General features: G+C 42.0%; 54 protein-coding genes and 2 pseudogenes (1 of these 56 running past the window's edge). 28 read left to right on the top strand and 28 right to left on the bottom strand.

Going from position 1 to position 57,671, the window contains the following annotated elements; all coding sequences use genetic code 11:
• Positions 1-535: the 5' portion of a KPN_02809 family neutral zinc metallopeptidase gene (gene ypfJ / locus OU792_RS11445; RefSeq protein WP_274670240.1), read on the bottom strand. Its footprint begins 359 nt before the window's first position; only the first 535 of its 894 coding nucleotides appear in the window; it begins with the start codon at positions 533-535; its stop codon lies beyond the left edge, outside the window.
• A gap of 121 nt (positions 536-656) precedes the next feature.
• Here ypfJ and OU792_RS11440 point away from each other — a divergent pair, with 121 nt between their 5' ends.
• Positions 657-1,436 (top strand): 3-keto-disaccharide hydrolase, encoded by a 780-nt coding sequence (locus OU792_RS11440; RefSeq protein WP_446698894.1) that lies wholly within the window; start codon positions 657-659, stop codon positions 1,434-1,436.
• Between the two features lie 62 nt (positions 1,437-1,498).
• Here the strand turns inward: OU792_RS11440 and OU792_RS11435 are convergent, their stop codons facing one another.
• The 6 genes and pseudogenes from OU792_RS11435 to OU792_RS11415 all read right to left on the bottom strand — a co-directional run bounded on the left by OU792_RS11435 (position 1,499) and on the right by OU792_RS11415 (position 7,031).
• Positions 1,499-1,915: an energy transducer TonB gene (locus tag OU792_RS11435; protein WP_274670239.1), complete on the bottom strand. Its 417-nt coding sequence runs from the start codon at positions 1,913-1,915 to the stop codon at positions 1,499-1,501.
• Between the two features lie 29 nt (positions 1,916-1,944).
• A pseudogene (locus OU792_RS18640) lies at positions 1,945-2,268 on the bottom strand (energy transducer TonB); the annotation flags it as partial.
• Between the two features lie 216 nt (positions 2,269-2,484).
• Positions 2,485-2,955 (bottom strand): annotated as a pseudogene (locus OU792_RS18635) (M56 family metallopeptidase); the annotation flags it as partial.
• 263 nt (positions 2,956-3,218) lie between these two features.
• Positions 3,219-3,593, bottom strand: coding sequence for a BlaI/MecI/CopY family transcriptional regulator (locus OU792_RS11425; RefSeq protein WP_024282649.1), 375 nt, complete (start codon positions 3,591-3,593; stop codon positions 3,219-3,221).
• Between the two features lie 217 nt (positions 3,594-3,810).
• A complete protein-coding gene (locus OU792_RS11420) occupies positions 3,811-4,644 on the bottom strand; it encodes a DUF4249 family protein (protein WP_134201696.1) in 834 nt (277 codons plus the stop codon).
• A complete protein-coding gene (locus tag OU792_RS11415; protein ID WP_274670237.1) occupies positions 4,644-7,031 on the bottom strand; it encodes a TonB-dependent receptor in 2,388 nt (795 codons plus the stop codon). The genes OU792_RS11420 and OU792_RS11415 overlap by 1 nt, the downstream gene beginning before the upstream one ends.
• A 139-nt stretch (positions 7,032-7,170) precedes the next feature.
• Here OU792_RS11415 and OU792_RS11410 point away from each other — a divergent pair, with 139 nt between their 5' ends.
• From OU792_RS11410 to dprA, 13 genes are all read left to right on the top strand, one after another.
• Complete coding sequence (locus OU792_RS11410) at positions 7,171-8,136, top strand: vWA domain-containing protein (RefSeq protein ID WP_133391430.1); 966 nt, start codon at positions 7,171-7,173, stop codon at positions 8,134-8,136.
• Position 8,137: 1 nt separating this feature from the next.
• Positions 8,138-8,782 carry a hypothetical protein gene (locus OU792_RS11405; RefSeq protein ID WP_274670236.1) on the top strand — a complete coding sequence of 215 codons (645 nt, stop codon included), beginning with the start codon at positions 8,138-8,140 and terminating at the stop codon, positions 8,780-8,782.
• On the top strand, positions 8,772-9,386 hold the full coding sequence (locus OU792_RS11400; protein ID WP_274670235.1) for a hypothetical protein: 615 nt from the start codon (positions 8,772-8,774) through the stop codon (positions 9,384-9,386). The genes OU792_RS11405 and OU792_RS11400 overlap by 11 nt, the downstream gene beginning before the upstream one ends.
• Before the next feature lie 41 nt (positions 9,387-9,427).
• On the top strand, positions 9,428-10,609 hold the full coding sequence (locus OU792_RS11395) for an acetyl-CoA C-acyltransferase (protein WP_100626808.1): 1,182 nt from the start codon (positions 9,428-9,430) through the stop codon (positions 10,607-10,609).
• Between the two features lie 46 nt (positions 10,610-10,655).
• On the top strand, positions 10,656-11,747 hold the full coding sequence (locus OU792_RS11390; protein ID WP_274670234.1) for a toxin-antitoxin system YwqK family antitoxin: 1,092 nt from the start codon (positions 10,656-10,658) through the stop codon (positions 11,745-11,747).
• 54 nt (positions 11,748-11,801) lie between these two features.
• Positions 11,802-12,746: a phosphoribosylaminoimidazolesuccinocarboxamide synthase gene (locus OU792_RS11385; protein ID WP_274670233.1), complete on the top strand. Its 945-nt coding sequence runs from the start codon at positions 11,802-11,804 to the stop codon at positions 12,744-12,746.
• 99 nt (positions 12,747-12,845) lie between these two features.
• Complete coding sequence (locus tag OU792_RS11380; RefSeq protein ID WP_026946560.1) at positions 12,846-13,235, top strand: STAS domain-containing protein; 390 nt, start codon at positions 12,846-12,848, stop codon at positions 13,233-13,235.
• Complete coding sequence (locus tag OU792_RS11375; protein ID WP_274670232.1) at positions 13,232-14,149, top strand: ribonuclease Z; 918 nt, start codon at positions 13,232-13,234, stop codon at positions 14,147-14,149. Before OU792_RS11380 ends, OU792_RS11375 begins: the two co-directional genes overlap by 4 nt.
• Complete coding sequence (locus OU792_RS11370) at positions 14,146-14,937, top strand: queuosine precursor transporter (RefSeq protein WP_274670231.1); 792 nt, start codon at positions 14,146-14,148, stop codon at positions 14,935-14,937. The genes OU792_RS11375 and OU792_RS11370 overlap by 4 nt, the downstream gene beginning before the upstream one ends.
• A gap of 219 nt (positions 14,938-15,156) precedes the next feature.
• Positions 15,157-16,878 (top strand): DEAD/DEAH box helicase, encoded by a 1,722-nt coding sequence (locus tag OU792_RS11365; RefSeq protein ID WP_274670230.1) that lies wholly within the window; start codon positions 15,157-15,159, stop codon positions 16,876-16,878.
• Positions 16,879-16,952: 74 nt separating this feature from the next.
• Positions 16,953-17,657: a 16S rRNA (uracil(1498)-N(3))-methyltransferase gene (locus OU792_RS11360; protein ID WP_274670229.1), complete on the top strand. Its 705-nt coding sequence runs from the start codon at positions 16,953-16,955 to the stop codon at positions 17,655-17,657.
• Between the two features lie 94 nt (positions 17,658-17,751).
• Complete coding sequence (locus OU792_RS11355; protein ID WP_026946565.1) at positions 17,752-18,105, top strand: MerR family transcriptional regulator; 354 nt, start codon at positions 17,752-17,754, stop codon at positions 18,103-18,105.
• A complete protein-coding gene (gene dprA, locus OU792_RS11350; RefSeq protein ID WP_274670228.1) occupies positions 18,086-19,204 on the top strand; it encodes a DNA-processing protein DprA in 1,119 nt (372 codons plus the stop codon). Before OU792_RS11355 ends, dprA begins: the two co-directional genes overlap by 20 nt.
• On the opposite strand, the gene OU792_RS11345 is transcribed toward dprA, so the two are convergent.
• From OU792_RS11345 to OU792_RS11335, 3 genes are all read right to left on the bottom strand, one after another.
• Positions 19,205-19,753 (bottom strand): PepSY-associated TM helix domain-containing protein, encoded by a 549-nt coding sequence (locus OU792_RS11345; RefSeq protein WP_274670227.1) that lies wholly within the window; start codon positions 19,751-19,753, stop codon positions 19,205-19,207. It lies immediately after the preceding gene.
• 2 nt (positions 19,754-19,755) lie between these two features.
• Positions 19,756-20,604, bottom strand: a complete 849-nt coding sequence (locus tag OU792_RS11340) for a hydroxymethylglutaryl-CoA lyase (RefSeq protein WP_134201683.1) — start codon at positions 20,602-20,604, stop codon at positions 19,756-19,758.
• Positions 20,605-20,693: 89 nt separating this feature from the next.
• Positions 20,694-22,049, bottom strand: coding sequence for a DEAD/DEAH box helicase (locus OU792_RS11335; protein WP_026946569.1), 1,356 nt, complete (start codon positions 22,047-22,049; stop codon positions 20,694-20,696).
• 164 nt (positions 22,050-22,213) lie between these two features.
• Here OU792_RS11335 and OU792_RS11330 point away from each other — a divergent pair, with 164 nt between their 5' ends.
• From OU792_RS11330 to OU792_RS11305, 6 genes are read left to right on the top strand one after another with little or no spacing between them, the layout of a single operon-like run.
• Positions 22,214-23,275 carry a carboxypeptidase-like regulatory domain-containing protein gene (locus OU792_RS11330; protein ID WP_274670226.1) on the top strand — a complete coding sequence of 354 codons (1,062 nt, stop codon included), beginning with the start codon at positions 22,214-22,216 and terminating at the stop codon, positions 23,273-23,275.
• Positions 23,276-23,285: 10 nt separating this feature from the next.
• The gene (locus OU792_RS11325; RefSeq protein WP_274670225.1) at positions 23,286-25,160 is read left to right on the top strand and encodes a gamma-glutamyltransferase family protein; all 1,875 of its coding nucleotides are present in this window, start codon (positions 23,286-23,288) and stop codon (positions 25,158-25,160) included.
• 30 nt (positions 25,161-25,190) lie between these two features.
• Positions 25,191-26,648 (top strand): amidohydrolase, encoded by a 1,458-nt coding sequence (locus OU792_RS11320; RefSeq protein WP_274670224.1) that lies wholly within the window; start codon positions 25,191-25,193, stop codon positions 26,646-26,648.
• 57 nt (positions 26,649-26,705) lie between these two features.
• Positions 26,706-27,161, top strand: coding sequence for a DUF4440 domain-containing protein (locus OU792_RS11315; RefSeq protein ID WP_222583359.1), 456 nt, complete (start codon positions 26,706-26,708; stop codon positions 27,159-27,161).
• Between the two features lie 7 nt (positions 27,162-27,168).
• Positions 27,169-27,426 carry a hypothetical protein gene (locus tag OU792_RS11310; RefSeq protein ID WP_274670223.1) on the top strand — a complete coding sequence of 86 codons (258 nt, stop codon included), beginning with the start codon at positions 27,169-27,171 and terminating at the stop codon, positions 27,424-27,426.
• A gap of 10 nt (positions 27,427-27,436) precedes the next feature.
• Complete coding sequence (locus tag OU792_RS11305; protein ID WP_274670222.1) at positions 27,437-27,919, top strand: acyl-CoA thioesterase; 483 nt, start codon at positions 27,437-27,439, stop codon at positions 27,917-27,919.
• A 16-nt stretch (positions 27,920-27,935) separates the two neighbouring features.
• Here OU792_RS11305 and OU792_RS11300 read toward each other — a convergent pair whose 3' ends face one another.
• The 4 genes from OU792_RS11300 to OU792_RS11285 all read right to left on the bottom strand — a co-directional run bounded on the left by OU792_RS11300 (position 27,936) and on the right by OU792_RS11285 (position 31,092).
• The gene (locus tag OU792_RS11300) at positions 27,936-29,606 is read right to left on the bottom strand and encodes a DUF6909 family protein (RefSeq protein WP_274670246.1); all 1,671 of its coding nucleotides are present in this window, start codon (positions 29,604-29,606) and stop codon (positions 27,936-27,938) included.
• 77 nt (positions 29,607-29,683) lie between these two features.
• Positions 29,684-30,268 (bottom strand): peptide-methionine (S)-S-oxide reductase MsrA, encoded by a 585-nt coding sequence (gene msrA / locus OU792_RS11295; protein ID WP_274670221.1) that lies wholly within the window; start codon positions 30,266-30,268, stop codon positions 29,684-29,686.
• Positions 30,269-30,300: 32 nt separating this feature from the next.
• Entirely contained in the window at positions 30,301-30,540 is a 240-nt protein-coding gene (locus OU792_RS11290; RefSeq protein ID WP_274670220.1) for a DUF3253 domain-containing protein, read from the bottom strand.
• Positions 30,541-30,546: 6 nt separating this feature from the next.
• The gene (locus OU792_RS11285; RefSeq protein ID WP_024282675.1) at positions 30,547-31,092 is read right to left on the bottom strand and encodes a class I SAM-dependent methyltransferase; all 546 of its coding nucleotides are present in this window, start codon (positions 31,090-31,092) and stop codon (positions 30,547-30,549) included.
• Positions 31,093-31,170: 78 nt separating this feature from the next.
• Between OU792_RS11285 and OU792_RS11280 the strand changes: the two genes are divergently transcribed.
• On the top strand, positions 31,171-33,174 hold the full coding sequence (locus OU792_RS11280) for an LTA synthase family protein (RefSeq protein ID WP_274670219.1): 2,004 nt from the start codon (positions 31,171-31,173) through the stop codon (positions 33,172-33,174).
• A 2-nt stretch (positions 33,175-33,176) separates the two neighbouring features.
• On the opposite strand, the gene OU792_RS11275 is transcribed toward OU792_RS11280, so the two are convergent.
• The 5 genes from OU792_RS11275 to OU792_RS11255 are packed head-to-tail and all read right to left on the bottom strand — an operon-like array spanning position 33,177 to position 38,973.
• Positions 33,177-34,358, bottom strand: a complete 1,182-nt coding sequence (locus OU792_RS11275) for a hypothetical protein (RefSeq protein ID WP_274670218.1) — start codon at positions 34,356-34,358, stop codon at positions 33,177-33,179.
• Positions 34,359-34,367: 9 nt separating this feature from the next.
• Positions 34,368-35,597 (bottom strand): YaiO family outer membrane beta-barrel protein, encoded by a 1,230-nt coding sequence (locus tag OU792_RS11270; RefSeq protein ID WP_134201671.1) that lies wholly within the window; start codon positions 35,595-35,597, stop codon positions 34,368-34,370.
• Complete coding sequence (locus OU792_RS11265) at positions 35,594-37,057, bottom strand: glycosyltransferase family 2 protein (protein ID WP_274670217.1); 1,464 nt, start codon at positions 37,055-37,057, stop codon at positions 35,594-35,596. The genes OU792_RS11270 and OU792_RS11265 overlap by 4 nt, the downstream gene beginning before the upstream one ends.
• Entirely contained in the window at positions 37,050-38,612 is a 1,563-nt protein-coding gene (locus OU792_RS11260; RefSeq protein ID WP_274670216.1) for a HEAT repeat domain-containing protein, read from the bottom strand. The genes OU792_RS11265 and OU792_RS11260 overlap by 8 nt, the downstream gene beginning before the upstream one ends.
• Before the next feature lies 1 nt (position 38,613).
• Positions 38,614-38,973, bottom strand: coding sequence for a response regulator transcription factor (locus OU792_RS11255; RefSeq protein WP_024282681.1), 360 nt, complete (start codon positions 38,971-38,973; stop codon positions 38,614-38,616).
• Between the two features lie 422 nt (positions 38,974-39,395).
• Between OU792_RS11255 and OU792_RS11250 the strand changes: the two genes are divergently transcribed.
• The 5 genes from OU792_RS11250 to OU792_RS11230 all read left to right on the top strand — a co-directional run bounded on the left by OU792_RS11250 (position 39,396) and on the right by OU792_RS11230 (position 47,150).
• A complete protein-coding gene (locus tag OU792_RS11250; protein ID WP_134201668.1) occupies positions 39,396-41,084 on the top strand; it encodes an amidohydrolase family protein in 1,689 nt (562 codons plus the stop codon).
• 4 nt (positions 41,085-41,088) lie between these two features.
• Positions 41,089-42,471: an amidohydrolase family protein gene (locus OU792_RS11245; protein WP_134201667.1), complete on the top strand. Its 1,383-nt coding sequence runs from the start codon at positions 41,089-41,091 to the stop codon at positions 42,469-42,471.
• 19 nt (positions 42,472-42,490) lie between these two features.
• Positions 42,491-43,792: an amidohydrolase family protein gene (locus OU792_RS11240; protein WP_134201666.1), complete on the top strand. Its 1,302-nt coding sequence runs from the start codon at positions 42,491-42,493 to the stop codon at positions 43,790-43,792.
• Between the two features lie 83 nt (positions 43,793-43,875).
• On the top strand, positions 43,876-45,045 hold the full coding sequence (locus OU792_RS11235) for a C40 family peptidase (RefSeq protein ID WP_274670215.1): 1,170 nt from the start codon (positions 43,876-43,878) through the stop codon (positions 45,043-45,045).
• 2 nt (positions 45,046-45,047) lie between these two features.
• Positions 45,048-47,150, top strand: a complete 2,103-nt coding sequence (locus OU792_RS11230) for a M28 family peptidase (protein ID WP_274670214.1) — start codon at positions 45,048-45,050, stop codon at positions 47,148-47,150.
• 260 nt (positions 47,151-47,410) lie between these two features.
• On the opposite strand, the gene OU792_RS11225 is transcribed toward OU792_RS11230, so the two are convergent.
• Entirely contained in the window at positions 47,411-48,979 is a 1,569-nt protein-coding gene (locus OU792_RS11225) for a S8 family peptidase (RefSeq protein ID WP_246628760.1), read from the bottom strand.
• Positions 48,980-49,046: 67 nt separating this feature from the next.
• Entirely contained in the window at positions 49,047-49,961 is a 915-nt protein-coding gene (locus OU792_RS11220) for a helix-turn-helix transcriptional regulator (protein ID WP_026946589.1), read from the bottom strand.
• 333 nt (positions 49,962-50,294) lie between these two features.
• Here OU792_RS11220 and OU792_RS11215 point away from each other — a divergent pair, with 333 nt between their 5' ends.
• Positions 50,295-51,875: an ArnT family glycosyltransferase gene (locus OU792_RS11215; RefSeq protein WP_134201663.1), complete on the top strand. Its 1,581-nt coding sequence runs from the start codon at positions 50,295-50,297 to the stop codon at positions 51,873-51,875.
• Positions 51,876-51,955: 80 nt separating this feature from the next.
• Here the strand turns inward: OU792_RS11215 and OU792_RS11210 are convergent, their stop codons facing one another.
• The 4 genes from OU792_RS11210 to OU792_RS11195 all read right to left on the bottom strand — a co-directional run bounded on the left by OU792_RS11210 (position 51,956) and on the right by OU792_RS11195 (position 54,450).
• Entirely contained in the window at positions 51,956-52,825 is an 870-nt protein-coding gene (locus OU792_RS11210) for a DUF5777 family beta-barrel protein (RefSeq protein WP_274670213.1), read from the bottom strand.
• The gene (locus OU792_RS11205) at positions 52,825-53,370 is read right to left on the bottom strand and encodes a YceI family protein (RefSeq protein ID WP_134201661.1); all 546 of its coding nucleotides are present in this window, start codon (positions 53,368-53,370) and stop codon (positions 52,825-52,827) included. The genes OU792_RS11210 and OU792_RS11205 overlap by 1 nt, the downstream gene beginning before the upstream one ends.
• The gene (locus OU792_RS11200; RefSeq protein WP_134201660.1) at positions 53,370-53,855 is read right to left on the bottom strand and encodes a QcrA and Rieske domain-containing protein; all 486 of its coding nucleotides are present in this window, start codon (positions 53,853-53,855) and stop codon (positions 53,370-53,372) included. The genes OU792_RS11205 and OU792_RS11200 overlap by 1 nt, the downstream gene beginning before the upstream one ends.
• Positions 53,856-53,922: 67 nt before the next feature.
• Positions 53,923-54,450, bottom strand: a complete 528-nt coding sequence (locus OU792_RS11195) for a hypothetical protein (protein WP_134201659.1) — start codon at positions 54,448-54,450, stop codon at positions 53,923-53,925.
• A 147-nt stretch (positions 54,451-54,597) separates the two neighbouring features.
• On the opposite strand from OU792_RS11195, the gene OU792_RS11190 reads away from it, so the two are divergent.
• Positions 54,598-54,918: a YbjQ family protein gene (locus OU792_RS11190; RefSeq protein WP_100626776.1), complete on the top strand. Its 321-nt coding sequence runs from the start codon at positions 54,598-54,600 to the stop codon at positions 54,916-54,918.
• 208 nt (positions 54,919-55,126) lie between these two features.
• Here OU792_RS11190 and OU792_RS11185 read toward each other — a convergent pair whose 3' ends face one another.
• The 3 genes from OU792_RS11185 to OU792_RS11175 form a co-directional block, all read right to left on the bottom strand.
• Positions 55,127-55,375: a (2Fe-2S) ferredoxin domain-containing protein gene (locus OU792_RS11185; RefSeq protein WP_134201658.1), complete on the bottom strand. Its 249-nt coding sequence runs from the start codon at positions 55,373-55,375 to the stop codon at positions 55,127-55,129.
• Between the two features lie 10 nt (positions 55,376-55,385).
• A complete protein-coding gene (locus tag OU792_RS11180) occupies positions 55,386-56,639 on the bottom strand; it encodes a DUF819 family protein (protein WP_026946597.1) in 1,254 nt (417 codons plus the stop codon).
• Between the two features lie 61 nt (positions 56,640-56,700).
• Positions 56,701-57,393, bottom strand: a complete 693-nt coding sequence (locus OU792_RS11175; RefSeq protein ID WP_274670212.1) for an NUDIX hydrolase — start codon at positions 57,391-57,393, stop codon at positions 56,701-56,703.
• Positions 57,394-57,671: the final 278 nt, after the last annotated feature.

The following is a 57,671-nucleotide window of genomic DNA, read 5'->3' as shown; positions in this document are numbered from 1 at the left end:
GGCCAACTTCATGCGCAATGACATAGGCTTGAGCAAAATCTCCCGGAGCATTGAGTCGCTGCTCCATCTCTTGAAAAAAGCTTAAATCAATGTATAGTTTTTCATCAGCCGGACAGTAAAAAGGTCCAGTAGCAGCACTTGCATTTCCGCAGGCAGATGAAACAGAACCAGAAAAAAGCACTAGTGTTGGCTCTCGGTAATTTTCTATCAATTGATTCCAGACAGTCTCAGTATCAGCTAAAATCACGGAGCAAAACTCAGCTAATCGATCATCTTCTGGACTCGATTGGTAATTTACCTCAGTGGTAAATCCCTGACCTCCACCCAAAAATCCACCAATCAGAGAAAGTGGATTCACTCCAAGCAAGATTGAGCCTCCGATAAAGACTGCGACGATCACGAGACCTGTTTTCGAGAAAAGCATGCGAAGCAAAGGAGCAAGCAGCATTGGGTTTATTCCCCCTCCACCGCTTGGACCGCGCTGCCCTCTTCGGTCTTCTACATTGCTACTGCGTCTACGACCTTCCCATTTCATTTGCTATTGATTTAGATTGATAAAAAACAGTATGAAAGCCCTAAATTCCATGAGAAACTTTCCGGCTTTCATAAAAATAACCAAATTACATGCATTCAACACAACCCAAAATAGTAAACCTATGAAAACCAAAAATCTCTCTCTTCAATGGATTATTGCTTTAGTCTTAATTTTTATGAGCACTGCTGTAGCAAAAGCCCAAGTTGGAGTTGGCACAGCTCCGATCGAAGGAGCTGAATTGATGCTAGATGGAAGCAAAGAAATGCTTTTAGAAAAATGGCAATACTGGCAGGGACCTCGTTTTTCGGCTGAGCCTCCCATCAAATGGATGGAAGTGAAAGACCCAGTAGATGGAGGAAAGGCGATCAGTAGCAATGATCCTGCAGCAGCAGGAGGAAAATATGGCGCTGCGGATATCGTCACAAAAAAAGAATATCGGGACTTTAGGGCCCATGTGGAATTTTTGATCAAAAATGAGGGAGGAAATAGCGGGGTTTACCTTCAAAACCGATATGAGATCCAAATCCTAGATGGAGACTATGGTTTGCATGGATTGGCTGCCGTGATCAATGAACATCTACCAAAGGAACAAGCTTACAATGGTCTTGGAAAATGGAATGCCTATGATATTGTCTTCAAAGCAGCCCGCTTTGAGAATGGAACACTTACAGAAAAAGCTCGGGTGACGATTTACTTCAATGGTAAAAAAATTCATGAAGATGTGAGTATTCAGCAGGTTTGGGGTGGTCCAAATTCCGGCATCGATGGCGGAAATGATGGCGGAAAAGGAATAACAGACCGTCCTGGCGGATTGAAACTGCAAGCGGAAGGACACGATGTATTTTACAGAAACATCTGGATCAAGCCACTGAACTTAGATGGGCAATCCACCGATTTTTAATTTCCAAAACAAAAAAAGAAGGCTTTCTAGATTTAGAAAGCCTTTCTTTTTGTAATTCAGGATTATCCTAATTTAAAGCGAATCGGAAGTCTCATTTCTGTTCGTACGGTAGCTCCGTCTTTTACCCCGGCTTTCCATTTCGGTGAAAGCTGTAAAACCCTGATCGCTTCCTCATCACAGCCTCCTCCTATTCCACGAAGGATCTTAGCTTCGGATATTGAACCATCCTTTTCAACAATAAATCTTACAACTACGGTACCTTCGATTCCTTTATCTCTAGCCATCTCTGGGTATCTTAGATTTTTAGCCAAATGAGAAAACATCCACTCATTCATTCCGCCTGGAGGCTCAGGCATCTGCTCTAGCGTATGAGCCTCTGTAGCCGAAACAGTTGATTCTTGGGCAAGAGCATTAATTCCAAAGATCATCATCCCAAAAGTAAGTAGAAAGGTAAAACTAGTTCTTAAAACCCTTTTCATAAATGTGGTAATTGATTGACTTGAAATTTTTAGCTTAGCTTAAACCGAATTGGCAATCGCATGCGGGTTCGAACTTCTCGTCCACGCTGCTTGCCCGGCTCCCAATTAGGTGCATTTTGAATCACTCGTAAAGCTTCCTCATCACAGCCAGCACCGATTCCTCGAAGCAGTTCCACATCTGTGATGGAGCCATCTGTATTGATCACGAAAACCGCAATCACTGTACCTTCGATACCCATTTCTTTTGCTTGGGCAGGATATTTTAGATTTTGAGTTAGGTAATTATTCCATGCCGCCATTCCACCAGAAGGTGTAGGAGGAGTCTCAACCACATCAAATATTTCATCTGCTTCGATCTCGACAAGCTTTCCATTAACCATTTCCTTTAATTGAACGGTGCCATCCGCATCTTGAATTTCGACCACATTTTCAGGTTTGATTGATTCATCATCTGCAAGATTTTGATCGCAGGCAAAAACTATTACCATCAGTGAAACCAACGGTATCACCATAAGAAAGCGGCTTTTGGCAGTGCTTCTTGATTTTTCTCGATTCATCATAATAATTCTCTTTTTGGTTTGAAACTGATTAAAGCTATTGGTAAGCTGCCAGCTTTGATCTTTTACAATCAGCCTGAGAAGCAGCCGAGAATAGTCAAATTGAGAAAAAGATTTCGTCACGCCCTGATCAGCCTGAAATTCATGAATCTCGCGCAATAACTTCTCATAGAGATAAGCTAGCGGATTAAACCAGAAAACAGCCTTAAATAAGTGAGTGAAAAGAAGATCCCAAGAATGACCTTTTGAAACATGGACCGACTCATGAAGTAATATCTGACGCTGATCTTCTTCCTCCGGCTCGAAATAGGGCAAAAGAATATATCCAAAATAGGAAGCCGGTTCAAAGCTTGGGTGGACTGCTATTTTCAGACCTTGGTAACTGAACTTTTCAACCAATTGAAGTTGGAAGAAAGGTTTTACCAATCCCAAAATCACCTTCAGCAAAGCAATCGAAAAACCGATCACATATACTGTCAGCATCAAATCCATCCAGTCAAAGGAAACTTCCTCTGTGGCAACCCCCTTACCCAATTCAAAAGCTGGTAGGGTAAACTCTGCCAAAGCATTTTCTGGGTTGGAAAACTCAAAAGATAGAAAAGGCAATCCTATGGATAGAACTAGAAGAACTATCAAAAATCCTCTATTCCATTCGAAGAAGGTGAGTTTTTCCAGCGTTAGCTTATAGAATAACAAGCCAATGGCCAGAATCAGACTTCCTTCGATCCACAAATCTATTAGCCAATTCATTTCTTAGCACTTTTTTCGGCATCATCTATTAGCTTCTGGAGATCTTTAATCTCATTTTTGGAGATTTTTTTCTCATTCACCATGAAGGATAGAAAGTTGCTCACAGAACCTTGGAAGAAATTAGAAACCATGTGATTGATTTTACCCTTGGAATACTCCTCCTGAGAAATCAATGGAATATACATGTGTGTATTTCCATAAACCTTGTGCGTCAAATACCCCTTGCTTTCCAAAAGGCGTACCGTGGAAGCGATCGTCGTGTAGGGCGGTTTGGGCTCATCAAGCTCATTCAAAATATCCCGAACTAATCCCTGCCCAATTCTCCAAAGTACCCGCATCATGCGTTCTTCATTTGCTGAAATCTCTTTCATAACTCAATAGTAAGATTAATTATTTAAACATACAACTTATTTTTCGTATTTCTACGATTCATGTTAACTAGTATCAATTTATTAAAAGCCTTCAATAATCAAAAGCTGAATTGCGATTAATTCAAATATCTTCTTGAAAAAGTCCTGAAAAGTGTAATGACTTTCTCAAATAAACAGGAAGTAAATTCTTGAATTTGATATAATTAGAGGAAAAAATCTATTCCTCTTCTACTATTTCAATGGATTCGGTCAAAACAGGACCCACAAAGAAATAACCTAGAATCTCACCGCTTCCTTGAGTAATTTGGATATTGGTGTCAGGATTTTGAGGCGGTGGACTGAAAAGTCCGCCATCATTAAATAGTAGACCCACGAGTTGGTTAAAGTATTCATATACATCGCGGTTCATACGGAAAAGCTCCAAGCGAACCTGATCTCCTTTTTCAAAAGCATAATTCAATTCTAAACCCTGAGAAAAAAATTCTACTCCGAAGGTGTCATCAAAAAGCAAATAATCCCCCCGATCGTTTTTGAGTGTATCATTTTCAATCACTCGAATCCGATAGTAATTATCCTCATCAAATGGAATCTTTCCATAAGCTTTGATATAGTACCCCTCCTCTCTGAATACGCGCTCCTCCCGAAATTCGAAAGTCAAACTATCCAATACCGGTGGCTCCAACATCGTCCCTTGGGAGCGATACTCTTGTTCATTCCATTTCACGAGCAATTCATAGCTCTCGCCTATTCGAGCCACTGATCTAGGGTCAAAAGGCTTGTAAAATCCAAACTGAGGTAAAAACTCAAACCTTGTAGTTTCATTGGTTTCGAGATTTCGAATAGATACTTCCGCATCCTGAATCAAAAGTTCATCAGAATTATCAAAGTAATCCTGAGCTAATGAAATTCGTACTTGATTGAAACTAGGATTATCCGTCCAGCTACCTTCTACAACAGGAATCAAGCCGTCAATAGTAGCTAATGGCAGTTCCACTTCCTCTTGGCAGGAAAAAAAACTAATTGCTAAGAATATGCTTAGTAACCGCTTCATCAAAACTGGAAGTTATAGGTGATAGATGGAAGAAAAGTGAATAAGTAAGTCATTACAATACCGCGTCGGGAAGATTCGACAGGACCATCGGAAGGACTGACGGTAATATCCTCGTTATATATCTCTCTAAACTCGTAAGCAAATGGGTTTTTGCGACCGTAAAGATTGTAAATGCTAAAATTCCAGCTTCCCCTCCATCGCTTGCCCTTATTAGAGTTTTTCCAAGTGACAGAAGCATCCATCCGGTGATAGTCAGGAAATCTGTCCTCATTTCTAAATGGTGAGAACAGAGGCAATTGCTGATTATCGGCGAGATAAGTGCCTACTGGGAAAGTGACCGCCTGACCAGTAGTATAAATAAAGGTCAATCCGGCAGACCACTTCGGAGAAAACTCATGGTTCAGTACCAAAGTGACATCATGTGGCCGATCGAACCGCGGATTGTATGCCTGCCCTTGACTGATACCTTCAATTTCTCTCCAAGCTCGAGACCAGGTATAAGCTAACCACCCGGTAGTTTTTCCTATATTTTTTCGAAGTAAAAATTCCACGCCATAGCTCCAGCCTCTCCCGGAAAGGATTTCAGTTTCTACATTATCTGTGAATAGAACCTGAGCCCCATTTCTCAAATCAATGATTCCCTCCAGTGTTTTGTAATATCCTTCCACAGACAGCTCCCATTTGTTTTCTTCAAAATTTCTGAAGAAGCCCAAAGATAATTGATCGCTTCTGATCGGATCGACATAACTATCCGCCAAAATCCAGCGGTCAATAGGAAGACCTGCAGAGCTGTTGGAAGCGATCTGCACGTATTGGAAATTTCGATTGTAAGCAGACTTGACGGAAAACTTATCATTGAAAAGATATCTAAAAGCTAAACGTGGCTCCAAACCTTGGTAGAATTGGATATTTTGGAAGCGATCATAGCGAACCGAATCTATCACTTCTGCCTCAGGACCAGGAATACCTCCCTCATACTCATACTTGACCCCATTTCCGAGCTGATTATATAAACCCCAGCGAAGACCTGCTTCCACACTAAGATTGCTCGTGATATCAAGAGAAGTACCTGCAAAAATATTGTTGAGCAGCCCATTTTTTGAATTAGTGGATATTCCCTGAATATTACTTCCAGGAGCGGGAGTAAGCTCAATGGGGGCAAATCGATAATATTGAGAGTGAAAGCCCCAATAGGTATTGATTCCTTTCCGATTGACTTGCCAAGTTCCTTTTACACCTGATTCAGAAAGGTTATTGCCCCACTCAAAGCCATTCTCCGGATCGTCGAAGTCGATCGAATACCGATAGCGCGAATGGTAGGCATTCAAGTCGAAAAAGGTATCGTCACTGATATTTCTAGACCAGGTGGCAGCACTCACCCAATTGGTCCAGCCCAAGCCAAACTGATCGTCAAGCCCCAAAAAATCCCTTCCTTGATAGGTACTTACGCTTAAGCGGTCACGGTCACCGATTCGAAATACAGCTTTACCACTGAGGTCGTGAAAATTCAGCTTGTTATTTCGAATTTCTTCATCTCTTGCAAAGCCCAAAAACACATCAGCATAGGTTCTACGTCCAGAAACTATGAAGGTAGAGTTTTCGGAAAAAAGCGACCCATCTATCGTTAATCGGGATGAAATAGTTCCTATCCCACCTTCTCCGTGGATTTGTTGGTTATTTCCTTCTTTGAGGGATACATCTATTAGTGAGGAAAGCCTACCTCCAAAAGAAGCGGGCATATTTCCTTTATATAGTTCTACTCCACTAAGCGCATCTGGATTAAAGACCGAAAAGAATCCAAAAAAGTGGGAAGGGTTGTAAACTGGGGCTCCATCTATTTGGACTAGGTTTTGATCAGCTGAACCTCCTCGTACAAAAAGACCCGTGGTTCCCTCTCCTGCTGTCTGTACACCAGGCAAAAGCTGTAAACTCCGAAGCAAGTCAACTTCACCGAATAAGGCGGGAATATTTTTGATCGTCTGAATCGGAACGCTGTTTTTACCAGTTTCCAGACTTCTGATATTCTGATCGGGTCTCAATTCCTGAATCAACACCTCATCGAGAGATAACTCATCAGGCCGAAGGAATATTTTGACGGTTTTGTTGAGATCTTTTTCCGTAATGGAACGAACAGATGTCTGGTAACCAACAAATGAGATAGTCAGGTTAGCAGGAAGATCAACCACGCTGATCTCAAATTCACCCTCAAGGTTAGAAACCACCCCGGCTGTTTTATTTCCTTCCCAGTAGATATTAGCGCCCGGAAGAGGAAATGAATTATCCACGTCAATCACAAAACCCTTTATCAGCTGCTCTTGAGCGATAGAGCGAAGAGGAAGTAAGCTTATTAATAGAATTAGAATTTTGAAAAAAATGGCTTTGGACATCAGGTAGGATATAATTCAGCTTTCAAGTACACGGCCTAAGCGGCTTAATGTTTGTTAATTTTCAAATGGAGTCACAAATCTAAACTTACCATTCATCCCAAAGGTTATTTCCTTGCTAATTATTTTATAATTTCAGGCCATGATTTGGGCATATCCTGATTTCAAACTTTTAATCATTCTAGCCGGAGCTTTTGCTTTGGGGTACTTATTTTACATCTCCAGATTCTGGTTGATCAATCGCCGACTTAAAGTCGAAAAACGACGATTGCTTACTAAACTCATTCTACGAACAAGCTACTTTATTCTTTTTCTTATCGCATTTGCAGGACCTTCTATTGGCACATCGACCAAGGAAGTCAAAGAGGAGGGCAAGGACATTTTCCTGGCCATTGACCTATCTCAGTCTATGAATGCGACAGATATTGGCCCTAGCCGTCTACAAAGGATTAAATTTGAATTGAAGGAGTTGATCAAAAATTTTCCTTCTGATCGAATTGGCCTTATTATTTTTTCCTCAGAAGCTTACATGCAATGTCCATTGACTTTTGACCAAAATGTCATTCAGCTTTATCTGGATGGACTCAATACCGGCTTGGTTCCTAATGCTGGCACTGACCTAAGTGGTCCACTTCGAATGGCCTTAGATCGATTTGTAAGCGATGTTTCTCCAGAAGTCAAATCCAAATCAGTGGTTCTGATTTCAGACGGAGAGGACTTCGGAGGAGAATATGAGGATGTAGCCGCTTCTCTTGCAGAAGCTGGTATCAAGGTTTTTTCTTTGGGAATCGGTACAGATGCCGGAAGCTCTATTCCTCGCGGAAATGGCGTGGTGATTGATCCCAATACAGGGAGACCTGCGGAAACAAGACTGGACCGGGATGCACTTCAAAAAATTGCCATCGAAACAGGTGGAAGGTATTTTGAAATATCGGATGTTTCTCAGGAAGTCAGTGATTTGATCGGTAATCTAGAGCGATTGGAAGGCGGCACCATCGGTACCCGACAGGTAGAAGCCTCTTCCAACAAATATTTCTATTTTCTACTTGCAGGATTGATCCTTTCCGTTTTGGATATGATTCTTCCCATCAAAACCATTAAACTTTGATATGAACGGTGGAAAATTAATCATCGGCCTTCTTTTACTCATTCCTTCCTCATGGATGCGTGATTCGGAATTGAATGCTGCGATTGATGTGGCTGGGGAGAGTTTTGCCAATGGAGAATACGAACAATCCTACCAGGATCATCTTGCCCTGCAAGAACGCTTCGGCGTAAGCTACAGTGAGTTGGATTTTAACCTGGGTCTTAGTGCTCAGTATTCAGAGAAGCTTGATGAGGCAGCAGGTTACTATGACAAAGCAAGTACGAGCGCGGATATGATTCTATCTTCCTTCGCATACAATCAGGGAGGTGTTTTACTTGGAAACAAAAAGGAATACGAAGCTGCGCTTAGTAAATTCAAAACAGCCTTGATCAAGGATCCATTAAACGAAGTCGCAAGATATAATTATGAATTGCTTGCCAGATGGATGAAGCGAGACGAAGAACGAAAAAATCAAGAGGAGAATCCTCCCGAGCCATCAGACTTTGCCAAGCGAAAAAAAGCAGAAGCTGATCGCTTGGTTGAACAATTCCGGTTCCGAGATGCGTTAAACCTTATGAATGAAGCGCTGGCTCAGGATCAAACCGTGGCAGCCTACCAGCAATTCATCACCACTCTTCAAGAAGTCACTGAGATCAATGAAAACTAAAATAATACTACTTTCAGCAATCATTTTCACCTTTTCACTGACGTCCTATGCCCAGACAGCCGGTGACTTTTTTAATAAAGCAGCTCGCTCCTACGTAAAGACTGAAAAGGAACAAGCACTCCAAACCGTGAATGATGGATTGAGTAAATTTCCGGGAGATAGCAAACTGCAAGCATTGAAAGATAAGCTTGAACAAGAGCAAGAAGACGAGCAAAATCAAAATCAAGAGCAGCAGAATCAGCAAAACCAAGAACAGCAAAACCAAGAGAACCAACAAAGTCAGGGAGAACAGGGCGAACAGCAGCAAAATCAGGATCAAGGGGAAAAAACAGAGCAGGATCAGGCAAAAGAATCTGAATCCGGAGATCCTCAGGAAAAAAGCCAGGATCCGGCCAGTGAAAACGCTAACGATCAGATGGATGCCAACCTTGCTGAGCGACAAAAAACTTTAGAGGAATTCAAGGAAAAGCTAAAAGCGATGAATTTGACCCCTGAGCAAGCTGCACAGATTCTTGAAAGTATGAATGCCGCAGAGCTCCGCTACATTCAACAGAATAGAAAAAAGGCCACTCAGCGACCCAAGCGGGGAATTCCTGACTGGTAAACCCAAAAGCGAAATATTTTATCAGAAAAACCCAAATAAACATGTTCAAAGAAGTATACATCGTATCAGCCGTCCGGACACCACTTGGTAGTTTCGGCGGAAAACTTTCAGGACTAACAGCAGTAGAGCTAGGTACTACCGCCATCAAAGGAGCTTTGGAAAAGTCGGGCGTAAAAGCCGAGGCTGTTCAGGAAGTTTTTATGGGAAATGTCATTTCGGCCAACTTAGGTCAGGCACCCGCAAGACAGGCAGCGATTGGAGCGGGGATAGGATATCAGGTTCCTTGTACCACGGTTAATAAGGTATGTGCATCAGGTATGAAATCGGTCATGTTTGGAGCTCAAAGCATCATGCTTGGCATCAACGATGTAGTTGTGGCTGGAGGCATGGAAAGCATGTCAAATGTTCCATTCTACGTACCTAAGGCTCGTTTTGGATATAAATATGGCAATGCGGAGTTTGTAGATGGCCTTGTAAAAGATGGACTTTTTGAGGTGTATTATAAGTTCCCGATGGGCAACTGCGCCGACAATACCGCTAAGGAAATGAATATCTCGCGAGAAGAACAAGATGCTTATGCCATTCAATCCTACCAGCGTGCAGCTGATGCTTGGGCGAAAGGATACTTCAAGGATGAGGTAGTTCCTGTAGAAATGAAGGGCAGAAAAGGCGAGACTATTCTGATCGATGAAGATGAGGAGTACAAAAACGTCATGTTTGAAAAAATCCCAAGTCTCCGTCCAGTATTCGATAAGGAAGGCACGGTCACAGCAGCCAACGCATCTACCATGAATGATGGAGCTTCTGCTTTGGTCTTGGTCAGCAAGGAAAAAGCAGATGAATTGGGTCTTAAGCCGCTGGCAAAAATCCGAGGCTTTGCAGATGCTGCTACTGATCCGCTTTGGTTTACTACCGCTCCGGCACTAGCCATTCCAAAAGCTATTCAGCATGCAGGTATCAGTGCCGATGAGGTAGATTTCTATGAGATCAATGAAGCCTTCTCAGCGGTAGCTTTAGCCAATCAAAAAGAATTGAAATTAGACCCAGCCAAGCTAAATGTCTATGGCGGAGCTGTTTCTCTCGGACATCCGCTTGGAGCATCAGGTGCTAGAATCATTTCCACCTTGAATTCAGTCCTTCATCAGCAATCCGGCTCCATTGGCGTAGCCGGAATTTGTAACGGAGGTGGCGGTGCCTCTGCTATGGTGATTGAAAAATTATAATCAAACCCACAAAGTATCCGCGGCATATTCTGTCGCGGATTTTTTTATGAAACGTTTTGCACCCTTCATTCTACTTCTGATTAGCCTCAGTCCCGTCTATGGGCAGGAAATGGTTCGGGTATTTTATGACGAGCAGCAGACCATGCTCAAAGAAATCTACCCCACCGTCAATGGAAAGGCAGAAGGAACTTTGAAACGGTTTAATGAAGAGGGTAAATTGATTCTACTCGGAAATCTCAAAGCTGATCAGCGTGAAGGGCTTTTCGTAGAATTGAATCCGGATACAGGAGACACACTGCGAACCATTCCTTTTCAAAACAATCTGAAGCATGGAGTAAGTCAGACATTCTTTTTGGATGGTACAATCAGACAAGAGCTCCGCTACGAAAATGATCAAATCGAAGGGCCGGTTACGACTTACTTTGAAAATGGTCAGCTTCAGGACAGGACTGAGTTTTCCAACAATGTCCCCAATGGAAAAAGTGAACGCTTTTTCCCGGATGGCGCTGTGCAGCAAATTATCCATTTTGAAGCAGGAAGGCTTCAGGGGCCATATGAAGAGTATTACCCAAATGGTAAAATCAAGCGAAGAGCAACTTACCGAGATGGGGAGCTAGAAGGTGAAGAGTTTACTTTCTATGAGGACGGTAGTAAAGATGTCGTAGCCAATTACAAGAAGGGATTCTTAGATGGTGAATACCTTGAATATTTTCAGGATGGAAGTATCCAAAAGAAGACATCTTATAAAAACGGGGTAATTTCTGGCGAGTCGAAGGAATTTTATGAAAATGGAAAACTGCGTCAAAAAATTACTTTCAAAAATGGAATTCCAACTAGCCCTCTCGAAACCTTTCATGCAGATGGAAAAAAAGCTTTAGTCCGGGAATTTTCTCCAAGATCTGATCTTGCAAGCCGAGAACTACATTATCACCCAAATGGTCAATTGAAAATGGAAATCACTTTCCTTCAAGGACTTGAATCCGGTGAAATCCAAGTATTTCGGGAAGATGGCTCACTTGAGGAAGTTCGCTTTTACCAGCGGGGAATTCCTACCGGCACTTGGGAGTATTATGATGAATCAGGCGAGCTAATCCGAACCGAGAAAAAAGAATCGATTAGAAAAAAGATTGATTACTAATCATTCCCTTTAATTGAATAAAAGCTTTCCTATTTTTGCCAAAACATCTGAATCATGAGCCACGCAATCAAAGAGACCAACTTCCAATTTCCTGCACAAATTGACTTTTATAAAGGAAAGGTAAGAGATGTCTATATTTTCGACAAAGAACTTGTAGTTGTGGCCTCTGATCGAATATCTGCCTTCGATGTGGTGCTTCCACGTCCTATTCCTTTCAAAGGCCAGGTATTAAATCAAATCGCAGCCAAATTCCTTGAAGCTACTTCTGACTTAGTACCTAATTGGGTAACCGCCACGCCAGATCCCAATGTCACAATAGGAAAACGATGCGAGCCATTCAAGGTAGAAATGGTAATTCGTGGCTACCTGTCTGGACATGCTGCTCGTGAGTATAAAGCCGGAAAGCGAATGATCTGTGGCGTCCCGATGCCAGAAGGAATGAAGGAAAACGATGCTTTCCCCACCCCCATTATTACACCGACTACCAAAGCTTCCGAAGGGCATGATGAGGATATTTCCAAAGAGGGCATCTTAGCGAAAGGAATCGTCAGCAAGGAAGATTATGAAGTCTTGGAAAAGTACACAAGAGCCTTATTCCAACGCGGACAAGAGATGGCGAAAGAAAAGGGGTTGATCCTGGTGGACACGAAATATGAATTTGGAAAGTACGAGGGAGAAATTTTTCTAATCGACGAAATTCACACACCGGATTCCAGTAGATATTTCTATGCGGATAGATACGAGCAAAACCAAAAAGAAGGAAAAGCTCAGCGTCAATTATCGAAGGAATTTGTGAGACAATGGCTGATTGGGAATGGCTTTCAAGGAAAAGATGGCCAGGAGGTGCCTGAAATGACTGATGAGATTGTACAAAGCATTTCGGATCGCTATATTGAGCTATTCGAAAAAATCACCGGAGAGAAATTTGTAAAAGCTGAAACGGATGCGATCGAAACCCGCATCGAAGAAGCAATAAAAAAGTATCTAAACGAAAACTAAAATCAACAAGTATCAAGCAGGAAAGTAAATTAATTATTGATTTTATTTCCGGGCAGGATTCATCCTTTCATTTCGAAGGAAAGGCAAAACAAAAATTATATGAAGTATAGCATTGACAAAAAAGAACAATATGTGATTTTCACTCCAATGGAGGAAAAATTGGACTCTACGCTAGCACCAAAGTTGAAATCTGAGCTTTTGACTGTGCATGCAGAAGGCTACGAAAAGCTTGTACTAGACATGAGCCACGTGAAGTATGTAGATTCCTCAGGGCTTAGCGCCTTATTGGTTGGAGATCGTGAATATGGAAACAATGGAGGCTTGTTTTTGATCTCTGGTGTGCAGGATCATGTGCTGAAGCTTTTGAAAATCTCCATGCTGGACAAAAAGCTTAATCTAGTCAATGACTTGGAAGAGGCTGGAGAAGCGGTCTTCATGCATGAAATTGAAAACGGGGCAGTAGAAGAGGACGAGGAAGAAGAGGATTGAGACCAGAATTTGAGGTAACGATACTTGGGAATACTTCATCGATTCCTGTACATGGTCGCAATCACACCTCCCAGCTCGTAAAGCTGGGAAGTGAATTGATGCTAATCGACTGTGGTGAAGGCACGCAAATGCAACTTCGCAGGTTTCGGCTGAAGTATTCCAAAATCAATTATATTTTTATCTCCCACCTTCATGGGGATCACTACTTGGGCTTGATTGGATTATTATCCAGTTTTCATTTGGCCAGGAGAAACAATCCTTTGACTATTTTTGGACCAAAAGGTCTAGATGAAATCATTAGTACTCACTTTAGATGGAGTAATACTCAATTGACATATTCAATTGATTTTCATATTACTACTGATGACGGATTAAATCTATTGGTAAACACCCCACAATTGATGGTTTATAGCTTCCCGCTTCGCCACCGTCTTCCTACCACTGGTTTTTTGATCAAAGAAAAAGCAGGTCTTCGTAACCTGATTAAATCAAAATTGGAAGCCGAAAAGTTACCCGTTGAAGCTATTCAATCCCTTCGGAAAGGAATGGACTATATCGGCGTAGATGGTTCATTCTATCCGGTGAGGGAATACTGCTACCCACAGGAAGCTACACGGACATATGCCTATTGTTCAGACACCATTTATTGGCCCGAATTGAAAGAATACATCGCCGGGGTGGATTTACTGTATCATGAGTCTACTTTCTTGGATGCGGAGAAAGAAAGAGCAGAGCTCACCATGCATAGCACAGCAGGTCAGGCAGCATCCATAGCAGCAGAATCTTCCGTAAAAAAACTGATTTTAGGGCATTTCTCCTCCAGATATAAGGATCTGAATCCTATGCTAGAAGAAGCCAAACCGATATTCGAAAATGTTGAACTCAGTGTAGAGGGAGAAATTTATCAACTATGACACGCAACGAATCTTCCAAAAAGACCAATCTCTTCATCATTTTGGGTTCAATATTTCTGACTAATGCTATCTTGGCGGAAATTATTGGAGTGAAAATCTTTTCAGCAGAGCGAACTTTTGGTTTTGAGCCTGTCAATTGGAAATTTTTTGGGGAATATATCTTGGACTTCAATCTGACCGCAGGCGCTGTAATTTGGCCTATTGTCTTTGTGACCACAGATATTATTAATGAGTATTTTGGAAAGAAAGGTGTTCGTAAGATAAGTTTTCTGACTGCAGGATTGATTGCCTATGTATTTGTGGTTATCAGCGTCGTGACCATTTTAGTACCAGCTGATTTTTGGCTGGATGTCAATGCTCAAACTCCTACAGGAGAATCCTTTGATATTTCCTATGCATTCAATACCATATTCCGACAGGGATTGGGAATCATCATTGGTTCACTCACTGCCTTCCTCTTGGGTCAGTTGGTCGATGTCTTTGTATTCCAAAAACTACGAGCCGTCACCGGATCAAAAATGATCTGGTTGCGTGCAACAGGTTCCACCTTAGTCAGTCAGTTTTTCGATTCATTTGTGGTATTGGGAATAGCATTCTACATCTTCGGAAATTGGGACCTAAGTCAAGTTATCGCAGTGGGAATCATCAACTATGTATACAAATTTTCAGTTGCAATTCTACTTACTCCCCTGCTCTATCTTGGACATGGGCTGATTGATCGCTATCTCGGGAAAGATTTGGCAGAAAAAATGATGAAAGAAGCCTCCTCCGATAGAACCTTCCTTTAAAAGCAAACTCAACAAGGGTCTACCAAATTATTTTTTATAAATCTCTCGATTTTTTAAACATTATTCTAAAACATTCAAACCTTCTCTTGTTTTACAAAATATTTATACGTACTTTTGCACCGTCAATTTTGACATAGAATAATTTTTTCTGAGCCGTGATTTCCTTACTGTCGCTTGTCTGGGATCAAGGAACATGGCAAGAAAAAGTAAGGAAACATCATGGAAAACAACACAAAATTCTCAGACCTGGGGATTTCGAAAGAAATTCTACAGGCAGTGGAAGAGATGGGCTATACCCAACCTTCCCCAATTCAAGAGCAAGCTATCCCTTACGTACTCGAAGGACATGACGTAATCGGTCAAGCCCAAACAGGTACAGGTAAAACAGCAGCATTCGCTATTCCGATCATTGATTTGGTCGACCCTGACTTCAACAAACCTCAGGCTATCATCCTATGCCCTACTCGCGAGCTAGCGGTACAGGTAGAAGGTGAATTCCAAAAACTGGCAAAGTATCATCGCAGAATTACTTCTGTAGCTATCTACGGTGGCGAATCAATCGACAAGCAGATTCGAACACTGAAGAAAGGCGTACAAATCGTAGTAGGTACTCCAGGTCGAGTTCAAGATCACATCAATAGAGGTACCTTGAAACTTGAAGATGCTGGAATCATCGTATTGGATGAAGCGGATGAAATGTTGGATATGGGCTTTAGAGATGATATCGAAGCCATCCTTCAAGAAATGCCTGAAGAAAGACAAACCGTCTTCTTCTCCGCAACTATGGCCAAGCCAATTATGGATTTGACCAGAAAGTATCAGAATGACCCGCACATCATCAAAGTGGCGAAAAAAGAACTGACTGTCGATCGCATCGAACAGATTTACTATGAAGTAAAGCCTTCCTTGAAAATGGAACTGATGGTTCGATTGATGACGGTAAATAACTACAATCTGTCGGTTGTATTCTGTAACACGAAGCGAATGACTGATGAGGTAACTGAATCTCTAGGCTCAAGAGGAATCGTAGCAGAAGCACTTCACGGAGACCTGTCCCAAGCACAAAGAGACAAAGTGATGGGTAAATTCCGCAAAGGAATCTGTAATGTCTTGGTAGCTACGGATGTGGCTGCTCGAGGAATCGACGTGGACAATGTAGAGGCAGTATTCAATTTCGATCTTCCTTTGGACGAAGAATACTACGTACACAGAATCGGAAGAACAGGCCGCGCAGGTAAATCCGGTGTAGCTGTCAACTTCGTGACCGGTCGTAGAGATACGATGAAGATCAAGGATCTTGAACGATTCACGAAGGCTTCCATTAATAAAATGGATCCTCCTTCTGTCAACGAACTGATTGACATGAAGAAGGCTCAGCTGGTAAAAGATGTACATCGCACCTTGGCCAAAGAAGAAGACAATCAGATCTTCGAAGAGACTTTGGGTCAATTACTTACTGAAGGACTTACCCCAGAGCAAATTGCGCTAGGTCTAATCAAAATGACCATGGGTGAGGCTGTTAAGGAACTTAGAGATCAGGATTTCTCCCTTCCTTCCTTCCAGGACAGAAGAAGAGAAAGAAATGATCGCGGAGATAGAGGCGGAAGATTTGAGCGTGGCGGAAGAGATCGCGATGGCGCACGTCGTGGCGAGCGAAGAGAAGGTGGTCGAGAGCGTAGAGGTGGCGGAAGAGCTACTGAAGCCAATATGGCTAGACTTTTCCTCAACCTCGGAAAGCGTGACCGTATCCGTCCCAATGACATCGTAGGTGCAATCGCCGGCGAAGCAGGAATCCCTGGACGAAGCATCGGTGGAATTGACATCTTCGACAACTTCTCCTTTGTGGACGTACCGCAGAAAGATGCCGATCATGTAATTCGCATCATGAAGCAAAACACCATCAAAGGGAAATCCGTAAATATGGAAATTTCAAAAGGTTGATTATAGGTTAAGGTTAATTTGGTTAAAGCACATTTCTTTCGGGAAATGTGCTTTTTTTGTATCAAAAATCAACCATGCCACTTTTTTTTCAAGAAAATATTCAGCCTCCTGAGGTCCAACTCGAACCAGAAGAATCCAAACATCTGATTCGTGTTTTAAGGAAAAAAACAGGTGATTCGGTAGATCTGACAGATGGAAATGGCAATTTGTATCATTGCAGGATTCAAGATGCTAATCCCAAAAAGACTAGCCTTCTGGTAATCGATGTTGAAAAAACTCCGGAAGATAATTTTCGAATTCATGTAGCAATTGCCCCTACCAAAAGTCCTGACCGTATGGAATGGATGGTAGAAAAAATTACAGAGATCGGTTTTCATGAAATCTACCTGATGAAGAGTCAAAATTCGGAAAGAACCTATTTGAAAACTGACAGACTCGAAAAGAAAATCATTTCTGCTTGTAAGCAGAGCAAGCAATACTTTAAACCCAGAGTCCATTCAGACATCATCTTTTCTGATTTGATAGCGAATACCGCATTTTCGGGTTTTCAAAAATTTATTGCCTATGTGGATGAAAACCACCAAAATCATCTTTTGGACGTAGCCAAACCCACTCGAGACTACCTTATTTTAATTGGACCAGAAGGTGATTTTGAACCTGAAGAAATCAAGCGGGCGATTTCAAATGGTTTTGAACCTGTCTCCTTGGGAAAAAGCAGACTTCGAACCGAGACTGCTGGACTCGCTGCTGTGCAGATGTTGCAGATATTAAACCGTTAAGCAGTTTATTTTTATAGAAATCACTTCAAGTCATTCTTGAAGTCATCAATTGATTTTGTATTTTAGTTTATTGTTTGAAATAATTCCCAAAGCTGTGCCGTACAAAGAGAAAATCATAGAGAAAAAATATCATTCAATCGGTGAAGTTGCCGACATGTTTAAAGTTGCTCCTTCGCTTATTCGCTTTTGGGAAGGAGAATTTGATATCATCAAACCCAAAAAAGACAAACGTGGCAACCGCAGATTTACGAAGGACGATATCCAAAAAATCCGTTTTGTCTATCATTTGGTAAAGGAAAAAGGGTATACGCTGGATGGAGCAAGGGAGGTCATTGCTCATGGACAGGAGCAAGGCTTTGACAAAGTTGCGGCAGTACAGAAGCTTCAGGAGATTAAAGAGTTTTTAGCGACCATTCGCGACGAATTCCATGCAAAATCCGGATCATGAACATATCCGGCGTTTTATTGCTTTGGCTCTGGCTCCCAAGATTGGGCCAAGCCTTTTCAAAGCGATATTAGCCTATTCGGGATCCCCAAAGGCATTTTTTGACATTCCAAAAGGTAAAGCTTCTAAAATCCCAAAAGTAGGTCCCAAGCTACTTGCACTTCGTGAAAGCAGAGAGGAACTCCTGCGAAAAGCGGATGATTTAATAGCAACTTCTGAGAAAAAGGGCTTTGAAATCCTTACCCATCTGGACCCAAAATTCCCCCAACGTCTAAAAGCACAGGAAGATGGACCCGTTTTGCTTTTTTCGAAAGGAAAAGCTGATTTGAATTTCGAACGAACCGTCGGAATAGTGGGTACCAGAAGTGCTACCTCTTATGGTCGGTCAGCCACAAAAAGAATCATTGAGGACCTTTCGGTTTATCAGCCTGCGATTATTTCTGGATTAGCATACGGGATTGACATTGAGGCACATCGAGCAGCTATTCATGCAGGACTTCCCACCCTGGCCGTAATGGGCTCCCCTATCGATCAGATTTACCCGGCAGTTCATAGAAAGACCGCCGAGCAACTTCAGGAAAGTGGAGCTCTTTTAAGTGAATATGCCCCAGGCAGCAAAATGATGCCGGGTAACTTTCCAGCAAGAAACCGAATTATCGCAGGTTTGTCAGATGCATTAATCGTGGTAGAAGCGGCAGCGAAAGGCGGTGCACTTATCACTGCAGAAATTGCTTACAGTTATGATAAGGAAGTATTTGCGGTACCAGGAAACCTTCAATCCAACTTTTCGGAAGGCTGCAACAATCTAATCAAGAAGATGAAAGCCTCTATTTACACTGGTCCCAATGATATTGCGGAAGCACTCTTTTGGACCAAACCTGGGGAAGAGAAGCTCTCAAAACCAAAATTGGATTTTTCAAATCGGGAAAAAGAGGAATTAGCTATTCTCACCCATTTACAGGAAAAGGGAGAATCCGAAATTGACCAGATTTGCTATGCGACTGAGATCCCGCTAGGCACTTTATCCTCGAAGTTACTTTCACTAGAATTCGAGGGAATCGTCAAGTCTCTTCCAGGTAAAAAATTCAAGCTTTTGGTCTAATTACTTTTTCAGTCTCCTGATCAACTTCGGATAGTACCAAAGATAGAAGCCACTGACTCCCATCAGAATCAATCCCAGTGAAGTCAAGGTGGAATAAGTTAGCTTCGAGCCTTCCCCGTCGGTGAAATAATAGTCCAAAATACTACCGTCATGCACTTTTTCGATCCAATCGGAATGTCGCGTTTTCACGGATAAAACTTCCCCAGAGAAACCATCGAGCTGCACTTCTGTAAAATGAGTTTTAAAAGTCACTTTGGCAATTCCTTTGTCCGGGCGAATATCAATTCTATCCACTTCCTCATCCCTACCCAGTTTCTTCATCTCCTCTTCCCCAATCCGAGTCATTTCGGATGGCAGAATCCAGGTTCCATTTTCCACCTGGGATTTGAGAGTAGGTGGAAGCAATTCAGCTTTCTTTTTCCAAGCCAACAGAATGGATGTAATCCCGATCAGGAAAAAGAATATCAGCAAAGGCAATCCCAGCCATTTATGCAAATAGCGGTAGTTTCGGGTAGCCTTGACTTTGTGCTGGATTTTGGAGCTACTCATATTCAATAAAAAACAGAATTGGCAAGTTTCATGGCTTCTCCAAGCTCAGCCTTATTTAGTTGCAGGTCAAAGCCCTCTCCTTCCAATGCCTCAATCATCACTTCTGTAGCCATATTTCCAACTAAATCATCCTTGGCCATCGGACATCCTCCAAAACCTTTCAGTGCTCCATCAAATCTTCGACATCCTCCTTGGACTGCAGCGAGTACCTTTTCCTGGATAGATTCCTGACGGCTATGCAAGTGAGCCCCGAAAGTGAGGTGGGGAAAAGAGTTGATTTGTACTTCAAAAAGCTTTGTAATCAAATCCGTATCAGCTACTCCAATCGTATCACTCAGTGAAATGGTCTTTACATCCAACTGATCAAGTTTTTCTACAAATTCTGCCACCAATTCCGGTGAATATGGATCGCCGTAAGGATTTCCAAATCCCATGCTCAGGTAAACTACCTGTTCTTTGCCCTTGATTTCACAAAGATTTTGAATTGACTCGACAGTCTCTAAAGCTTGGGCAATGCTAGCCTTGGTATTTCTTTGTTGAAAGGTCTCAGAGACAGAAAGTGGAAAACCAAGGTAATCGATTTCTTCAAACTGCAAGGCATCCTCCGCGCCTCTAACATTGGCCACAATCGCCAATAGTTTGGATTGAGCTTTATGCAAATCAAGCATTTCCAACACCTCAGCTGTATCCCGCATTTGAGGAATGGCTTTTGGACTTACGAAGCTACCAAAATCAATGGTGTGAAAGCCTACCTCTAAAAGCTGATTGATGTAGGCTGCTTTGATGGAAGTATCTATGAAATCCGGAATTCCCTGCATGGCATCCCGTGGACATTCGATCAATTGAATCATGCTCGAAGATAGGCAGAATGATGAAAACAAACTTCCAAAAATGTCTGAGCAGAGAATAGCCTGTTTGTCTGCTCAGAATTGAAAGCGCATCAATCAATTACGTTTTTCCTATTTGAGAATTTTCCGGAAGCAGGTCTGCTTGGCTTGGGATCGTTGGGTTTGGATTCATTTTGCGAAGCTTTCGGCTGAAACTTCTCAGAAGGATTAGTCTTTTTGGAAAAATCTGAACCTCGCTTTTTGAATTTAGAACCACCTTTTTTCTTTTGGAATTTGGGTTTGTCATTTCTGGATCTTTTATCCTCCCTACTATAAGCAGGGCCTTTTTCAAATCCTTCAGGCAATTCCAACTGGTTGATTTCCATACCGATTAGTTCTTCAATTCTTCGGAATTTGGGTTGATCCTTGGGATTAACAAAAGTGATCGCTTCACCTTCCATATCAGCTCTTGCGGTTCGACCCACTCGATGCACATAATCCTCGGGATCTCCTGGAGTATCAAAGTTGATCACTAGTTCAATCCCAACCACATCAATTCCCCTAGAAATAATATCCGTCCCCACCAGAATTTTCAAGGTCTTATTCTTGAAATTAGACATGATCTTCTCACGCTCAACTTGCTCTAGATCAGAATGAAATGCTTCTACTTCAAACTTCTTTCGCAGGACTTTATGAAGCGACTTGACCTTATCCTTAGTTGAGGCAAAAATGATCACTGCTTCATAATCTTTCTGAGAAAGGATATTGGTTACAAGGTCTTCCTTTTGGCCATCATACACAGAATAAAAAGACTGTGTCACGCCTTCTGCTGTTTTGCCTAATGCGATGGAAATCTCCTCCGGGTTTTGAAGGATTTTCATACTAAACTGCCGGATTTTAGGTGGCATGGTAGCAGAAAAAAGAACTGTCTGGCGGTTTTTTGGGAGGTAATTGATGATTTTTAAAATATCGTCAGAAAAGCCCATATCCAGCATTCGATCAGCTTCGTCTAGAATCAGGTGCTCAAGTGAACTCAAGTCTATTTTTCCACCAGCAAGCAAGGCAATCAATCTTCCTGGCGTTGCTACGACGATTTCTGCTCCAGTCTCGAGCGCTTTTTTCTGCTGCTCCCAAACGATTCCATCACCACCTCCATATACTGGGATAGAACTGATTCCCAAGAAGTAAGCAAATCCTTGAATCTGCTGATCGATTTGTATGGCTAGTTCTCGGGTAGGTGCTAAAATCAATGTATTGAGTGAAGAACTGCCTGATTTCGAAATTTTATTTAAAACCGGAAGTATAAAGGCAGCCGTCTTTCCTGTGCCAGTTTGTGCGCAGGCAATCAGGTCTCTATTTTGAATGATAACCGGTATGGCTTTTTCCTGAATGGGGGTAGGCTTTTCAAAGCCCATAGCATCCAGTCCTTCTTGTAGACTGGATTCAAAATTAAATACTGAGAAATCCAAAATGGGATAATTAAAGTGATAAAAAGCTTTACGAAGCTCATCAAATATAACTCGAATTCGGCTTGAAAGCCAATCTGCAAGCGATAAAGTCCTTCATCGACAGTTCAATTGAAATAACGTTCTGATTTGACTATCTTTCTTCAGTCTTATTTGATCGCCCTTTTATGTCAAAAACCCTTGCTCAAATTTCAATTTTCCTGCTCCTGTTTTTATCAGGCCTCGTTCAAGCTCAGAACTTTTCCATTTCGGGTAAAATTGTCGATTCGGAATCCGGGGAGTATATCGATGGAGTAAGTGTCACACTTCGTGGTACTGCTTTTGGTACAACCACTGTGGCTGGTGGTAATTTTGAATTTAAAAATCTACCAAAAGACAAATATATACTTGCGGTCAATTACAATGGATACAACCGGCTAGAACAAAGCATCAAACTCAAAGAAGATACAAACTTGGGAACCATTTCACTAGTAAGACTAGGTGCCTCAGGAAGTGGACAAGCCCTGCAAAAGACCATTCGAGCCGATAATATCATTCGCCTTCTCAATGAGCGCCCCAATTTTATTGGAGGAAATATGGTGTACGGAATTCCACCGGAACCCAAAAAATTAGAAGGAAATAATTATCTGGACAGCAAATGGAATAGAGCCTCTATCCTACTCTACCGAGACCAGCAAATGCTGGAAGGATTCCGTGCGCGTTATAACATTGTATCCAATATGTTTGAACTGATGGAACCAGAGAATAACCTGGTGTCTGTCATGCCTGGCCTACGAGTCCAAAATATCGTGTGGATAGACTCCACCTACCAAGTGCCTAGATATTTTGTGAATGGTATGGACTTCCGGGAAGATGGAGCCCCCATTTCTGGTTTTTTCGAAGTGCTTGTTGATGGAGAACTTTCACTGATGAGACGAACGACCACCTTCCTCAAAGAATCAAATTATAATCAAGCCCTGATGGTTGGGGAGCGAAATGACAAAATTCTAAAGCGGAATACCTATTACTACCTAGAGGGCAAAAACATCATTGAAATCCCAAGAAAGCGAAAGAAGTTCTTCCAGATTTTTGGAGACAAAGCCGAAGAAATAGAAGCTTACACTTCCAACAATAGCTTCAATGTGAAAGACCCCAGTGCGATATTTCAAATATTCACCCACTACAACTCAATGTTCCCCGGATTCAAACCTATTATCAATCAGCTACTTGATGAAGTAGACCAACCCTAAATATTCTACGATGAAAAAAATCTTTACCCTTGTCACCCTGCTGTCATTTTCCTTTTTGACCTTTGGTCAAAATCTACCTGGGCTTGCCCCCGGACAAACCCCAACAGAAAAACCCATCCTACATGGCAAGAATTGGATGGCAATTACCGGAAAGCCTCTTGCAGCTACAGCCGGTGCCACTATTTTCAATCAAGGAGGCAATGCAGTGGATGCAGCTTGCGCGATGCTTGCTGCCACAGCTACCATGTGGGACGTGCTCTCTTGGGGAGGTGAAACACAGGCATTGATTTATCACCCTGAACTCAAAAAAGTCATTGCTATCAATGCCCTTGGCTATGCACCTACAGGTGCGACAGTAGAGTTTTACAAATCTCAGGGAATGGAATACCCGCCAGCCTTTGGTCCTTTGGCGGCTACTACCCCTGGTACTCCCGGTGGTTTGATGACCATGCTGGCAGAATACGGCACACTTTCCTTAGAGCAGATTCTCGCTCCTGCCATGCAACTCGCCCAAGGCTATCCAATCGAAGCGCAGACAGCCAATTCCATCGAAGGTTCTAAAGAGAGAATCAAAGAATGGCCCTACTCCAAAGAAGTTTTCCTTCCCCACCTTGGTGAGGAAAGGGAGGCACCAGCACCCGGTGAGATTTTTGTTCAAAAGGACTTGTATGAGACTTTGAAGAAATTAGTAGAGAGCGAAAAGGAAGCCCTTGCCGCAGGAAAATCCAGAGAAGAAGCGATTTACGCCGCAAATGAGCGGTTTTATAAGGGAGACATCGCTAAGGAAATCGTCCGAGGTACCCAAGAGCAAGGTGGTCTTTTTACAGAAGAAGATCTGGCTAACTGGGAAGTGAAAATTGAAGAGCCTTTGATGGTCGATTATAAAGGAATTCAGGTCTACAAGCTCCAAGAGTGGACCCAAGGCCCGGCTTTGCTTCAATCATTGAACATTCTGGAAAACTTTGATCTGAAGCAAATGGGCTACAACAGTGCCGAGTATCTTCACACAGTGTATCAAGCCATGAGTTTAGCATTTGCCGACCGGGACTTTTATTACTCCGATCCGGCTTTTGAGCCAAAAAGCCCGATTCAAGGCCTTTTGTCGAAAGAATATGCAAAAGATCGAGCGAAACTAATCAAAGACATCAACGATCCCGAAATGGGCGCAGGAGATCCTTACCCTTACCAAGGAGGAAGTAATCCTTTCAAAAATATGCTTAGCCTTCAAGGCGAAACTACTAAAGAGCAAATTCACCTGGCTGAACTATCAGGTACAGATGATCCATATTTTGAAGCCTTTTTCAGTGGTACCACCTCCATTCAGGCAGCAGATAAGGACGGTTGGGTTGTGTCCGTAACTCCAAGTGGCGGTTGGGTACCGGCTGTAATTGCAGGTCGTACCGGAGTGGGCCTGAGTCAGCGTATGCAGAGCTTTGTGCTGGATGAAAAGCTAAACCCATACAATCTCCCTGAGCCGGGAAAAAGACCTAGAGTTACTTTGACTCCAAGTTTGGCACTGAAGGACGGAAAGCCATTTTTATCCTTTGCAGTGCAGGGAGGTGACTCTCAGGATCAAAACCTACTGCAGTTTTTCTTAAATGTGGTTGAATTTGATATGAACGTGCAAGAGGCAGTGGAAGCTGCGAATATGAATTCCCTACAAATGCAAAGTTCTTTTGGAGCCCATGAAATCAAGCCCGGCCATATGATTCTCCGGGATGACACCCCCGTATGGATCAGGTCTGAGTTGGTCAAGAAAGGCTACATCATGGACTTTTGGCCACGAACATCCGGACCTATCAATGCGATTTGGTTTGACTGGAAGCATGGCAGTATGTGGGGAGGAAGTGCTAACTACGGAGACGATTATGGGATCGCATGGTAATTAAATCAGAACCTTATCAAACCAAACAATATGAAGAACACCTATCAACTATCATCCTTTACGCTTTTGCTGCTTTTGCTAAGCCAGATTTCTTTTGCGCAGCGAAAAGCGAAACCTAACCCTCTCAAAGAAGCCGTGGTCGCCTCGGTGGATCAGCGGTTTGAATCATTGACAGATCTCAGTGATCGAATCTGGTCTTTTGAAGAGATTGCTTTTCAAGAAACTCAATCTGCGGAGGCTTTGTCGGATTATGCGGAGCAGTTGGGTTTTAAAGTCACCCGTGGAGTAGCAGAAATCCCGACAGCTTTTGTGGCAGAATATGGCTCCGGTAAGCCTATAATTGGAATTTTGGGAGAATTTGATGCCCTACCTGGGCTTTCTCAAAACAAAGTTCCTTACAAAAGCCCGCTCAATGAAGGCAACCCCGGTCATGGCTGCGGCCACAATCTTTTTGGCGTAGCTTCATTTGGGGCGGCAGCAGCTATCAAGGATCTTATTGAATCGGGAGAAATCAAAGGAACTGTAAGATTTTACGGAACTCCGGCTGAAGAAAAGTTCTTCGGAAAGCTATGGATGGTCAGGGCAGGCCTATTTGATGATGTTGACGTAGTTATGGATTGGCATCCTTCTGCCGAGACAAAGACTGCTGTCCAAAAAGGCCTAGCATTGGTGGATTTCCAAGTGGAATTTTATGGACAGGCTGCCCATGCTTCATCGGATCCTTGGAATGGTAGAAGTACAGGGGATGCCCTAGAGCTTTACACCACGGGAATCAATTATTATCGAGAGCATATCAAGCCTACCGTTCGGATTCATTACCACATTCAAGATGCAGGAAAAGTCGTGAATGTAGTTCCTGATTATTCCAGAATTTGGGTACGCGTGAGAGATTCTAGCCGAGAAGGTTTAATTCCTGTTTGGAAAAGAGTAGAAGCTATGGCGGAAGGCGCAGCGATCATGGCCAATGTAGACTACAAGGTCAGCCTTATCTCTGGTGTTCATGAGGTATTGGTGAATAGAACTGGTTCTGCGGCACTTCAGAAAAACCTAGAAAGTCTAGGTCCCATTAGTTACACAGAGGAAGAGCAAGATTTTGCAAAGAAAATTCAGGAGGCAACTGGTAAGCCTCAAATCGGACTGGTTTCTAAGATTGAACCGATGGAAGAAACTGCCGAACATAGCATGGGTGGTAGCACGGATGTAGGAGATGTGAGTTGGGTAGTTCCTACTATTCGACTTTCTGCAACCACAGCACCCAATGGCACTCCTTGGCATTCCTGGGCGGTAGTGGCTTCAAGTGGAATGTCCATCGGACACAAAGGAATGGCCTACGCTGCAAAGGCACTTTCCATGACTATGGTGGATCTTTTTGAGAATCCAGAACTGGTTGAAAGTGTCAAGAATGAATTCAAAGAGAAAAAAGGCGACTATGTCTACAAGGGCTTTGTCCCTGATGGGCCTCCCCCTATCAATTCCAATCTCCAATAATATTTTCATGCTCGGGGCAGCATTGTCCCGAGCTATTTTACCCTAACAGTAAAAGTCATGTATTTTCGAAATATTTTTCTCACGCTAATTTTCTTAAACATTGTCCAATTTGGCTTTTCCCAAACGAAATCGGATGAGAAAGCTATTCAGGACTTGATTCAAAATTCATTTGATGAGTTATTTTCTGAATTCAACGCCGAAAAAGTCTCAGATTTTTATACCGAAGACTTTATCCTTTTGGAGCAAGGAGAGGTTTGGGACTTGGAAATGATCAATTCCTACTTTGCTAAAGCTAAAAGTGATCCTGATAGAGCAACGCGTTTAAATCGCTTTGAATTTATCAAAACCACCATAGAAGGCAATCGCGCTTGGATCGCCTATCAAAACTACGCAACCTTCAAAAAAGACGGAGCCGTCGTGATGGAAATCCATTGGCTCGAAAGTGCTACAGCCACCAAAACAAATGATGGTTGGCGACTGGATATGTTGCATAGCACCCGTGTAAATGAATAGGAATCTTATGGAAAATAAATCAAAACTAGAACTTCAAAAAGGACTGAAAAGTCTCCGAGCTATCCTCGCTATCATCGGACTTTTGATGCTTGGATTTATTGGCTATTATGGAATGACAGTCTGGCGAGATGGCTGGAATCAAAACCACAGCCTTGGATTAGGTGCCTTGGTGATGTTAGCAGCCGTATTCACAATGATAGCAGCCCGTGCCAAAGGAATCGAAAAGCAGTTAGAAAAACTGGAAGAAGACTCAAATTCAAAATAAACCCTTTAAAATGACCAATAAAACCACCTTTCAGTTTATATCAGAGCCCACAGATGTCAATTTTGGAGGGAAAGTTCATGGAGGTGCAGTCATGAAATGGATCGATCAAACTGCCTATGCCTGTGCAAGCAGCTGGTCTGAAAGCTATTGCGTGACCGTCTATGTTGGTGGAATTCGCTTTTATAAACCTATAAATATTGGCGACTTGGTCAAAATAGATGCTTCTGTTATATACACCGGGAAAACCAGTATTCATATTGCCGTAGACGTATTTTCAAAAAAAGTCACCGATCCAAACTACGAAAAGAAAACCCATTGTGTGATTGTCTTTGTGTCAGTGGATAACCATGGGAACCCCACTCCTACCAAGAAGTGGGTTCCAAAAACCGAACGCGAAAAGAATCTCGAATCTTACGCAATAAAACTGAATGATCTAAGAGCTCAGATTGCTGAGGAAATGAAACCATTTATTGCAGCGGATGCTACTGAATGATTTGAAGTCCTACTGATTATTTCCCAAATAATCGCTCCAATATTTTATAAGTGATCAGGTAAGTAGGTCTCACCCCCTCCATCCCCAAAGCTCCTGAAGCCAAGGTACTTCCTGTTTCTAGCGGATTATCAGATGCATAATAGGCGTAAAGGACTTTGACATTGGATCGAATGCTTTTTCGGATTCTAGAGGCAGATTGAATGGCTTTCTGGTAGTGTGCTCCCTCCATTTCCAGTCCAATTGCATTCCAAGAGGACTCCATGAAATAGCGAAGAATGTCCTTGTTTTGTAAGGAAGTGCCCAAGACCGTGACCATACTTCCAGAATACACTCCAAGCCCAAACCCTTCAAAGTCAGTAGCTTTCAACTCATTCTTAAATGGATAATTATCGGCTGTACCTTCAAAAACATGAGCGTCAGGAATCATCAGATCGCCTTTTCCTCCATAGAGAATTCCGGCTTTACCCATGATGGAAATCGATACGATATTCAGTGGGAATTCTTTGCCACCTTTCTTAAATGGCTTCAATAACTCATCCATACATTCAAAAGCCTGCTCACCAAAGGCATAATCCATCACAACAAAGACCGGTCTTTGCTGTACCTCTTCAGGCAAGGTTAATCCCGGCAGCAATTCAGACTTCTCCAACTTTGCGGTATCAATGATCTGAGTCCCGATATTGGTGCCAGACTGATCAGGAATATCCACGAAGCCATGCTTCAAAGCATAGGCATAAATCTTTTTCCCAGCATTGTTCTTTTCTCCCATCGCAATTGAGGAGGCTATTTGCTCAATATCCTCGAAGCTCTTTGAGTCTAGCACTTGAGGAGCATAGATGGTATTCAAAACCGAATGAAGATTGGCCGAAATAATATGAATCGGCCTTTCTAATAAGTCCAATTCATCCAGCTTCTGCATGATTTTTCCAGCCCATTGCTCTCCATAGACATGGTGTCCGATTCGTTCCCTCAAAGTGGCTGAAAATGAAATTTCCCGATCTTTTCCTTCCCGAATCTCCTCCATGGCAAGCTTACCCAGGTGATATACGATGGAAAATAGACTATTTGAATTCGAACTCTTTTCAAATTTGTTGACAGCCTTAGAGGTCTCTTCGAAAGTCCTACCGATCAAGTGGCTGAGGTAAGCAGAAGCCGCTTCTCGATCAAACAGCTCTCCGCTTTCCTCCTTCTTCACAAATTCCTCCAGCATCTTCCAGTTGATGGATATCTTTCCTTTCGGGTCAGTACTGTTTTGATAGATTTTGCTGCTCTCGATATACAAAAATGTCAGGTGGGTAAGAATATCATAGATATCTGATCTTCCTCGCGTCATTTCCACATACATGACTTGTTCATCGAGTCTGTAGCAGTTTCTTCTTCTTTTTGGCGGAACGATCGGTTCCAAATGCGAAGTCTCAAGACCTTCCCGACTAATCAAGCGAATGTATCGGCACTGTTCGATTCCTCGTGGAAGACGCTCCATTACATAAAGAAGGCCGTCCAATTCTACCTTTTCCGGATCTGTGATGGTTCCGTAGATTTCTGGACTTAAAACTCGCAAAGCCTGAACCAAACTCTCACCAGAGACTCCCATCGGCTTGTAAGTACCTCGGGTAAAAAGATGTCTCATCGTGATATAAAGTCGCTCAATGGCAGCTCTTGATTCTTGGGCTCTATTTCTTTTCATCATAATTAATCTAAAAACAATGCAAATATAGGTCAGTTTTTGCCTGTCCTATAAAAACTCATTCAGGAAAATATATTTTAATCTTTTGCCAGAAGCTCTGAAAAGTACTTCTCCAGCTTGTCTACCTTTGGCTTAATCACAAACTGACAATAGGGCTGATAGCCGTTCTCATTATAATAATTTTGATGCTGATTATCAGCTGGATAGAAATTACTAAAAGCAGTGATTTCAGTGACAATTGGTTGAGAAAACACCTGTTTTTCGTTCAATTCCTTCTTCAGTTTTTTGGCAATTTCTCCCTGCTCTTCGGTATGAAAAAAAATTGCAGATCGATACTGAGGACCGACATCTGCTCCCTGTCGATTGAGTGTGGTGGGATCATGCGTAGACCAAAAAACCTCTAATAGTCGCTGCAAGCTGATCACTTTGGGATCATAGAAAACTTGAATCACTTCTGCATGACCTGTGGTAGCACTGCAAACTGCACGATAACTTGGATTCTCAACAAAACCACCTGAGTAACCCGATACTACATTTTTGACACCCTCTAAGCGCTGAAAAACTGCCTCGGTACACCAAAAACAGCCTGCACCTAAAGTGATGACAGATTCTCCTTCTGGAATTGTGACTGAAGTAGTTGGTAATGATTGATTCGTATCCATATTGAGTATTTGGAATTCAAACCGAGTAAGAGTCACTTTAGTTTCGAAATCCTTATCGGTCCTACTGGAAGTGCTTCCTTATCGAGCAGTTTTCCTTTTTGAGTGATCAGAATTTCACCCTCTTGATACATTTCAAAGGCCTTTTGGCGGATATCCGGTAAAAACTCACGCCATGATTCAGGGTACATCCTTCTAACTACCTCAGATGGACAAAAAGAGGTATTCGGCCGCTGTCTACAAAACTCCAAAATTGCTATCCGCAAAATATCCATGCACTCTTAGCTTTGGCATACCATCACAAATGCAGGTGGCAGGTTTTTTAGGGTAAAACTCACATTGACTTCAGGAAAGTACTTCTTGAAAAGGTTTTTCAAAAGATAGGAATAGCAAATCTGTATGAATGCTCCTCCTTGGTTGAGAACTGATCGGGACTGACTAAGAATGGAATCTGTTATTTCTTTAGAAATGAAAGAAAAAGGCAAAGAGGAAAGGATGAAATCTACCTTTTCTCCATTTAGGTAGTTTTCAATTTGATCTGCCGAGTCATTGATGATTTGCACATTGGGATTGTCAAACTGCTTCCTCATCTCCTCACAAAACGATGAATTGATTTCAAAGACCAATAATTTTGTTTGTGGACCCATTTGGTTAATAATCCCTTGGGTAATACTCCCATCTCCTCCTCCCAATTCGACGATTAGATTTGCATCTTTCAAGTCGACTTGGGTGACCATTTTTTTGACCAGTGCTTTTGAGCTAAAAGTCAATGCTCCTGTAGTGCTAAGGTTACTATATAATTCAATCAGTAAGTTTGATTTGCCCATATTGTCTATTTCAAAACTTGAAGATAGTTTATTTTGACCTATTTTCTTTAAAATTGCATCGAATCTAAGCCATCGTCAATGTCAAAAAAAGCAGCCATCCGATCTACACTACCAGGTAGAATCAAGGTAATTCTGCAGAATTTCTGGGGTATGTCTTTGATATTCATATTCTTGATGATATTGCTGAGAGCGTTGGAGCTTTACCTAGTTTTTTCAAATCACGTGCTTCCTTTCGCGGTCGGAGACATCCTTAAAGACATTTTTATTCAAGATTTGACTTGGTTGGCTTATTTATTAGGACTTTTATTTACCTGCTATCTGGTTGTAGTTTTGATTTCTAGTCCACTAGCCAAATGGCTGCTCCTTTTATTTCTGACCATTTTGGTACTTGTACAGGCTGCATTGGTTTTTTATTTTTTCAAAACGCTTCTGCCTTTAGGAAAAGATTTATTCGCCTATAGTACCGAGGACTTACTCTTGACCATTCAAGCTTCAGGGCAACTTAATTTTTTCAGTGTGTCCATGCTTCTTTTCTCATTTGTTATGGTGGGCTTTCTGATGCATCTGGGTACTAGGTTTTTCCGATTTCCACTCAAAGCCACGTTATTTCTCACGAGCATATTTATTTTATCAGTAGTTACAGTGATTCTTTTGCCTGATTTAGTAGATGATTCGGCGACAGAGGTCGAAACTAATGTCACTCGCAACAAGTCCAGATACCTGACAGAAGAGAGCTTTGACTACTTGATGTATGGGGGCGAATATTATTTTGATTTTTACCTGAGATCCGGTACTGAAGATCTTATTGTCGAAAAGGAGTTTGTCGACGATACCTACCCTTTTGCTCACAAAGCAGACTATCCGGATGTGCTGAGTCCTTTCTTCGATTCCTTGGAGCAGGCCCCAAATTTGGTATTTATTTTTCTAGAAAGCTTTGGTAAAGCCTATTCAGGAAAGGATGCTTATTTGGGTAGTTTTACCCCATTTCTAGACAGTTTAGAACAACATAGCTTGGTATGGATGCATGCCTTGTCCTCTACTGGACGAACATTCGGCTTACAGCCGGGAGTCTTTGGCGGGCTTCCTTTTGGAGAGAAGGGTTTCCTGGAATTATATCAGGAGTTCCCTTACCATGAAACGCTCCTTAGCATCTTAAGGAAAAACGGCTACGAAACACGCTATTTTATCGGTGCGGATAAAAATTTCGACCATGTAGGAAGCTTTATTGAATATCAACAGCCCGTTCAATTTGTAGATGAAAGATTATTTGATCCTAAATATTCCAAGTCTCCTTCCACCGGTAATTTTTCATGGGGCTATGCAGATAAGGAGCTATTCAAAAATGGACTGGAAAAACTCCCAATAAGCTTAGAATCTCCTCAAGTCTTAGTGTTTCAGACCCAAACTTCGCATGATCCCTATCTTGTACCGGAGCGAGAAAAATATATCCAGAAATTCGAAAATCATCTCAGCAATTATTTAAATCTCAGTGAAGGTCAAAAAGCAGATTATCGAAGCTACCGAGATATCTATATGACCGTATTGTATGCTGATGATGCGGTTAGTGAGTTTTTCGATGAATATCAAAAGCGACCAGAGTTTCAAAACAGCATTTTCATCATTACAGGAGACCATCGATTGCCTGAAGTTCCGATGTCGTCTAGAATAGACCGATTCCATGTGCCTTTGATTATCTATTCTCCGCTCATAAAAAGACCCGAGTATTTTGAGGGAGTCAGTAGTCATTATGAAATTACCCCATCGATTCTTTCATTTTTGGAAGCACAAATAGATATCCAGCTTCCAGAAGTGGTAACCTGGCAGGGTCAGGTCCTTGACACTGCTCAGACATTTCAGTCTAGAATTGCCATGCCGCTGATGAGGAATAAAAATCAATTAATCGATTACATACATGGGGACATTTTCCTTTCAGATGGGCAAATATTTCAGATTTCTCGAGGCTTGAACATTGACCCAATTACGAGCCCCAATGATCTAAATCGAATGATTGGTGAATTTGAGGAATTTAAAAACAAGAACAGTTACATGGTCCAAACGAGGAGACTGCTGCCCCCTCAATAAAACTATTTTGACCGATGTGCCTCTGAGAAAACCTGACTGATCAGTGGCTGATAATAGTTCCAAAAAAATCCATGGCGATCGCGATGATTTCCAACACTATAAAATCCCCTCCAAAGGGTAGGAAGTCCTGCAAATTTGGCTGACCCAAGGTTGAGCTTCGCATCTGCAAAATCCCCTGCAATGTAATAAGAACGACCCTTTCCATTAGGTCGAAAGACCACTGCTGGAAAGAACCTAGGGAGCCCCATAGCACGGAGCCTTTCCAAACCTTCATTGGTGGGCTCGATATCGTAATAAGATATCACCTGAAACTCCCGCTGCACCAAAACCACATCAAACCAATCTGGATAAGGCACAATCTCAGGCAATCTGAAGTTAGCTTTATTCCTTCCTGGAGTCCGGATATATGGGATGGTATTTTGATAGTCTTTCTGATCTTCAAAGACTTCAATCTGTCCGCTTTCATTTACAAAAACCAAACCTGGACCTTGATGGGGCCATGATTGCTCGTGTTGATCCAAATAATTGGAAATGAGCCAATCCGGTAGACCTTTATTTATGGCCGTGTCTAGCTCATCGAAATATCGAGCTACCCAACCCGTCCATCGAACACCAATGCTATTTTCCATCTGTGACCGAAGCCCCTTAGCAGTAGGTGAAGCCATGGAATTATACTCCAACAATACGGTTTTCTCCTTTTCTTGAGCTAATTCTATCAACTTGACTTCCTTACTATTCAATCCTCCATAGATCTTTTTACTGGGTTCGTCTGCATCTTCCTCATTCTCAAAATCATTCCTGTAGACCCCGTATGTATCTGCGTAATAAATGATATCACTTGACTCTGCCAATTGATCCAGCTCAGATTCGGAGTAATCCGAAAAGTCCTTGACAAAACCATACTTCCCGTCTTCTTGGTCTGAAGGGAAATATCCAAAATAGTCCTGATCTAGCTTATACAATTCACCCGTCTCGGGATTGACAAACTTCTCATATTCCATCGCCCAAAAAATACCCAAATGCTCTCTGTAATCCTTATTAGGGACTGTCTTATCCAAGATCAAAATTGATGCTTTCTTATCTGCCTTCAGCCACCATACACCAAAGCTCAGGCCTGGAAATACGACCAAAAGCAAAAAAAGGAAAGAAAGCCTCCTGAAATAAAGTTTAAGTTCCTCTTTCATAGAATTAGCTTAGAAGCGGTATTCACTACCAATAGAAAGGTTCAAATTATTTCGAAAGCGGTCTGCAGACAATTCATCACGACTATACCCTGTAAACCCAAAAATCATAAACCTTGGAGAAATGAGTTGTTGGTAGCCAAACCGAATTCGGTAGGAATTAAGAAGTTGGGATTGATCCCTATTTTCTTCATCAGGAGAAACACCTGAACTGAGTTGAACACTAAAAAAGTCCTCAGCAGTCTTGAAGTAATACCTGGCCTGAAAATTACCGGAAGTACTCACACCGTTATTATTACCGCTAGGAATGACATTTGCCCTAAAGTTCAACCACCAATTACCCACATACTTCCCAAGGGAAGCGGTAGCAATATGGGTCACTTCGGTGAAGCCGAGGTATCGATACCCCCCCTCAATTTCCCAGGCTTTTGGAAGGTTGAAAAAGACAGAAGCTCCTAATCTCAATTTTGGGAAAAATCCAGCTCCTGAGCCACCAATATTTAGATAAGCATAAGAATTTTCTCCAAGAGAGGGATAAGCATCCAACTCATATTGGGTACCAAATCCATCAAACCGATGGCTTTGCGTGACTCGCGCAATCAAAGAACCCGTTAACTTGGTCTGTGCCCGGCCATAGACCGACCAAGTATGCCATGGGCTGATATCTCCAAAAAAAGTATCGTAGTCATAGGTGGCTCCAATAGCTGAATTTCGTCTCAAACGTTGAAGGTTTTGTAAATAACCTAGTATTCCTTCCTGCTTGTATCCCTTATCAAACAAAGCCTGGGCAATATCATAGGCTTCATTGTATTCTTCCTCATAATATAAAAGCCTTGATTTTCGGTATGCGACGGCATCCGGCAAAGGATCACCAAGATTACTTTCCGCCCTTTTCAAAATCTCACCAGCTTTTTGATAATCTCCAGCCCAGCTAAGATTATCTAGATAGGCCGAATACCCATCAGCATATTTGGGAGAAGCGGTGATTGCTCGCTCAAGGTAAATACTTGCAGAATCATTTTTTCCTTCCCAAGCATAACTCCTGCCCACCAAAATCAATATATCCGCGTAGGTGGGAGAAATCTCAAGTGCCCGGAAGGCAATTTTTCTACCCTCTTGATATTTTCCATCAAAAATTAATTCGCGCGCATCCAGGAGGAGTTGATCAGGATTCTGACTTTGTTGTGCCACAAGCCATTGAGTCGCTAAGAAGAAGGAAAGAAAAAGTGCAGCTTTTCTCATGATGTAGTGGATTGGGTGTCAAGGTTTTTACGGTCCTCGGCAGTTTTAAATCCTGCCCGAATCATCTTACCCCAGCCTCCCCGGCCGGCGATGAAGTCTATATGACCTTTCAATCCCCATAAGACCACCTTTGGATGAATAAAAAGTGGCTCGAGCAAAATGGTCCTGATCAGACTTCTTAGGTCATTTTTATCCTTGTAATTGTTGTAAGCGATCTGCTCATAGAGAATGCTAAATGCAGAGACAAGCAAGGAAAGAAAATAGATCATTAATATTAAGGAGAAGAAATATACAGCTGAAAAATCACCTATCAACAAGAGGATAAGGGTGTAGATCAAACCAGATATTTCTAAAATCGGCCCCATTTTTTCGAAAATAGACCAAAAGGGATAGGATACTAAGCCCAAAACCCGAAAACGAGAATTATAACCAACTTTATTATGAAGCTGCAGGGTTTCAATCGTCCCACGCATCCACCTATTTCGCTGTCGGCCCAAGACTTCTTCGTCCTCAGGGACTTCAGTCCAGCAAAGCGGATCAGGAACAAAAGCCACCCGATAAGGAATATCACGCTCTTCTAGGTAGCGTCGCAAACGGACAACGAGCTCCATATCTTCACCAACAGTCTTTGGAAAATATCCTCCCACTGCCATCACAAGGTCTTTTTTGAAAAAGCCAAAGGCTCCCGAAATCAGCATCAGACCATTGATCCGGGACCAGGCCATCCTACCCATCAAAAAAGCCCTACAATACTCTACCACTTGAAACTTACCGATTCTCGATTTTGGTACCCGATACTTGGTTACCGTTCCATCTTTGACATCACAGTTATTGGCAATTCCAATCGCCCCGCCCACTGCTACTACCTTCTTATTAGTTTCCTCCATAAATGGTCGTACCATGCGGGTAATAGAATCACTTGCCAAGATGCAATCCACATCAATGCAAGCCAGTATTTCCATAGTAGAAATATTGATTCCGGCATTTAAAGCATCCGCCTTACCGCCATTCTCCTTATCAATTACCCAAAGCCTTCTAAAGGATTTATTTTCAGAGCGATATACACCTCTTACAGGAGCAGTTTCGATCTGTGATTGATAAAAGAAAGAGGTCTTTTTCAATTCAAAAGCCTCAATGAGGCGATTGAGTGTTTGGTCCTTTGAACCGTCATTGATAATCACGACTTCAAACTTCCCATAATGAAGAGCCAATAGGCTTTTAACGTTCTGTACAATATTCGATTCCTCGTTAAAAGCAGGAGCCAAAATTGAAACTCCGGGAGCTATGGGGCTCGTGATAATATCCTGATAATCTGCAAATCGATTTTTTCTTCGAAAATCTCGCATTTCCAGTGCACTTAGGATCATGATCAGCAGATAGAGTGTGACCACAGAAAAACTGAGAACCATAAAAATGACCCCAAAAACATCAATCAAAAGGTAGAATAGAAAATTATACATTTTGTAATAAGGGGTCTAAAAGCTGTTCTCTCATTTGAAGGTTTTCCGGATTTGAGTGCTCTTGAATATAACTTTCGAAAGCAACTTCATTCAATTCCTTAAGGCTTTCTAAGATTAGAAGCCTTATTCCCCTGTCGGATGTCTCCTCCAAAAGCTGAAACAAAATCTTTTCGGAGGCTTCATCACCTATTTTACCAGCGACTTTAATGGCCATTTTCTGAACACCCTCGTCTTCTGAGGTGATATTTGCATTGATAAATTCAGCCTCCATGTGTGCACCCAATGTCAAGTAGGTTTGAAGGATTTCTATTTTCTCATTGCTTTGGGCACTTGGAACCAATATTTTTATTTGTTCGATCAAATCAAACCTTCCCAAAAAGGCTACAAGCTTGATGGCAAAAATCCGAACACTTTCATTCGGTGATTGGAAAAGTTCATGTATCATCAGTTTTTTGGTTGGGTGTACATACTTGATGATTCGCAGGTAATTCATTTGCTGCCAATCCGAAAGCGGATAGTCTTGGTTTTTTAAGAATGATAGGTCAGCTTCCTGAGATAAGTTGAGAAGTGTGGCTCCTGCACTACTACGAACATGAAAGTTATTTGAATTGGTGTGCTTTTTTACCTCTGGCAAAAGTTCTGAGAGATCCATTTCATTCACCTGTACTAGCCCTGTGGTGACATAGGACCATTTATTACTCTTTAAGTTTTTCTCAGTGATTTTAATTAGATCTAGTTTTTTGTAGAGTTCTTTCAATTTACTCTTGAACTCCCCTTTCATTTTTTTATTCAGACCGATAATTCGTTCTATCAATACTTCCTTGAATAAAGGCTTTGAAAAGAGTTGGGCCGGAAAAATCTCCTTGAGTTCTTCCGCTTTCATTTCTTTTAATTCATCCAGGCTTTGTGTGAAAAGTATGGTGGTCAAAGGATCAATAATATCCTTGTCATAAGCTTTTCGAAGTTCCTCCCGCTGATTTCTACGGGCTTTGAAAATGACCAAAGCCAAAATAAGCCCCAAAGCTAAAATCAAGAATAAGGATAGAATCACAAGAACCCAGATCAATTTCCAATCAAATACTAACCAAGATGAAAGTGTATCATAAGGCTCGTATATACTTTTGACGGCAGCCAGAATTAGAGACTCATTTGATTGCTCCTGTAAGCTTACCGGTAAAAAATCACCAGTTGCGTAAAGTGTATTCAGGTAGGAAATGACCCCCTCATAGTTTGTGGGTTCGCCGTATAGTAAAAAAATGGAATTAGCTTGTGAAAATACGCTTTGAAGGGAATCATACTTAGACCAGTCCTCAAAGGTTTTTGTAAGAAAACCCCCATTAACCGCTTGCAGATTTAAATCCGAGCTATCAATCCACTTTTGACTAAGGATACTATCCGATAAAAAAAACTGAAATTCAAGCGAATTGACTTCTCTTTGCTTACTCAAATCAAGCAATAAATCCTCTTTACTTTGAAAAAGAGTATCCAAGGATTGAGCTGAAGCTATCTGAAAGAATAAGATCAGAGCAAGTAGTGCTGGTATTTTTTTAAGCATGCTAATTTAGTACGCGCTTGACACGAAGAGCTAATTCATTGGGATTGAATGGCTTAGGAATAAAGTCACTTACCCCAAGATGAAAAGCCTCCAAAACAACTCCCTCCTCTTCTCCTAATGAACTCAAAACAATGATGGGTATATCAGGAAATTCTTTTTTAGCGTAGTGGATCAGCTCAATCCCGCTTTTGAAAGGCATCATTACATCAGTAATTATCAGATCGGGTATGAATTCCTGAATAGCTTCCACTCCTTCATTCCCATCTACAACTAACTTAGTAATATAGCCTTCCTTTTTAAGTCGGAAATCAACAAGACTACTGATCAATAAATCATCCTCTATAATCAGGATTTTCTTCATTTTTTGGGTCATTTGACCAATAAAGATAATGACTTAATGGAAATACCAATAATTATAATCCGTGCAGATAGACAGGATTTTTTATAGCAATCATAAAAGAACAAAATAGCTGCTACAAAAAGCAGTTAATTGCCATTGATCAAAAAAATTGCCACCAAAAAAAAATCTAGCGGGATTCCCTAATTCCTTTTATTAGCTTACCATTTAAATAAACCATCAATCAAACAGGTATTTTGTACATAAGTAAAAACTCCAAACATTCAGGCGCTTTTACTTGTCAATTCCTAGAAATCCTAGTTGGATTTAGTCAATCAAATTAACACACACACATGAAATCGAGCAACATGCGGGCAACTCACTCTAAGATGATTGTTTAAATGTGCGAGATTCCATGTGACCTTCGAAAAACAAATTATTAACACATGAAAAAACCACTTTGGAAAACCGGCCTCTTGGGTCTGTGCGCATGGGGGCTTTTCGGCAGTGGGGCTTTGTTAGCACAAAGTGATCCCACCGGTCAGAAACCTATCACCCAAACCTATGCATTCACCAACGCCACAGTCCATGCTTCCCCCGGAAGTGAAGGACAAAAAGCTACCATCGTTGTCAAAGACGGTGTAATTATCAGTGTAGGATCTGGAGTCACTATTCCTGCAGCTGCAAAAGTAATTGCAGGTGACTCGCTTTATATCTATCCAGGATTCATCGATGCTGCTTCTCAAGCTGGCATCACAAAGCCGGAAGATCCAGAAAGGCCGAGCGATTTTGTATCGTCAAACCCACCAGATGAGATCGCAGGTATCACCCCTTGGAGATCTGCTACGGATCAATTTGACATCAGCTCTTCACAGGTAGATGATCTGAGAAAAGCTGGTTTCACTATGGCACATGTACTTCCTGATGGAGGAATGATTGCGGGAAAAGGTGCTATCATGGTTTTAGGAACCAAAGGCTCTACCAATCTTATCAAAGCAAACACCGCACTTGCTGCAAGCTTGAATGGATCTAGAGGAATGTATCCTGGGACCACTGTAGGCGTCATGGCCAAGTTTAGAGATGTGTACAAAAACACCAATCTAACTCAAGATCGAATTGCAACCTTTACTTCTAACTCCGGGGTGACCCGTCCTGAAATCAATCAGACTTATTCGGCAATGACCGAGGTAGTCAATGGTCAAATTCCTGTTTTTTTCGAAGTTGAAAATGATTTGGAAGTTCGTAGAGCAATCAGCCTTCAGAAAGAACTTGGTTTCAAATTGGTGGTGTATGGTCTTGAGCAATATGATGAAGTAATTGACCTACTAAAGTCTAGTGGAGCAGGAGTCATTCTAAAGCTGGAAACACCTGACGACAAAGCCATCAAAAATCAAAAAGACGATGTAGATGAGGCGATTCAAGATCAATATGACCGAGTAAAAGAATCATACGATCGCACAATTGCGCAAGCAGGCAAATTAGGTGAAGCTGGAGTAGCATTCGCATTTTCTACGATAGATGCTAAGCCAAGTGATGCAATGAAGTCTGTTCGTGCAATGATCGAAGCAGGTCTTTCTGAGTCAGCTGCTATGGCAGCTTTGACAACCAACGCTGCTAGTATGATTGGAATGAATCGAATCGCTGGAACGGTAGAGCAAGGAAAACTTGCCAATCTGGTAATCACCACCGGTCCAATTTTCAGTGAAGATTCTCAGATAAAGCATGTGGTCGCAGATGGAAATATTTTCGATTACGAAATTAAAACCAAGAAGAAGAATGGTAACGGGGAAGCAACTGTAGAAGTCGCTGGAACTTGGGACTACACTTCCGAAACTCCTGCAGGAAGCTCTGGTGGAAAACTTACTATCGAAAAAGATGGGGATGATTATTCAGGAACCATTACTTATGACGATCCTTCAGGAAATGGAACCGCTACCTCTCCCATTTCTGATGTAAGTATTTCGGGTTCACAGTTGAGCTTCTCTTTTGAAGTCAGCGCTGGTGGAATGGCTATTTCTGTGAGCGTTTCTGGAGAAATTTCCGGAAACTCAATGGACGGATCTATGAACATCGCACAGTTTGGTTCTTTCCCAATCTCTGCAACCCGTAATCCAAATTTTATTTCAAACAACTAAGGAAATGAAGAAAATCAATATACTACTCGCACTTTGTCTGAGTCTATGCTTGTCATTTTCTTGGGCACAAACTCCCAAAGGGAGCGTGTTAATTAAAAATGGGACGGTGCTGACCGTCACAAATGGAACTTATGAAAATACCGATGTCCTAATTCAGGATGGCGTAATCAAGAAAATTGGGAAAGATCTAAATGCTCCTTCCGGGGTAACCACAGTAGATGCTACCGGTAAATATGTAATGCCGGGTATCATCGATGCTCACTCCCACGTGGCATTGGATGTAGTCAATGAGGCCACTGCCCCTATTGTAGCTGAGGTCAGAATGAAAGATGTGGTCAATCCTTACGAAATCGGAATCTACAGAGCCTTGGCAGGTGGCGTGACTATTTCACATGCTATGCACGGCTCGGCAAACGTAGTCGGTGGTCAAAACGCCACACTAAAGCACAGATGGGGATCAAGCAATCCTGAAGACATCATTATGCAGGATGCACCTCGTACGATCAAGTTTGCTTTGGGAGAAAACCCAACAAGAGTACACGGTAGAGGAAATGGAATCCAGCCAAGGAGCCGGATGGGTGTAGAAGCCATCTTGAGAAATGGTTTCAATGAAGCACTTCAGTACAAAAAAGCTTGGGAAGATTTCAATAAAGCTAGAAGTCAAAAAGGAAGTACTGCTGTAGCTCCTGAATACAATGAGCGACTACAGACATTGGTAGATATCCTAGATGGTAAAATCATCATTCACTGTCACTCCTATCGAGCTGATGAAATCTACATGCTCATCAATGTGGCAAGAGATTTCGGAATTGATAAACTGGTGTTCCAACATACCAATGAGGGATTCAAGGTTGCTCCTGAGATTGCTGAGTATACCATGGGTGCTTCAGTATTTGCTGACTGGTGGGCTTACAAATTTGAGGTTTACTACTCGACAGCTTTCAATGCAGCTATTTTGCATAGAAACGGTGCAATCACTTCAATCAATTCTGACTCTGCTGAATTGATCCGTCATTTGTACCACGAAGCGGCTAAAACTCAACGATATGGAAACTTATCCGATGATGAGGCTTTGTCAATGATCACTATCAATCCCGCCCGTCAGTTGGGAATTGATGATAAGGTAGGATCGCTCGAAGAAGGAAAGCACGGAGATGTGGCAATTTTCGAAGGCCATCCACTATCATCATACGCTATTCCACAAATGACCTTTGTGGATGGAATCAAGTACTTTGATATCAATGAGGATCAAGATGATCAGCGCCAGCAAGTAAGCCCTACTGAGACCGTAGAGCCAATTCTGCTTACTGAGCACAATCACCGTTGTATGCAGGACACTGAGCACCTTTTTGAGACTGCAAGTGCCTTATTTCAAATGAATCAATAATCCCCTCAACATCGAAGACATGAAAAGAATAAATAAAACCTTTCTGACCTTCCTGATTGCCCTACTGCCAATGATGGCAATGGCGCAAATTGACGGGGAATTCATTAAACCCCGTACAGGAAAATTCCTTTTGCAAAATGCAACGGTAAACACCATCACCAAAGGTGTACTCTCTGGAGCTTCTGTTTTGATAGAAAATGGAAAAATCATACAAGTTGGCTCCAATGTTTCAGCAGATGGAGCTGAGGTCATTGACTGTAGTGGAATGGTGATCTACCCTGGAATGATCGATAGTGGCACGACACTGGGTCTAGCTGAGGTAAGTTCAGTAGCTGAAACAGTCGATTATCAAGAGATCGGAAATGTAACGCCGAATATGCAAGCACTTACAGCTGTCAATCCAAACTCTGAAGCCATCCCGGTTACACGAGTTTCTGGGGTAACTACCGTAATTGCAAAGCCTAGTGGTGGACTATTCCCTGGAACAGCTGCACTAATCAATTTGGTAGGTTATACTCCTGATCAAATGTATGCTGGATTTAAGGCAGTAGCTATGAATTTCCCAAGCTCAGCGAGAAGAGGTCGATTTGATCGTAGATCGGATGATGACATCAAAAAGGATAATGAGAAAGCTTTGAAAGAAGCCAATGAGCTAATGGAAAAAGCCAAGCAGTATCATGAGTTGAGCAACAAAGGTGCAGAACTTGAGTACTACCCAGAAATCGAGCAATTAGCAAAAGTGATTTCTAAAGAACTTCCGCTAATGATCGAAGTCAACGCCGCATCTGATATTCAAAACGCCATCAAATGGGTGAAGGACATGGATATCCGTGTTATTTTCTCAGGTGTAAAAGAAGGTTGGAGAGTTGCTGATGAGATTGCTGAAGCAGGTATTCCTGTTATCACAGGTCCAGTTCAGGACCTTCCTTCTCGTCAATCTGACCGATATGATGCAGCATATACCAATGCCGGCAAACTTGCCAAAGCTGGAGTAAAAGTGGCACTCAGAACTAATGAAACTGAGAATGTCAGAAATCTTCCTTTCCACGCTGCTTTTGCAGCTGCCTACGGCATGGGAAAAGAAGAAGCATGGAAAGCAGTAACCATCAATCCAGCAGAGATTTTTGGTTTAGGCGATCAATTGGGATCTATTGAAGCAGGAAAGGTTGCCAACCTTATCGTGGCAACTGAAGACCCATTCGAAACACGATCTCAAATCATGCATGTTTTCATCAATGGTTATCGCATTCCACTTAGTAATAGACATATCAGATTATATCAGGAGTTTCTTGAGCGATCTCCTGACCTGAACGCGAATTAATTCAACCCCACACTATCAGAAACCACAAGGCTCCCCTTGATAAAGGAGTCCTTGTGGTTTTCTTTTGTATTATATTTAAAGCTATGAAGAAAATACTATCGGCATGGCCCGCTTTATTTGTTTTTTACCTGGCATCATGCGCTATATCTGATGATAATCAAACAGTCAATCAACTAATTGAAAACTACCGGTCTTCCACAGCCCCTGACAAGCGGATTGCCCTTTGGAATCTAAGTTTTGAAAATGATTCCTTAAAAGGAGAAACAGATCGTTTGACCGCTTTGGATAAACTTATCTCTGAGCTAAAAGAGCAAGGAATTCAGTTTACAGATGCTGTGAATCGCTTGCCCGATTCAGAGCTGGAAGGTAAAACCAAGGCCGTAGTGACTATCTCAGTAGCCAATATTCGAAGCCAACCGAAACATTCCGCCGAATTGGCCACTCAAGCGCTCATGGGCACTCCACTCACAGTGCTTAAAGGCGATGGCAGTTGGTACATGGTGCAAACGCCTGATCAGTACATTTCCTGGGTAGATCAGGCTGGCATCCAATTAATGACCGAGGCAGAATTAGAAAAATGGCATGAAGCTCCAAAGGTAGTTTTCACCCCTCTTACAGGTCATGTCTGGACTGGAAAAGACCAAAAAGAAATGGTTTCTGATCTGGTTGCAGGAGATATTTTGACAGGCTTAACTAGCGATGGAAACTGGGTAAAAGTACAGCTTCCGGATGGTCGCGAGGGCTGGGTAGAATCCGCACGGCTAATGCAATGGGAAGAGTGGATCAGTAGCAGAGAGACATCAGTGGACAATTTGATTTCAACAGCTAAATCTATGCTTGGCGTGCCCTATCTCTGGGGTGGCACCTCTATCAAAGGAGTGGATTGCAGTGGTTTTACCAAAACCATTTTTTACCTCAATGGACAAGTAATTCCCAGGGATGCCTCCCAACAAATCAATGAAGGGGAAGAGGTGGACACAGAAAAAAACTGGGAAAACCTTCAAGTAGGCGATCTTCTGTTTTTTGGAGAGAAAGCTACCGATGATCGAAAAGAACGAGTTGTGCATGTAGGTATGTGGATTGGAAACAATGAATTTATCCATTCCAGAGGGCGTGTACGAATTTCAAGTTTTGATCCAGCGAGTCCCAATTATGATGAATATGAACTCAATCGTTATTTAAGAACCAAGCGAATTGTCAACCAAAAATCTGACGGGGTGCTTTCCGTCTCTGAAATTATCCAACCTAATTAATTATGAAGTTTTTACTTAAAACAAGCACTGTATCCTTGGCTTTGACGGCTATGACAGTCTGCGCTGCCTTTGCGCAGGATGGCTTTTTTGAAAAAAATCAATCCGAAAGACTGCGTGTCGAACAAGAGTTTTTGAAATCAGTCGACTTTAGCCGATTCAAAGTTCACCACCAGGAACTCACCAAAAATCCCCACATCGCCGGCACAGCAGAAAATGAGCTCGTACAGCAATACATGAAAAAAATCATGGAAGAAGCGGGAATGGATGTGCAGCTTTATCCATACGATGTCTACTTACCCAATGATCCCGGTAAATCAGAATTGGAAATCGTATCACCGGTACAAATGAAGCTTTCTCAACAAGAGAAAGTCCTCGACGAAGACCCTTTCACCAAAGACGATCGTCTTCACCTAGGATTCAATGCCTATTCAGGAAGTGGAGATGTGACAGCCGAAGTTGTCTATGTTAATTATGGAAGAAGAGAGGATTTCCAAGATTTGGAAGAGATGGGAATAGACTTGACTGGAAAGGTTGTCATAGCTCGCTACGGAGGAAACTTTAGAGGTTTTAAGGCAAAATTTGCCGAGCAGGCAGGCGCAATAGGACTTATCGTCTACACAGACCCTATCGACAATGGATTCACAAAAGGAGAAGTTTACCCGAATGGACCTTATTACAATGAAACTACCATTCAGCGTGGCTCCATGCTTACTCTGGACTGGACTGGAGATCCTTTAACACCTTATGAACCAGCACTTCCTTTGGATGGACCTGTCCAGGTAGACCGATTAGACCCGAAGGATGTAGCTTTTCATACGATTCCTGTCACTCCTATTGGATACGGAGCTGCGGAGGAAATTTTATCTAGAATGAAAGGTCAGCCTGTTCCTGAAGAATGGCAAGGAGCACTGCCTTTTGATTATAAAATCGAGGGAGGAGCTGACTTGAAAGCCCGTGTAATGGTAGACCAACCCGTAGATTTTGTACGAGTCAATAATGTGATCGGAACCTTCGAGGGAGCAAAATACCCTGATGAGTGGATCATTCTAGGTTCCCACTTTGATGCCTGGAGCTTTGGTGCTACAGATCCAAACTCAGGTACTGCTATGCTTCTGACCTTAGCTGAAGCTTTGGGTGAACTTGCGAAAAAAGGAATGCGGCCAGATAGGTCAATTATGATTGGGCATTGGGATGCGGAAGAACAAGGAATTCTGGGCTCGACTGAATGGGTGGAGCAACTTCGCGACGAACTTTCTGCGAAAGCCATTACCTACATGAATTTTGATGGTGGCGTTTCAGGAAGAAATTTTGGTGCTGCTGCTGCCCCTACCCTCAAGAAGCTAATCATAGATGCTTCTAAAGAAATCACGTATCCAGACTCAACCAAAACGGTCTTTGAAATCTGGGCTGGAAATAATCCAGAGCCAAGCATTCGGAACCTTGGAGGCGGATCGGATCACATTGGTTTCTACATGCATGTAGGGATTCCTAGCCTTAGTGGTGGTACCGGAGGAGTGACTGCCTATCACTCAAATTATGACAACTTCAATTACTACAGCAAATTTGTAGATCCTACATTCAAAATGGGTGGTGCTGTCGCACAACTTTTCGGATTGGTGACGCTTCGAATGGCCAATGCAAATGTTATCCCTTACGATGTGCCACGTTATGCTCAAGATTTGAAAGGACATTTTGATCAGGCCGTGAAAAATGTGAAAGAAATTGCTCCGGGGTTTGAAGATTTTAAACTTGTGAGAGAGGCATTGGTAAGACTAGAAAGAAGCTCTGCTGACTATCAGCAAAAACTAAATGAAGCCATGGATCAGGGCTCCCTTGATGAAGAAAAGCAGATTCAAATCAACCAAGGCTTGATTGGTTTGGAGAAGAGTTGGATCGACCCACAGGGGATGTATTACGGAGATTGGTACAAATCGCTTTATGTATGCAATGACCCATTCTCAGGCTATGCTTCTTGGATTTTGCCCGGCATTCAGTACGAAGTCGCAATCAACAGAACCGAAAAACTCGATGAATGGGATGAACGATATGCTGCAGCTATCCTAGATCTTGCAAGCAAAATTGAGAATCTAGCTGAAATGCTCTGATAATAAGCCTTCAAATAATTAAAAAATAAGAATCCCTGGCTTTTCAGCTAGGGATTCTTTGATTTTAGAGATTTTGTAGATGCACTTTCATACGAGTTTAGAAATTGAAAGGCTGAAATCCTGCCAAAATGATCGATTTATGCAGGCATCCCTCACCAGACACTTGTCCGCCGTGGCGGGCCTGACATCTGTCCAGATTAACAAAGAAAATGAGGCTTCTGGCATGATTCCGTATATCCACATTAAGAATAATCTAAAACCTAATACACCCCACTCACAGCTGCAGCCGCATTCAAATTTCCGTAGCCGTACTGAGAGCTTTTATTTGGAAATAAGTCAGAACTTTCGCGCATCCTTTGCAGCACCTGATCCCTTGTCCAGTTTGGATTTTTTGACCATACCAAAGCTGCAATACCGGAGGTAGTGGCAGTAGCTACTGATGAACCTCCGACAGTTGCTGGATCATTTCCAAAGTTGGCGGTGGTCAATGGTTTATTATTACTTCCTGAGCGCTCCATTACCACGGTAAACTCAACCTGAGAGCCTGAGTGGCAAGTATCACAACGCTGATAGCCGCTTCCTTCTTTTACACCGGTTACGGCAACTGTCTCAGGCATATTAGCCGGGAAAATCACTCCTACCCAGTTGGTGAAACTGGTAGAAGTTCCAGCTGCCGCAAAAATCAATTTCCCTCGATTGTATGCGTACCGAACAGCATCAGCCACTTTAGAATTTGAAAAAACATCACCAATAGACATGGAAATAATTCGCACATCGGATCGATTGCCTAATAGCACCAAAGCCTCTGCAACGCCGTCTTTTTCATTTCCGGAATTGACAATTACATCCGAGGTACCTCTTACTGATATCAAATTACTGTTATAAGCGACACCAACGGCATTTCCTACTGTATTTCGGGGTGATGCAATCACACCTGACATGGCCGTACCATGACCACATTGATCATCTGGTCCATCATATCGCTTCCAAAACCACCAACCGGTCTTATGTGTGCCAAAGCGAAGTACTTGTCTTCCGGATGATTCCCCCGAGTTGAATAATCCGTTTAACATCGGTTGGTCCGGGGAAAGCCCGGTATCAATTACGCCAACTGTGATACCTGCTCCTGTACTTTGAGCCCAAGCTTGGTCAATTCCCATGTCTTCATAATTCCAAGAAGACTTGGCTGATGGGCTAATTATTGTAAAATCCGAAGTAGGAACATTTCCCGGGCTATTTTCGCAGCCTGCGTCACTTAGGATACGTGCATCTGAATCGCCTCCCTGAAGTAAGGTATAATCGAATTCATACGATCTAGGCTCTATGTATCGGACTTCTCCCATACTTCGAAGCGTCTGAATCATAGCTAAATCCGTAAATTTCACCTCCAAGAACGGCAGGTCTGGATGGATCAAAGCATTTTCATCCGCTAATCGATATTTGGGGCTTTGATTACGATCAAGCGTCTCCTCAATTGTTTGAACAATTTTCTGAGCGGCAGCTTGCCATTGAGGATCGGTAACCTTCTCGAGACCAATTCTTGAATTAGGCTGGCTCTCCATGCTTGGCTTATATCCTATCGTCAAGATAGAATCTGCATGCATCATAGCGGACCAAATCAGCAAATCACTTTGCTCTTCCCATTTGAAATCCCCCGTTTCCTGAAGGGATTTAAAAATCAACTCATTGATCTGAGTTTGAGGGATGACTTCTTGACTTTGGGATAACTCCGAACTTGGGGAGACCTGTGGCGATTCTTCCTGAGAACAGGACTGAACGATCAGGGCTAAAAATAAAAGCCCTGAAAAATACTTCATGGTTTTTTTCATTTTAAAAAGGTTTTGGTTTTGACTATCAGGAATTTACGTTTTCCGATAAAAAATTACAAAGCTATTTCTAAAAATAATTAGCGCGGAGAATTTGAGCTGATAGGTATTCCTTCATCTCATCACCTTCCTCCACTTTTATTTCGCCGGGCAATCCCAGAATAAATCGTCCCAATCCAGGAAGCTGAGGCACATTACCTTCGAAAATAAACTGATTACGATTTTCAGTTTTCAGCGATGGTCGTGCATTTGGATATTCTTCGAGCATAAGTTGGTAGGCCTTCTTACTCATCCGAAGCCTGACATGAAAACGCTTTTTTCCAGTATATCCAAAAAAAGATTCCTCCGGAATTTCATGTTTCCTTTTATTTTTCCATGCTTCATTTGACAGTAAAACCTCACCAATCCGCTCGATTTTGAAAACCTTCATCGAAGAACTTTCAGGTTCAAAAGCATGAATGAATTCGTAATTCTTTGAAAATGCTACCGGCTCCACCAAGCGATCACTGACAGAATCACTGTGCAAGGAATAGTAGTCACGTAGCCAAATTTGTCGCTCTTCCTGAATTCCTTTTCCAATTTCGTCGATAATTCGACCCAAGTTTGCACGAAATAGCTCCTCAGTGCTCTCCCGTAGCTCTGATCGAAGCTGAAGCTTTTGCAAAACCGAATCGCGAAGCAGATTCTTCTTGCCCTTGCTTTCAATGATTTCTCTTAGCCATTGGCTTTCTTCAGCTGAGAAAGTGGAAAAATTCATCGTATCCATGCTACCGGGATACTCCGCTAATTTGTACTTGCTAAATTCCTTTTCCACCTTAAAACCCAAGGATTCTAGGAGTTTAAAATATCGGTAGATTGTCCGGACATCAGTTTCTAACAGTTCTGCCAATCGATGTACCGGCTTCCCAATATTCCCTCTAAGAAGATTGATCAATTTGAAAACACGGAGAATTTTTTGCTGCTCTACTTTTCCTGATGCTGCCATATTCGATTCTTTTTGAATTAAAAAAGGACCCTAAACTATCACTTTGAAAGTAAACTTTAACTTTTTTGTCAGTAATTGTCATGAATAAATTATATAGGCTTTCTTACCAATAGAAAATTGAAGGGCTAAAAATCTGCGAAAATGATCGATTTATGCAGGCATCCCTCATCGGACACTTGCCCGCCGAGGAGGGCCTGACACCTGTCCGCTGAGGCGGATCCTTCTGGATTAGCAAGGAAAATGAAGCTGCTGCCATAATTCCGTATATCCAAAATAAAATATTTCCACTTTCCTAAAGGAGAATTGAAATCGCCTAATTTTGAAAGTATGCAAATGAATGAAAGCGAAGTATTTGCTAAGAATTGGTCCTCTATTGTTTTATGGGGAGGATTGATCTTTCTTTTTGGCTACTGGCTTTTTGGTTTTGACGGGATTACTTTCAGCGATGATGGGTATTACCTACTCGCGGGGAGAGATTTTTGGGAGGGAAAAATGGGCACAAACGATTATCACTTTTCTAGTCGCTGGGGCGCTTACATACCCGCAGGTTTAATTGTGCATTGGTTTGGGATGAATCCCCATTGGGCATCGGCAATATCATTCATAGCTTACCTGATTACATTTCTTTTGCTATTTCGCCTGCAATCAGAAAAAGAAGGAAAGTTGATATTTAGCATCTGGATGCTTACTCAGGTTTATTTGCTTCACTTTTTGACCAAGGTATATCCGGATGCTTTGTTGGTACTCTGCGTTGCTTTTGTCGTATTCGCTTCAACTTTTCGCTTTCAAAAGCCCTTTTTAGCAGCTTTAGGAATCATCATTGGATTTTTTGTGGGAATGGTAACCAAAGAAACCATGATCTTATTGGGAACTTTTCCAATTCTGATTCTATATTTTGACTGGAGGTCAAAAAAAATGAATTTCTCCTTTCTAGGCTATTTGATTGCTTTGGGCACAGCCGTTATACTCCTTTATTTATCTTATTTCTGGTGGAAGTTTGGAGATCCATTCTACCGGGTTACTTCTATCAATGCAGGGCATTACGTTTCTGAATTTACCTACGGAGACAAAGGTTGGAAAAGTATATTGAGACGAGTGAGCTATTTGCCTATTACTACTTTTGTAGAACGTATTTATTGGCCTTGGATAGTCTTTGCTATTCCTGGAATTTGGAACGCTTTGAAGACAAAAAAACCAATAGACCTTGAGTTTTCTTTGGCTTTCCTGTCGCTTTTAATCGGTTTTTGGTTTATGAGTTCTACGCTCGAACTCTACAATCCCATTTACCTGAACCCTCGTCACCTGATCGTGATCGTTCCGATATTGGCATTTTTAATTGGCAGTGGTTGGAAAGCTTGGAAGACTAATCCTAAAATGAAATGGACAATAATGTCCTTAATGATTCTAGGTGTCGCCATCAGTGTATTTCAAAATGATTGGAAAACCGCGGCTTTTCAAGGGGTCCTTACCGTCCTACTTTTTCTTCGAAAATCCAACTGGCAACTTGCCGCATTTAGCTTAGTGCTCATAAGTCCAGCTATTTCAGCCATTCAGTATCAAAAAGAATTAAAAGATTATCCAAATTTAATTAATGAGTTAAATAGAGAGATATTATCTACTGAAAATCAATCACCTATACTAGTAAACAACTTCATTTATTTCAGTCGAGAAGTCCTCATCCCAGACCAAGGTTTAACTGAAAATAAACTGATTCCTGTAGAAAGTGCTGATTCTTTGATACAAACCGCTCCGGAAGAAATTCGGGTTTTTATCTACCATTATTACCAGCATGCTTATCCTCAGGAGGAAGAAGATATTGTACCATTGGAAAGCCTTCTTGAACCTTCCTACCAATTGCAGGAAGGTCGAGTGAATGGTCAGGTTGAAGTCAATGTTTATAGAAAGAGGAATTAATTTTTTAATACTTTTTAAAGGTCTTTAAAATGAATTGCCTCCCTTATTAAATTGTAAGACAAGTCAGGTAATTCAACTCTTTATCTCTTCTTCTGACCAATCGCAAATACCCGATTCACATTGAACCCTAGTCTAAATTCCTCACCGGGTACTCCATTGCCTCCGGCTAGCAGGTAGGGTTCGTTTAATGCCTGAGAGGTCACAAAATACATCTGAAACACATGACCACCAGCCTCCACGTCCCAACCTATTCCAAAATTGCTTCGAAGGTCTGTATTCAAATTTGGGATGTATTGCAAAGTCAGCGAAGAGCGCTCTCCGACTTTAAACTTCCCGCTAAGACCGATAGCTAGATAGAAATTTTCCGTCCCCTCGATTTGATAAACAGGCCTAGGGTCTACAAAATAAGCCATCATGGGACTCATTTGCAGGCTGATTCTATCAGTAAACTTTCTAGCAATCATCACCTGAGCGAAGTAATTGCTTCGTTCTGAGAAGTTGGGAGCATTCTCTGGAAGAAAATCATAATTGCTGGTATTCACTCCCATACCACCTGCAAGACTAACACTTACCGGCATAGACTCATTTAAGCGCTGCTCAAGCAAATGATATCGACCAAATACCTGATAAACCTTATCTCGACTACTTCTCGAAACTCCAGCCGAAAACTTCTCAGAAAGCGCAAACTCAAAACTAAACTGAATATTTGCACCATTATCCAAGCCAAACAGATTCTCGACACCACCATTCAGCGTACCAAAAGTATGCATGATGGCGAAGTGCATGGTCTTTTTGTCCAAGGGCTCTACAGTAAGCAAATTGATATGCCTGGGGGCATGAAAAATCAAATCTACCGCTTGATTTTCATTGACCAGTTTCCGCTCTAATTGTCCCTTTGCGGTGAAAGAAATCAAGCTTCCAATCAATATTAAAGTAAATAGCTTTTGCATCAGTTCTGAAGTTTAAGATCTGCCTCAATATGAACCAACTGCTTTTCAGCCAATTCATAAAAGACCAATTTTGGAATTTCTATATCAAAGTCTCCTAGAAGCACTTCAAAGTCTGCCTGTAATTTCACAAGGCCTTTCTCCTCTTTTTTCAGCATTCCTGGAATTCGAATTTGTTTCTCTTTTCCATGAATTTTGAAAATACCTTCCACCTCTACGGCTACCCAATCGCCAGAATCTAGGTCAGGTACAGTTAGCATTTTTCCAGTAAACTCTGCAAAGGGGTATTTATCTGTCTCAAGATAATTTTCCCGCATGTGACGATCCCGTAGTCCTATTCCGGTATCGAGGGTATTCAGATCAAGGTAAAAATCCACCAAGTTTTTATCCAGGTCGATCAATCCATGAAGTTTCTGAGATACACCTTCGAACTCATTCAAAGGAGCTTTGGAAGTGAAAACAGCTTTTCCGTCCTCTGTGATAAATTTTTGACTGTAGGTCAAAAAACTGAAGACGGAAAAGATTACGAATAAAACAAGCCTTCTCATCACTTGGTGATGGTCAAAATATCATTGCTGATACTGGTGTCAAATCGCTCAAGGGGTCGATTGGCAGGTCCTTGAAGAACATTTCCCTCCGTGTCAAACTGTGACCCATGGCAAGAGCAAGTGAATCGATTGCCTGAGTAACTCCAGTTTCTGTCACAGGCAGAATGGGTACAAACGGAAGTCAAAGCACTATAGCTTCCTCCTACATTTACCACAAGAGTTTGAGCTTCGATGATAAGCAACCAGCCTCCACTATTGGCAAGCCCTGTTTGCTGATTTAGATCAATGGTAATGGTATTTCCCGCTACGGTAATACCGCTTCCTCCGCCTGTAGGGGGAGCCTGAGGAGCGGCATCTTCCTCATCTGAGCAACTTGTGAAAAAAGAAAGACCAAAAACAGACATAGCGAGAACAGAACCGGATTTTTCCAGAAAAGCCCTGCGGGAATTTGTCAGATTCCCCGATTTTACTTGAATTGTTTTCATGATAGCTAATGTTTCGTTGGATATACGAGAACAAAAGCCTTTGTGGATTTAAAATGTTTGTTGCAGCCTAAAAATGCCTCCTATCGAGGATCTCCTTGAGGACAATGGCGTTCTTTAAAGAATCTTTGTTTTTTACCAGCTTCGAATAAGGATTGGCCTTTTTTTGGCTTCTGTATTTAATGAAGCGTTCATCACTGGAAGAGGAAGGAATTTCAGGTATTCCTTCAGAAGTTTTGACTGATTTTGGGTCAAGTTTTTCGAAAGCTCCCTTGTAATATTGTATTTCGTCGTCCTGCTCTTCAAGAGGTTTGTAGTAAGAAGTAGGAACTTTTTCAGCCTTGATAGGCTCAAAGGATTCTCTTCTTTTTGGTGGGGTTTGAGGTTTGGGCTTTGGTCTGGCTTCCTCCTTGGGTTTACCTTCCTGAATATCCCGGATTTCTTTCAGCAAATCCTCAAAAGTAACCGGCTTGTCTTGATCTTCAGGAGATTGATTATCAGGAATTTCTGGATTTTTCCCCTTCTTTTTACCACTGGTTGCTTGGTAAATAAAGTAGATGATAATCGCAATGATGTAAATAATATTCCCCCAATCCATAGCTCAAGATAGATATTCTAGCCGATAATTTATCAAGGCTCCTTTTGCTAATTCCAATTTATGACCCAAATTAATCGCTAACATGCAAATCAGAACAATTTATCTCAGTTTGCGTGATTAAAGAAGTTTAATTTTAATACTAACACTATGATCATTTCAACTACCAACAGCCTGGAAGGGCACAAAGTCACACAATATTTAGGAATAGTATCCGGCGAGACCATCATCGGTGCCAATGTTTTCAAAGATTTTTTTGCAAGCATTACAGACATTGTAGGAGGTCGCTCGGGTTCCTACGAAAGAGTTTTGAGAGAGGCAAAAGCCACTGCGATGACTGAGATGGAAATGCAAGCAAGAAGTTTTGGTGCCAATGCCATCATAGGAATCGACCTTGACTATGAGACGATCCGTGATGGTATGCTAATGGTAACCGCAAGTGGTACGGCTGTCAAAATTGAGAAGCTTTAATCTCAACTAGATGAAAAAAAAATCCCGCTAAGTCGAGATTTTTTTGTTAGTCTACTATTCTTCGAGGCTGAGAAGGATAAGGCCTAAAACAAATCCTCAGGTTCGGATTTTTAATGCTTCAGTCTTCATACTTCCAGCTTCCAGCCCTTTCCATTAAAAAAATTTGGCTATTGGTAGAATTCCCTCTCTCCTATTTTTTTTGAATGGGCTATTTCAGCTTCTTTTCTAATTCATTCAATATTTGATCCGAATTGGTCTTTTTGTAAAAATAATCATCCAATATCACTACAGGAGCTGACTTACAATGATCAAGACATTTCGTTTGGATCAACTTACAATTTCCTTTCATAGGCGACTTTTTGAATGATTCTTTAAGCTCTTTGCACAGACCTTTTGCACCTGCTTTCTTACAGTCAGAACCCGTACATACAAAAATCAATTCACGTTTGTGCCTCATATAAGTTAAATCACATACCTGAAACAGCCTGCATCATCAGGCCGCATAGATAAGCTCCGTAGGTACCAACAGCATAGCCGAGGACTGCCAAAAGCACTCCAACTGGAGCTAATGAAGCATCAAAAGCACCTGCTACAATGGGTGCTGATGCAGCGCCTCCTACATTGGCTTGAGAGCCCACTGCTACATAAAAGAAAGGAGCTTTGATCAACCATGCTACCAGAAGCATGATCAAAATGTGGAAGAACATCCAAAGAATTCCTATGACGAATAAGATCGGGTTATCTAACACAGCACCCAAATCCATCTGCATTCCAATGGTAGCAACTAGAATATACAAAAAAACTGACCCAAAACGAGAAGCACCAGCTCCTTCGAGATTTCTTGCTCGGGTAAAAGACAAAGCCAAGCCGGCAGTAGTAGCTACAACCACGATCCAGAAGAAAGTCGAATCCAAAGAATAATCCTTAAGCTGTGGATAATTCTCTCCAATAAATGGAGCAAGGTTATCTGCCAGTAAATGGGAAACACCGGTGATTCCAAATGCGACACCGAGAATCACCATACTATCCGAGAGCGTAGGAATCCGCATGATTTTGGACCTAAAATCAGCAATCTTATCCCGTAGTTCATAGATAGCAGAGGTATCCGCTTTGAAGAAATTATCGATTTTTTCGGGCTTGGCTGCCCAATAAAGCAAAAATGCCATCCATAGATTGGCAACCAAGACATCTACTGCAATCATTTGAGCGAAAAGGTCTGCATCAGCACCGAATACCTCCAGCATGGCCGTTTGATTCGCCCCTCCTCCTATCCATGAGCCAGCGATAGTAGCAAGTCCACGCCAAATTTCCATGGGACCTTCTCCTCCCAATACCTCGGGGAAAAATGTCCCGACGGTAAGCAAGGCCAAGGGACCACCCAGCATAATCCCTAGAGTACCTGCCAGAAACATGGTGAGCGCTTTCGGCCCTAGCTTCAGGATACCTTTCAGGTCAATGCTCAATGTAAATAGCACCAGAGATGCAGGAAGTAAATAGCGGCTAGCAACGAAATAAAGATTAGAATCTTCCCCTGAGATGATTCCCAAAGAATTGAAAACCGCTGGAATAAAGTAACAGAGCAATACTGTCGGAACTACCCGATAAAACTTTTGAAGGATTCTATTATTACTGGCTGCTGTGCTAAAAACTAAGGCCAAAATGGCCAGCAAAATGCCAAAAACAATTGCATCATTGGTAATTAGAGGTCCCTGTCCTTCCATACTTTTCTAGTTAGTTTTTACAACAATACCAACAAAAGGGCAAAAGCCCAATAGAAATAGATCAGCCTTCTGCAAGCAAATGTGCCAACTCACTCAATATCATGGCTGTGGCTCCCCAGACGATTTCTCCGTGAAGATCGAAGTATGGAGTATCTAATTCCAATTCCTGATTGATTTTCAAAATCGTCCGTTGCCTTCTTTCTGAATTGAGAATGAAATCGAGTTGTGTAGGTAGGATCATATCGACTTCCCTGATTTCAGGCACAAACTCAGGAACTTCATGAATGGCACCGATTACAGGCGTCACGAGAAAATTGGATGTGGGAATATAAAGATCAGTCAGCTTTCCGAGGATCTGAACCCTCTCTGCGTTCACTGCAACCTCTTCCTGAGCTTCCCTCAAAGCCGTATGGATGATATCTGTATCTCCAGGATCCATCTTCCCGCCCGGAAGGGCAATCTGTCCACTATGAACTCCCTTGTATACTGGCCTTTTGATCAATGGAAAAAGCACTTCGGACCTTGCTGGATAAAATACGAGCAAAACGGCACCTTTTCGATGATGGTGTGGAACCTTTGGGTCAAAGCGACGCAAATCGATGGGTTGAGGGGCCATTTGTATATGTGCCTCCTTCCCCGGTAATGGATGGCGGAGCCGATCCTTCAAAAAAGCAATTAATTCATCATGATTCATGTCTTCTGCAAGATAACAGACTTCCAATAAGACAATCCCAAAATGGATGCTTTTGAACACAAAAAAGGCCGGGCTAATACCCGACCTTTTCCTGCTCTCAAACCTATTAAACCTATTGTAGATATTCGATTATGAATACTGTCGAAAAGTAGAAAATGTTTTCTATTACTCCAAACAATCGATTGCGAAAGATTTTCAAAATTTTATTTTCCAAATGATTTTTGACCTAAATCATTTAAAATCAAGCCTAAAGCCAGAAATATTTTTTAAAAAAAATTTAAATAATATGACTATTCGTGATGTTGCACGTATGGGTAGACAGCCGCAATAATGAGTCT

The sequence above is a fragment of the Algoriphagus sp. NF genome, assembly GCF_028823735.1.
In the GTDB taxonomy this organism is placed as follows: Bacteria; Bacteroidota; Bacteroidia; order Cytophagales; family Cyclobacteriaceae; genus Algoriphagus; species Algoriphagus marincola.
Note: the sequence above shows the minus strand (reverse complement) of the source record. Positions and strands in the feature narration are given on the sequence as shown.

Bases quoted from the DNA above. Each gene is read 5' to 3' on its own strand.
- OU792_RS11405 (WP_274670236.1), top strand. From the start codon at position 8,138: ATGAACGGTGGAAAATTAATCATCGGCCTTCTTTTACTCATTCCTTCC.
- OU792_RS11255 (WP_024282681.1), bottom strand. From the start codon at position 38,973: ATGAAGAAAATCCTGATTATAGAGGATGATTTATTGATCAGTAGTCTT.
- OU792_RS11240 (WP_134201666.1), top strand. From the start codon at position 42,491: ATGAAAAGAATAAATAAAACCTTTCTGACCTTCCTGATTGCCCTACTG.
- OU792_RS11235 (WP_274670215.1), top strand. From the start codon at position 43,876: ATGAAGAAAATACTATCGGCATGGCCCGCTTTATTTGTTTTTTACCTG.
- OU792_RS11285 (WP_024282675.1), bottom strand. From the start codon at position 31,092: ATGGGCAAATCAAACTTACTGATTGAATTATATAGTAACCTTAGCACT.
- OU792_RS11230 (WP_274670214.1), top strand. From the start codon at position 45,048: ATGAAGTTTTTACTTAAAACAAGCACTGTATCCTTGGCTTTGACGGCT.
- OU792_RS11410 (WP_133391430.1), top strand. From the start codon at position 7,171: ATGATTTGGGCATATCCTGATTTCAAACTTTTAATCATTCTAGCCGGA.
- OU792_RS11260 (WP_274670216.1), bottom strand. From the start codon at position 38,612: ATGCTTAAAAAAATACCAGCACTACTTGCTCTGATCTTATTCTTTCAG.
- dprA (WP_274670228.1), top strand. From the start codon at position 18,086: ATGCAAAATCCGGATCATGAACATATCCGGCGTTTTATTGCTTTGGCT.
- OU792_RS11345 (WP_274670227.1), bottom strand. From the start codon at position 19,753: ATGAGTAGCTCCAAAATCCAGCACAAAGTCAAGGCTACCCGAAACTAC.
- OU792_RS11380 (WP_026946560.1), top strand. From the start codon at position 12,846: ATGAAGTATAGCATTGACAAAAAAGAACAATATGTGATTTTCACTCCA.
- OU792_RS11275 (WP_274670218.1), bottom strand. From the start codon at position 34,358: ATGAAAGAGGAACTTAAACTTTATTTCAGGAGGCTTTCTTTCCTTTTT.
- OU792_RS11220 (WP_026946589.1), bottom strand. From the start codon at position 49,961: ATGGCAGCATCAGGAAAAGTAGAGCAGCAAAAAATTCTCCGTGTTTTC.
- OU792_RS11200 (WP_134201660.1), bottom strand. From the start codon at position 53,855: ATGAAAACAATTCAAGTAAAATCGGGGAATCTGACAAATTCCCGCAGG.
- OU792_RS11435 (WP_274670239.1), bottom strand. From the start codon at position 1,915: ATGAAAAGGGTTTTAAGAACTAGTTTTACCTTTCTACTTACTTTTGGG.
- OU792_RS11415 (WP_274670237.1), bottom strand. From the start codon at position 7,031: ATGTCCAAAGCCATTTTTTTCAAAATTCTAATTCTATTAATAAGCTTA.
- OU792_RS11440 (WP_446698894.1), top strand. From the start codon at position 657: ATGAAAACCAAAAATCTCTCTCTTCAATGGATTATTGCTTTAGTCTTA.
- msrA (WP_274670221.1), bottom strand. From the start codon at position 30,268: ATGGATACGAATCAATCATTACCAACTACTTCAGTCACAATTCCAGAA.
- OU792_RS11250 (WP_134201668.1), top strand. From the start codon at position 39,396: ATGAAAAAACCACTTTGGAAAACCGGCCTCTTGGGTCTGTGCGCATGG.
- OU792_RS11265 (WP_274670217.1), bottom strand. From the start codon at position 37,057: ATGTATAATTTTCTATTCTACCTTTTGATTGATGTTTTTGGGGTCATT.
- OU792_RS11300 (WP_274670246.1), bottom strand. From the start codon at position 29,606: ATGAAAAGAAATAGAGCCCAAGAATCAAGAGCTGCCATTGAGCGACTT.
- OU792_RS11425 (WP_024282649.1), bottom strand. From the start codon at position 3,593: ATGAAAGAGATTTCAGCAAATGAAGAACGCATGATGCGGGTACTTTGG.
- OU792_RS11420 (WP_134201696.1), bottom strand. From the start codon at position 4,644: ATGAAGCGGTTACTAAGCATATTCTTAGCAATTAGTTTTTTTTCCTGC.
- OU792_RS11385 (WP_274670233.1), top strand. From the start codon at position 11,802: ATGAGCCACGCAATCAAAGAGACCAACTTCCAATTTCCTGCACAAATT.
- OU792_RS11340 (WP_134201683.1), bottom strand. From the start codon at position 20,604: ATGATTCAATTGATCGAATGTCCACGGGATGCCATGCAGGGAATTCCG.
- OU792_RS11225 (WP_246628760.1), bottom strand. From the start codon at position 48,979: ATGAAAAAAACCATGAAGTATTTTTCAGGGCTTTTATTTTTAGCCCTG.
- OU792_RS11290 (WP_274670220.1), bottom strand. From the start codon at position 30,540: ATGGATATTTTGCGGATAGCAATTTTGGAGTTTTGTAGACAGCGGCCG.
- OU792_RS11365 (WP_274670230.1), top strand. From the start codon at position 15,157: ATGGAAAACAACACAAAATTCTCAGACCTGGGGATTTCGAAAGAAATT.
- OU792_RS11320 (WP_274670224.1), top strand. From the start codon at position 25,191: ATGAAGAACACCTATCAACTATCATCCTTTACGCTTTTGCTGCTTTTG.
- OU792_RS11305 (WP_274670222.1), top strand. From the start codon at position 27,437: ATGACCAATAAAACCACCTTTCAGTTTATATCAGAGCCCACAGATGTC.
- OU792_RS11360 (WP_274670229.1), top strand. From the start codon at position 16,953: ATGCCACTTTTTTTTCAAGAAAATATTCAGCCTCCTGAGGTCCAACTC.
- OU792_RS11325 (WP_274670225.1), top strand. From the start codon at position 23,286: ATGAAAAAAATCTTTACCCTTGTCACCCTGCTGTCATTTTCCTTTTTG.
- OU792_RS11205 (WP_134201661.1), bottom strand. From the start codon at position 53,370: ATGAGAAGGCTTGTTTTATTCGTAATCTTTTCCGTCTTCAGTTTTTTG.
- OU792_RS11210 (WP_274670213.1), bottom strand. From the start codon at position 52,825: ATGCAAAAGCTATTTACTTTAATATTGATTGGAAGCTTGATTTCTTTC.
- OU792_RS11280 (WP_274670219.1), top strand. From the start codon at position 31,171: ATGTCAAAAAAAGCAGCCATCCGATCTACACTACCAGGTAGAATCAAG.
- OU792_RS11395 (WP_100626808.1), top strand. From the start codon at position 9,428: ATGTTCAAAGAAGTATACATCGTATCAGCCGTCCGGACACCACTTGGT.
- OU792_RS11310 (WP_274670223.1), top strand. From the start codon at position 27,169: ATGGAAAATAAATCAAAACTAGAACTTCAAAAAGGACTGAAAAGTCTC.
- OU792_RS11330 (WP_274670226.1), top strand. From the start codon at position 22,214: ATGTCAAAAACCCTTGCTCAAATTTCAATTTTCCTGCTCCTGTTTTTA.
- OU792_RS11180 (WP_026946597.1), bottom strand. From the start codon at position 56,639: ATGGAAGGACAGGGACCTCTAATTACCAATGATGCAATTGTTTTTGGC.
- OU792_RS11315 (WP_222583359.1), top strand. From the start codon at position 26,706: ATGTATTTTCGAAATATTTTTCTCACGCTAATTTTCTTAAACATTGTC.
- OU792_RS11270 (WP_134201671.1), bottom strand. From the start codon at position 35,597: ATGAGAAAAGCTGCACTTTTTCTTTCCTTCTTCTTAGCGACTCAATGG.
- OU792_RS11245 (WP_134201667.1), top strand. From the start codon at position 41,089: ATGAAGAAAATCAATATACTACTCGCACTTTGTCTGAGTCTATGCTTG.
- OU792_RS11195 (WP_134201659.1), bottom strand. From the start codon at position 54,450: ATGGATTGGGGGAATATTATTTACATCATTGCGATTATCATCTACTTT.
- OU792_RS11400 (WP_274670235.1), top strand. From the start codon at position 8,772: ATGAAAACTAAAATAATACTACTTTCAGCAATCATTTTCACCTTTTCA.
- OU792_RS11370 (WP_274670231.1), top strand. From the start codon at position 14,146: ATGACACGCAACGAATCTTCCAAAAAGACCAATCTCTTCATCATTTTG.
- OU792_RS11215 (WP_134201663.1), top strand. From the start codon at position 50,295: ATGAATGAAAGCGAAGTATTTGCTAAGAATTGGTCCTCTATTGTTTTA.
- OU792_RS11185 (WP_134201658.1), bottom strand. From the start codon at position 55,375: ATGAGGCACAAACGTGAATTGATTTTTGTATGTACGGGTTCTGACTGT.
- OU792_RS11190 (WP_100626776.1), top strand. From the start codon at position 54,598: ATGATCATTTCAACTACCAACAGCCTGGAAGGGCACAAAGTCACACAA.
- OU792_RS11390 (WP_274670234.1), top strand. From the start codon at position 10,656: ATGAAACGTTTTGCACCCTTCATTCTACTTCTGATTAGCCTCAGTCCC.